Source organism: Sphingobacterium sp. GQ94, from assembly GCF_059758715.1.
Genome location: NZ_JCAXEC010000017.1, coordinates 1 through 57,671, shown reverse-complemented (window position 1 = coordinate 57,671; position 57,671 = coordinate 1). Strand labels below are relative to the sequence as shown.

At 35.3% G+C, this 57,671-nt stretch carries 46 protein-coding genes and 2 tRNA genes (1 of these 48 running past the window's edge); 23 read left to right on the top strand and 25 right to left on the bottom strand.

Annotated features, from left to right (window positions below; genetic code table 11):
- From AC6CHH_RS14035 to AC6CHH_RS14010, 6 genes are all read left to right on the top strand, one after another.
- Positions 1 to 295 carry the 3' portion of a C40 family peptidase gene (locus AC6CHH_RS14035; protein WP_498283939.1) on the top strand. The gene continues 329 nt to the left of window position 1, outside the view, so 295 of the gene's 624 nt are visible here — the last part of the coding sequence; its start codon lies beyond the left edge, outside the window; the stop codon is at positions 293 to 295.
- Between the two features lie 62 nt (positions 296 to 357).
- On the top strand, positions 358 to 867 hold the full coding sequence (locus tag AC6CHH_RS14030; RefSeq protein ID WP_498283937.1) for a hypothetical protein: 510 nt from the start codon (positions 358 to 360) through the stop codon (positions 865 to 867).
- Between the two features lie 317 nt (positions 868 to 1,184).
- Positions 1,185 to 1,910 (top strand): MIP family channel protein, encoded by a 726-nt coding sequence (locus AC6CHH_RS14025; RefSeq protein WP_498283935.1) that lies wholly within the window; start codon positions 1,185 to 1,187, stop codon positions 1,908 to 1,910.
- 374 nt (positions 1,911 to 2,284) lie between these two features.
- Positions 2,285 to 4,114, top strand: coding sequence for a DNA polymerase III subunit gamma/tau (locus tag AC6CHH_RS14020; protein ID WP_498283933.1), 1,830 nt, complete (start codon positions 2,285 to 2,287; stop codon positions 4,112 to 4,114).
- A 71-nt stretch (positions 4,115 to 4,185) separates the two neighbouring features.
- Positions 4,186 to 4,962, top strand: a complete 777-nt coding sequence (gene rlmB / locus AC6CHH_RS14015; protein ID WP_498283931.1) for a 23S rRNA (guanosine(2251)-2'-O)-methyltransferase RlmB — start codon at positions 4,186 to 4,188, stop codon at positions 4,960 to 4,962.
- Positions 4,963 to 5,108: 146 nt separating this feature from the next.
- Positions 5,109 to 6,641 (top strand): glutamate racemase, encoded by a 1,533-nt coding sequence (locus tag AC6CHH_RS14010; RefSeq protein ID WP_498283929.1) that lies wholly within the window; start codon positions 5,109 to 5,111, stop codon positions 6,639 to 6,641.
- A gap of 132 nt (positions 6,642 to 6,773) precedes the next feature.
- Here the strand turns inward: AC6CHH_RS14010 and AC6CHH_RS14005 are convergent, their stop codons facing one another.
- Positions 6,774 to 8,564: a DEAD/DEAH box helicase gene (locus tag AC6CHH_RS14005; RefSeq protein WP_498283927.1), complete on the bottom strand. Its 1,791-nt coding sequence runs from the start codon at positions 8,562 to 8,564 to the stop codon at positions 6,774 to 6,776.
- A 444-nt stretch (positions 8,565 to 9,008) separates the two neighbouring features.
- Here AC6CHH_RS14005 and AC6CHH_RS14000 point away from each other — a divergent pair, with 444 nt between their 5' ends.
- Entirely contained in the window at positions 9,009 to 10,499 is a 1,491-nt protein-coding gene (locus AC6CHH_RS14000) for an amino acid permease (RefSeq protein ID WP_498283925.1), read from the top strand.
- Positions 10,500 to 10,580: 81 nt separating this feature from the next.
- Here the strand turns inward: AC6CHH_RS14000 and AC6CHH_RS13995 are convergent, their stop codons facing one another.
- The 3 genes from AC6CHH_RS13995 to AC6CHH_RS13985 form a co-directional block, all read right to left on the bottom strand.
- Entirely contained in the window at positions 10,581 to 11,909 is a 1,329-nt protein-coding gene (locus tag AC6CHH_RS13995) for an OmpA family protein (protein ID WP_498283923.1), read from the bottom strand.
- Between the two features lie 103 nt (positions 11,910 to 12,012).
- Complete coding sequence (locus tag AC6CHH_RS13990) at positions 12,013 to 12,870, bottom strand: universal stress protein (RefSeq protein ID WP_498283921.1); 858 nt, start codon at positions 12,868 to 12,870, stop codon at positions 12,013 to 12,015.
- A gap of 13 nt (positions 12,871 to 12,883) precedes the next feature.
- Positions 12,884 to 13,720 carry a universal stress protein gene (locus AC6CHH_RS13985; RefSeq protein ID WP_498283919.1) on the bottom strand — a complete coding sequence of 279 codons (837 nt, stop codon included), beginning with the start codon at positions 13,718 to 13,720 and terminating at the stop codon, positions 12,884 to 12,886.
- 134 nt (positions 13,721 to 13,854) lie between these two features.
- On the opposite strand from AC6CHH_RS13985, the gene alaS reads away from it, so the two are divergent.
- The 5 genes from alaS to AC6CHH_RS13960 all read left to right on the top strand — a co-directional run bounded on the left by alaS (position 13,855) and on the right by AC6CHH_RS13960 (position 22,498).
- The gene (alaS, locus tag AC6CHH_RS13980) at positions 13,855 to 16,470 is read left to right on the top strand and encodes an alanine--tRNA ligase (protein ID WP_498283917.1); all 2,616 of its coding nucleotides are present in this window, start codon (positions 13,855 to 13,857) and stop codon (positions 16,468 to 16,470) included.
- Positions 16,471 to 16,475: 5 nt separating this feature from the next.
- Positions 16,476 to 17,579 (top strand): redoxin domain-containing protein, encoded by a 1,104-nt coding sequence (locus AC6CHH_RS13975; RefSeq protein WP_498283915.1) that lies wholly within the window; start codon positions 16,476 to 16,478, stop codon positions 17,577 to 17,579.
- A gap of 103 nt (positions 17,580 to 17,682) precedes the next feature.
- Positions 17,683 to 18,375, top strand: a complete 693-nt coding sequence (locus tag AC6CHH_RS13970; RefSeq protein ID WP_498283913.1) for a response regulator transcription factor — start codon at positions 17,683 to 17,685, stop codon at positions 18,373 to 18,375.
- Positions 18,376 to 18,496: 121 nt separating this feature from the next.
- Positions 18,497 to 20,338 (top strand): glutamine--fructose-6-phosphate transaminase (isomerizing), encoded by a 1,842-nt coding sequence (gene glmS / locus AC6CHH_RS13965; protein WP_498283911.1) that lies wholly within the window; start codon positions 18,497 to 18,499, stop codon positions 20,336 to 20,338.
- A 6-nt stretch (positions 20,339 to 20,344) separates the two neighbouring features.
- Positions 20,345 to 22,498: a DUF4954 family protein gene (locus AC6CHH_RS13960; protein WP_498283909.1), complete on the top strand. Its 2,154-nt coding sequence runs from the start codon at positions 20,345 to 20,347 to the stop codon at positions 22,496 to 22,498.
- A 37-nt stretch (positions 22,499 to 22,535) separates the two neighbouring features.
- Here AC6CHH_RS13960 and AC6CHH_RS13955 read toward each other — a convergent pair whose 3' ends face one another.
- Positions 22,536 to 23,927, bottom strand: coding sequence for a 3-keto-disaccharide hydrolase (locus tag AC6CHH_RS13955; RefSeq protein WP_498283907.1), 1,392 nt, complete (start codon positions 23,925 to 23,927; stop codon positions 22,536 to 22,538).
- Positions 23,928 to 24,052: 125 nt separating this feature from the next.
- Between AC6CHH_RS13955 and AC6CHH_RS13950 the strand changes: the two genes are divergently transcribed.
- Together AC6CHH_RS13950 and AC6CHH_RS13945 are read left to right on the top strand one after the other, a co-directional pair.
- Complete coding sequence (locus AC6CHH_RS13950) at positions 24,053 to 25,465, top strand: Gfo/Idh/MocA family oxidoreductase (protein WP_498283905.1); 1,413 nt, start codon at positions 24,053 to 24,055, stop codon at positions 25,463 to 25,465.
- Between the two features lie 28 nt (positions 25,466 to 25,493).
- Positions 25,494 to 26,492, top strand: coding sequence for a 3-keto-disaccharide hydrolase (locus AC6CHH_RS13945; protein WP_498283903.1), 999 nt, complete (start codon positions 25,494 to 25,496; stop codon positions 26,490 to 26,492).
- Positions 26,493 to 26,697: 205 nt separating this feature from the next.
- On the opposite strand, the gene AC6CHH_RS13940 is transcribed toward AC6CHH_RS13945, so the two are convergent.
- The 3 genes from AC6CHH_RS13940 to AC6CHH_RS13930 are packed head-to-tail and all read right to left on the bottom strand — an operon-like array spanning position 26,698 to position 28,363.
- Positions 26,698 to 27,003: a Smr/MutS family protein gene (locus AC6CHH_RS13940; RefSeq protein ID WP_498283901.1), complete on the bottom strand. Its 306-nt coding sequence runs from the start codon at positions 27,001 to 27,003 to the stop codon at positions 26,698 to 26,700.
- Positions 27,004 to 27,044: 41 nt separating this feature from the next.
- Entirely contained in the window at positions 27,045 to 27,443 is a 399-nt protein-coding gene (locus tag AC6CHH_RS13935; protein ID WP_498283899.1) for a group III truncated hemoglobin, read from the bottom strand.
- 17 nt (positions 27,444 to 27,460) lie between these two features.
- Complete coding sequence (locus tag AC6CHH_RS13930) at positions 27,461 to 28,363, bottom strand: hypothetical protein (RefSeq protein ID WP_498283897.1); 903 nt, start codon at positions 28,361 to 28,363, stop codon at positions 27,461 to 27,463.
- A gap of 261 nt (positions 28,364 to 28,624) precedes the next feature.
- On the opposite strand from AC6CHH_RS13930, the gene AC6CHH_RS13925 reads away from it, so the two are divergent.
- Positions 28,625 to 28,698 (top strand) — tRNA-Pro (locus AC6CHH_RS13925).
- A 197-nt stretch (positions 28,699 to 28,895) separates the two neighbouring features.
- On the opposite strand, the gene AC6CHH_RS13920 is transcribed toward AC6CHH_RS13925, so the two are convergent.
- From AC6CHH_RS13920 to AC6CHH_RS13905, 4 genes are all read right to left on the bottom strand, one after another.
- Positions 28,896 to 30,656, bottom strand: a complete 1,761-nt coding sequence (locus AC6CHH_RS13920; protein ID WP_498283895.1) for a RagB/SusD family nutrient uptake outer membrane protein — start codon at positions 30,654 to 30,656, stop codon at positions 28,896 to 28,898.
- Positions 30,657 to 30,666: 10 nt separating this feature from the next.
- Positions 30,667 to 33,924, bottom strand: coding sequence for a SusC/RagA family TonB-linked outer membrane protein (locus AC6CHH_RS13915; RefSeq protein WP_498283893.1), 3,258 nt, complete (start codon positions 33,922 to 33,924; stop codon positions 30,667 to 30,669).
- A gap of 19 nt (positions 33,925 to 33,943) precedes the next feature.
- Positions 33,944 to 35,092, bottom strand: coding sequence for an Sb-PDE family phosphodiesterase (locus AC6CHH_RS13910; protein ID WP_498283891.1), 1,149 nt, complete (start codon positions 35,090 to 35,092; stop codon positions 33,944 to 33,946).
- A 561-nt stretch (positions 35,093 to 35,653) separates the two neighbouring features.
- Entirely contained in the window at positions 35,654 to 35,902 is a 249-nt protein-coding gene (locus AC6CHH_RS13905; RefSeq protein ID WP_498283889.1) for a DUF7218 family protein, read from the bottom strand.
- Positions 35,903 to 36,404: 502 nt separating this feature from the next.
- Between AC6CHH_RS13905 and AC6CHH_RS13900 the strand changes: the two genes are divergently transcribed.
- Positions 36,405 to 38,204, top strand: coding sequence for a thiamine pyrophosphate-requiring protein (locus AC6CHH_RS13900; protein ID WP_498283887.1), 1,800 nt, complete (start codon positions 36,405 to 36,407; stop codon positions 38,202 to 38,204).
- Positions 38,205 to 38,259: 55 nt separating this feature from the next.
- On the opposite strand, the gene AC6CHH_RS13895 is transcribed toward AC6CHH_RS13900, so the two are convergent.
- The 3 genes from AC6CHH_RS13895 to AC6CHH_RS13885 all read right to left on the bottom strand — a co-directional run bounded on the left by AC6CHH_RS13895 (position 38,260) and on the right by AC6CHH_RS13885 (position 40,544).
- The gene (locus AC6CHH_RS13895; protein ID WP_498283885.1) at positions 38,260 to 38,985 is read right to left on the bottom strand and encodes an SDR family oxidoreductase; all 726 of its coding nucleotides are present in this window, start codon (positions 38,983 to 38,985) and stop codon (positions 38,260 to 38,262) included.
- A 115-nt stretch (positions 38,986 to 39,100) separates the two neighbouring features.
- A complete protein-coding gene (locus AC6CHH_RS13890) occupies positions 39,101 to 39,856 on the bottom strand; it encodes an MBL fold metallo-hydrolase (RefSeq protein ID WP_498283883.1) in 756 nt (251 codons plus the stop codon).
- Positions 39,857 to 40,043: 187 nt separating this feature from the next.
- The gene (locus tag AC6CHH_RS13885) at positions 40,044 to 40,544 is read right to left on the bottom strand and encodes a hypothetical protein (protein WP_498283881.1); all 501 of its coding nucleotides are present in this window, start codon (positions 40,542 to 40,544) and stop codon (positions 40,044 to 40,046) included.
- A gap of 510 nt (positions 40,545 to 41,054) precedes the next feature.
- On the opposite strand from AC6CHH_RS13885, the gene AC6CHH_RS13880 reads away from it, so the two are divergent.
- From AC6CHH_RS13880 to AC6CHH_RS13860, 5 genes are all read left to right on the top strand, one after another.
- The gene (locus AC6CHH_RS13880; protein WP_498283879.1) at positions 41,055 to 41,702 is read left to right on the top strand and encodes a response regulator; all 648 of its coding nucleotides are present in this window, start codon (positions 41,055 to 41,057) and stop codon (positions 41,700 to 41,702) included.
- A gap of 554 nt (positions 41,703 to 42,256) precedes the next feature.
- Positions 42,257 to 42,910 (top strand): DedA family protein, encoded by a 654-nt coding sequence (locus AC6CHH_RS13875; RefSeq protein WP_498283877.1) that lies wholly within the window; start codon positions 42,257 to 42,259, stop codon positions 42,908 to 42,910.
- 254 nt (positions 42,911 to 43,164) lie between these two features.
- Entirely contained in the window at positions 43,165 to 43,893 is a 729-nt protein-coding gene (locus AC6CHH_RS13870) for a sulfite exporter TauE/SafE family protein (RefSeq protein WP_498283875.1), read from the top strand.
- 161 nt (positions 43,894 to 44,054) lie between these two features.
- Positions 44,055 to 44,588 (top strand): GNAT family N-acetyltransferase, encoded by a 534-nt coding sequence (locus tag AC6CHH_RS13865; protein ID WP_498283873.1) that lies wholly within the window; start codon positions 44,055 to 44,057, stop codon positions 44,586 to 44,588.
- A 77-nt stretch (positions 44,589 to 44,665) separates the two neighbouring features.
- Positions 44,666 to 45,754 (top strand): Gfo/Idh/MocA family protein, encoded by a 1,089-nt coding sequence (locus AC6CHH_RS13860; protein ID WP_498283871.1) that lies wholly within the window; start codon positions 44,666 to 44,668, stop codon positions 45,752 to 45,754.
- Positions 45,755 to 45,810: 56 nt separating this feature from the next.
- Here the strand turns inward: AC6CHH_RS13860 and AC6CHH_RS13855 are convergent, their stop codons facing one another.
- The gene (locus AC6CHH_RS13855; RefSeq protein WP_498283869.1) at positions 45,811 to 47,847 is read right to left on the bottom strand and encodes an FUSC family protein; all 2,037 of its coding nucleotides are present in this window, start codon (positions 47,845 to 47,847) and stop codon (positions 45,811 to 45,813) included.
- A gap of 198 nt (positions 47,848 to 48,045) precedes the next feature.
- Complete coding sequence (locus tag AC6CHH_RS13850; protein WP_498283867.1) at positions 48,046 to 48,450, bottom strand: hypothetical protein; 405 nt, start codon at positions 48,448 to 48,450, stop codon at positions 48,046 to 48,048.
- A gap of 85 nt (positions 48,451 to 48,535) precedes the next feature.
- Between AC6CHH_RS13850 and AC6CHH_RS13845 the strand changes: the two genes are divergently transcribed.
- On the top strand, positions 48,536 to 49,300 hold the full coding sequence (locus tag AC6CHH_RS13845; protein ID WP_498283865.1) for a copper homeostasis protein CutC: 765 nt from the start codon (positions 48,536 to 48,538) through the stop codon (positions 49,298 to 49,300).
- A gap of 39 nt (positions 49,301 to 49,339) precedes the next feature.
- Here AC6CHH_RS13845 and AC6CHH_RS13840 read toward each other — a convergent pair whose 3' ends face one another.
- On the bottom strand, positions 49,340 to 49,519 hold the full coding sequence (locus tag AC6CHH_RS13840; protein WP_498283863.1) for a spore protein: 180 nt from the start codon (positions 49,517 to 49,519) through the stop codon (positions 49,340 to 49,342).
- Between the two features lie 29 nt (positions 49,520 to 49,548).
- Positions 49,549 to 49,619, bottom strand: a tRNA-Cys gene (locus AC6CHH_RS13835).
- Between the two features lie 299 nt (positions 49,620 to 49,918).
- Between AC6CHH_RS13835 and AC6CHH_RS13830 the strand changes: the two genes are divergently transcribed.
- Entirely contained in the window at positions 49,919 to 50,560 is a 642-nt protein-coding gene (locus AC6CHH_RS13830) for a porin family protein (protein ID WP_498283861.1), read from the top strand.
- A gap of 78 nt (positions 50,561 to 50,638) precedes the next feature.
- On the opposite strand, the gene AC6CHH_RS13825 is transcribed toward AC6CHH_RS13830, so the two are convergent.
- The 6 genes from AC6CHH_RS13825 to rnr all read right to left on the bottom strand — a co-directional run bounded on the left by AC6CHH_RS13825 (position 50,639) and on the right by rnr (position 57,475).
- Positions 50,639 to 51,355 carry a 3-ketoacyl-ACP reductase gene (locus tag AC6CHH_RS13825; protein ID WP_498283859.1) on the bottom strand — a complete coding sequence of 239 codons (717 nt, stop codon included), beginning with the start codon at positions 51,353 to 51,355 and terminating at the stop codon, positions 50,639 to 50,641.
- Between the two features lie 111 nt (positions 51,356 to 51,466).
- Positions 51,467 to 51,772: a 30S ribosomal protein S10 gene (gene rpsJ, locus AC6CHH_RS13820; RefSeq protein ID WP_013667229.1), complete on the bottom strand. Its 306-nt coding sequence runs from the start codon at positions 51,770 to 51,772 to the stop codon at positions 51,467 to 51,469.
- Positions 51,773 to 51,846: 74 nt separating this feature from the next.
- Positions 51,847 to 53,970, bottom strand: a complete 2,124-nt coding sequence (gene fusA, locus AC6CHH_RS13815) for an elongation factor G (protein ID WP_498283857.1) — start codon at positions 53,968 to 53,970, stop codon at positions 51,847 to 51,849.
- Positions 53,971 to 54,100: 130 nt separating this feature from the next.
- Complete coding sequence (gene rpsG, locus AC6CHH_RS13810; protein WP_498283855.1) at positions 54,101 to 54,568, bottom strand: 30S ribosomal protein S7; 468 nt, start codon at positions 54,566 to 54,568, stop codon at positions 54,101 to 54,103.
- 19 nt (positions 54,569 to 54,587) lie between these two features.
- Positions 54,588 to 55,001 (bottom strand): 30S ribosomal protein S12, encoded by a 414-nt coding sequence (gene rpsL / locus AC6CHH_RS13805; protein ID WP_498283853.1) that lies wholly within the window; start codon positions 54,999 to 55,001, stop codon positions 54,588 to 54,590.
- 344 nt (positions 55,002 to 55,345) lie between these two features.
- Positions 55,346 to 57,475, bottom strand: coding sequence for a ribonuclease R (rnr, locus tag AC6CHH_RS13800; protein WP_498283851.1), 2,130 nt, complete (start codon positions 57,473 to 57,475; stop codon positions 55,346 to 55,348).
- Positions 57,476 to 57,671: the final 196 nt, after the last annotated feature.

The window sequence follows — 57,671 nt, the reverse complement described above, 5'->3', positions numbered from 1 at the left end:
AGGAGTAGACTGCTCAGGATTTATAGGCATGCTTTATAGCAAAATCTATGGTAAGGATTTGCCAAGATCTTCTAGGGACATGGCGCAAACCATTAAGAAAAAGAAGAATGTGCAACTCAAAGAAGGCGATTTGGTTTTCTTTTCTTTCTCCGGCAGAAACATCGACCATGTAGGTATTTATCTCCATAATGGAAAATTTGCACATGTTTCCACACGAAAGGGCGTAATCATTTCGAGTCTAAGTGATGCTTGGTACGCGAAATATTTAGAAAGTTGCGGTACCCCTAAAATCTAAATCTTAAATAAAGGCTGGATAAAAGATGACAATTGTCTATTTTTGTAGATATTTCAATTATTATGTCAGATAGAACTAAACGAATTTTTTTAGCCATTTGTATTGTCGTTCCTTTTCTTATCTATTGCGTGTATTATTACTCAGCAATGGTAAAAAATGCCCCATTTCGTTTTACCGATTTTGAATCCATTGAATTCGCATATGGATTTCCTGATTCGATGCTTAATCAGTATGATTCAAAAACGAGTCATTATCAATACTTAACAAAAGATGGCAAAGTGGTTAAAGATACATTGAAACTTAGAAAAGATGATTTGTTATATCTACATAGAAAGGCTCAGGAGTTAGGGTTTTGGAATGTAAATGATGATATGACAACTCAACTAACGGATAGGGAAGAAGGCGCCAAAGTACCGCGATACAAACTAACGTTCAATTATAAGGAAAAATCTAAAACAGTAGTGTTAGACACCGATTATCCGGGGCCAATAAAAATGGTTGAAGCAGCGCGTACAACCGTAGATGAAGTATTGCGTATGTTGGCTAGCGCAAAAGCTCGAACGGAAGATTAACCTTCCGCAAATCGTTAAACTATTCTACAAGCGATTGATAGAATATAATTTGAAAATAAAAAGACCTTATCGACAAACGATAAAGGAAGATTTTTATATCTAAAAATTTATTAAGGACCCTTCTGATTTAATAAATTTCTTCGTAGAAGTTGATCTAAAAATTTTTCACAAATCTTTTAGATCAAATTATTATTATTCATGTTAATTAGAATTTCTGATCCATTTTTAATTAATTGATTTTAGATCAATCGATTAAGCGAGAATATTTTTATAAAGTATATCGCAGAATTTTTTTAACTTGTAGAAAAATCTAAATTATGGATACAAAAATCTCATCAAAGTTTATTGCTGAACTGATTGGAACTTTCGGTTTGGTACTATTTGGCTGCGGTGCAGCTGCAGTGGCTGGAGGTGACACGCTTGTTGGAACCTCTGGCTTAGGATTATTAGGTATCTCCTTAGCATTTGGACTATCTGTAGTCGTTTTTGCTTATGCTATCGGAGGTGTATCTGGCTGTCATATCAACCCAGCGGTTACTATAGGAGTAATGGTTTCCGGAAAAATTTCAGTTAAAGATGCTGTCGCTTATATTATTGCTCAAGTTTTGGGAGCAATTATAGGAGCCTTTGTGTTAAAAACAATCTTGGGCGGACAAATTAATGGGTTTACCCCAGGAGAATGGGCATATGGGTCAAACGGTTGGGGTGATGGCTATCAGAATGAATACGGAATGGTAACAGCCTTTATTACTGAGACGGTTTTAACCGCATTATTTCTATTTGTGATTTTAGCAACCACATCGAAAATTGGCAACAGTACAATGGCCGGATTAGCAATAGGTCTTACCTTAGTTTTAATTCATATTGTAGCGATCCCAATAACTGGGACTTCTGTTAATCCAGCAAGAAGTTTGGGCCCAGCTATATTAGCAGGCGGTCAAGCGCTATCGCAATTATGGTTATTTATAGTGGCTCCTGTTATAGGTGCAATTCTGGGTTCGGTGCTCTGGAGATTAGTCTATTTAGAGCCGAAGCAAGCTTAATTGGTTCTCTTTTCGATACTCTTGTTTCATGAATATCCAAAATGGGGACTGAGTTATAAGCAAAAATCAAGATTCATAGAAAATTTACTTTGAATGTGTTTCTCTAAAGAATAAGGATTAAATAAAAACGGCAATTTTCTATTTGAAAATTGCCGTTTTTATTTGACTGGGAATCATAAAAAAATTGATTTGATATCTTCAAGCTAAAATGATATCAGATACAGTACCTTCTTCCTTAAATTTTTATTAGTCCCATAGCATCTGTATTGTAGGTTATAAATGAAGTTGTGCTATTATCTTTGAATGACTTATTTGTTTCCATAATTTGAATAATATTGAAGTTGTGAAAAATTATAAATTGCTTATCTTCGTACATGGATAATTTTATTGTTTCTGCTCGAAAATACCGCCCGGTCAAATTTGATTCGGTGGTGGGACAGCAACACATTACGAGCACCTTAAAAAACGCGATTCACAATAATCAGTTAGCACAAGCATTCCTGTTTTGTGGGCCACGTGGTGTTGGTAAAACAACCTGTGCACGTATCCTTGCGAAAACGATAAATTGTGAACAAATTACGGATGGATCTGAAGCATGTGGCACCTGCAGTAGCTGTATGTCGTTTCAAAATGGAAATTCATTTAGTATACATGAACTAGATGCTGCATCAAATAATTCTGTTGATGATATTCGTTCATTGATCGATCAAGTCCGAATTCCTCCTCAAACTGGAAAATATAAAATCTATATTATAGATGAGGTGCATATGTTATCTCAACAGGCATTCAATGCATTTTTGAAAACACTGGAAGAACCACCATCTTATGCAATATTTATCCTTGCCACAACTGAAAAACATAAAATTCTTCCAACCATTTTATCTCGCTGTCAGATCTTCGATTTCAACAGAATAAAAGTAGAAGATATGGCAAACCATTTGCTTTCAATTGCCAACCAAGAGGGGGTGGCCTTTGAAATGGATGGTTTACACGTGATCGCTCAGAAAGCTGATGGTGGATTACGCGATGCCTTATCAATGTTTGATCAGATTGTTAGTTTTTCTAATAAAAATTTAACGTATAAAGCTGTAATCGATAATCTGAATATTTTGGATTACGATTATTATTTCCAGCTGTTGGAGGCTATTTCGAAACAAGATGCAGCGAATAGTTTGGTTATTTTCGATCAAATCTTAAATAAAGGTTTTGATGGAGGACATTTTATTGCAGGATTATCGAGTCATGTTCGTAATTTATTAGTCACTAAGGACTCTACAACCCTAAAACTGTTAGAGGTTAGTGAGAATGTAAAAAAACGTTATTTAGAACAATCCCAACTTTTGTCAAGCGGCTTGTTGCTATCTGCATTAAATATTGCTAATCATTGCGAAGTAAATTATAGGACAAGTAAGAATCAGCGATTGCAGGTTGAGCTGGCGCTGCTTAAAATGTGCCATATCTCAAGTGCAATACAATTTGCAGATCAAGGTTCTTTAGCACAAGCTGAACTAAAAAAAAAACTTCCTGAATCAATAATAAGTCAAAAAGACACAATCATAACTAAAGAAAAGGATACTTCAGAAGCAGGTCTATCGTTGAAGAATTCTTTTATAGAGGCACCAGAAAATCATCAAATAAATGAAACTTCTGGTTCTGTTGTCGGTTCAATATTGTCGCATGCATCGCTTAAGAGCGAAAAAGATCCTGTGCAGAATAATTCATCTGGGAAAGCGTGGGGTAAATTTAAACCAACAACTGCAATACCAAATCTGAATACAATTTTTGAGCAAAAGAATGTTCAGGAATCCGAAGAAATTGACTTAGTTGACGGAACTGAATTCTATGAGGTAACACAAAACGCGTTTATTAATAAGTGGAATACCTTTGCTGAAATTCTGAAAAAAGAAAATAGGATTACTTTATATACGATTATGACTTCAAACCTTCCTGTCTTGCAAGGTACTAAAATAAGGATTGAAGTTGAAAATGCGGTACAATTGGAGCAACTTAAGCTAGGGAAAATTGACATATTAAACTACCTTCGGGTAGAACTTCGGAATTTTTCATTGGATATGCAAAGTGTTATGGTAGAAAGTTCCAAAGAACGAAAACCCTATACCGCTCAAGAAAAATATCAAGCTATGGTGAATAAGAATCCGATGTTAGATGAATTGAGAAAAACCTTTGATTTAGGGCTGAGCTAATCATTTTCTTTTCTACCTTTGTAGCAATCAAAATTTTGATTTTGGTTATTCATTAATATAAAGGAAAATAAATGCAACAATTTCAGCGTAACGATAGGACAGATAAAAGGGAGTCTAATCAAATGGTATTTGGTATCCGTGCCGTAATGGAAGCTATAGATAGTGGTAAAGAAATTGAATCTTTATTTGTTCAACGTGGTTTGTCTGGTGCACTCTTTGCAGAATTTAAAGCATTCGTTAAGGAATATGATATATCCTACCAACAAGTCCCTATTGAAAAACTGAATAGGATAACCCGCAAAAATCATCAGGGAATCATCGCTGTTATTTCGCCGATAGTGTATCAAAATATTGAGGACTTGTTGCCATTGATATACGAAAAGGGAGAAACCCCACTTTTATTAATGTTAGATGGTGTAACCGATGTGCGTAATATGGGTGCGATTGCTCGTACAGCTGAATGTGCTGGAGTTCAGGCGATCATTGTTCCCAAAAAAGGATCTGCCGAAATTAACCCAGATGCAATCAAGACCTCCACCGGCGCCTTGTATAAAATTCCTGTATGTCGACATGACTCCCTCTCAAAGGTTGCAAAGTTTTTAATTGATTCTGGAGTGCAAGTAGTTGTTAGCACTGAAAAAACATCCGATTCGATTTATGACGTAGATTATACCTTACCGACATGTGTTGTTATGGGAGCTGAAGATGTTGGCGTATCAGACGATTTAATTCGAATATCCGATAAGCTAGCAAAGATTCCAATGTTTGGTGAAATTGCCTCTTTAAACGTTTCTGTATCTGCTGGCGTTGTAATATATGAGGCTATTCGCCAACGCGATAAAAAGTAAATTGGGTTCCAATGAAAAGCCCTTTCATTTGATGTAATTGATTGGATATGCATAATACATCGAAATTATAAACGCATGTTTATGCATTTTTATATTTTGATATTCATATTATTGCGATATCTTTATAACTATCAATTTAAAACCAAATGAATCAGGGTATAATTTTAAAAGGATTGGCAAGTCTCATATTGCTATCAAGTAGCATAGTCAATCTCTTTGCTCAGAATCCATTACAAATAGAAAATAGTATCTTAAAAGATTCCAATAACTTTTTTTATATAGATTTTTCGAATTATCAAAAACCATTAAAATCGTTACCGATTGGAGTTTTTGATTCAGGAACTGGAGGGCTTACTGTTTTGGATGCATTGGTGAATTTTGATCAATTCAACAACAAAACGAATCAGAAGATATCTGATGGAGAATTAGACTTTAATCAGGAGGACTTTATATATCTTGCTGACCAAGCAAATATGCCCTATGGAAATTATCATGCTAGTTTTAAAGATGATTTATTAGTAGAACATATAATTAAAGACTTTCAGTTTTTGCTTAGCAATAAATATTATTCATCTCAATCTTCTGCCACCCCTAAGTCGGATAAACAACAAGTTAAAGCTATTGTGATCGCTTGTAACACGGCGACAGCTTATGGTTTTAAGGAGGCGTCTGCTTTTTTGGAAAGAACAAAGTTGAATATTCCAGTTATCGGAGTGATAAACGCTGCAGCTAGAGGTACATTAATGGGGTTTGATAAAAATGAGAATGGATCTATAGCCGTGTTTGCTACCGTAGGAACTATTGCCTCATCAGGCTACGAGAGAACACTAAATGAACAAATAAAGACATTAGGTCTAAAAGGTAATATTCAAATATTCAATCAAGCAGGACACGGTATTGCTGAGGCTGTAGATGAAGAACCTGATTTTATAAATGCCAATGCAAAAAAACCACGAGAAAATTATCGGGGGCCTTCCCTAGTAAAAGACGAGTTCGAAATTGATCGAACGCTTTTGGATATTTACAATTTTAATTTTGATAAAAATCAAATGCTATGTGATAGTATTAATTCAGAAGATTGTACGATAATGCAATTAAATTCATCCGAAAATTACGTGCGATACCATCTAGTTAGTTTGTTGGAGAAGATGCGGAAGACCGAAAATTCAGAACCCTTAAAGGCTTTAATTTTGGGTTGCACACATTACCCTTTTTTGATTAAGGAGATTAACCAAGTTTTAGCAGAGTTAAGGGCTTACAGGGGAGGGGATGGACAAGTAAAGTATCGGCATTTGATTGACGAACAAGTTGCCATCATTGACCCATCAGTTTTTGTTGCAAATGAATTGTATGAAGCATTGAAGAATGAAAGCCTTTTCAATGATAAGGGAGATATGTTTATGAATTCTGAATTCTATATTTCAGTCCCAAATAAAGATAACCAAGCTGTTGAACTGGAAGAGCAGGGAAATAGGTTTACCTATGAATATAAATATGGTAGACTGGTAAATGAGATTCAAGAATATGTGAAAATAGTGCCGTTTAATAAGAGCAATATTTCTAAAGAGACTCTAAACCGGTTTCAATTAATTATTCCAAAAACGTATGATTTAATGAAGAATTTTAATCAGAAGAATCTGAAGGTATCCTCCTTAGAATCATCTTTGAAAATTGACTAGTTATTCTTTGATTTTCAGGTACTGAGTCTTGAAAGTAAAACCTAACTTCAACGTTTATTTCATTATGGCACAAAAAAACGAGCAGGGAAAACATTTTTCCTGCTCGTTATATTTCCAAATTGGATTAAGATTTTAGTATCTGCTTTTAGATTCTCTACGCTTTCCTGAGAAATCGCGGAAGCCACCTCCAGAAGAACGGTCTCTACGACCTGCTCCACCATTACGGTCCCCACCACTTCTTTCTCCTCTATCACTATAGCGACGTTTAGGACCTCTATCTCCACCACGGTCAGATCTTCCTTCTCCAGAAACTTCAATCCGGACATCTCTGCCATTGAAATCAACTTCTTTGAAGCCTTCGAATACTTTTTGAACTTCTTCGTCTTGTACCTCGAAAAATGTAAAAACTCCTTTGAGGTCTATTTTGCCTATTGATTTGCCAGAAATTTTACTCTTGTTACAGATAAAACCTAACATATCTCCACGACTAAATTCATCTACAGAACCTAAGTTTATAAATAACCTGGTATATCCTTTAGAACTAGTGCGACGACCAGAAGATTCTCTATCTGAATCTTTAAACGAAGATTCACGAGCTTCTATGTTAAGATCCGGAGCATTTTTGTAATAGTTCAAGAACCTGTTAAATTCTAATGAAGCAAAACGTTTGATCACGTCTTCTTTACTCAAGTCTTTTAGACTTTCGAGAATTTGAGGTAAAAATGCATTAATTTGTTCCTCTTGTACTTCTACATTATGAACGCTATCAACGATTGAGAACAATTGTTTTTCACAAACTTCAGTTCCTTGAGGAACTTGTTTGCGTACGAACTGTTTCCCAATAATTTTTTCGATATGACGGATTTTACTCATTTCTTTAACATTCACTAAAGAAATCGAAATTCCGGTTTTACCAGCTCTTGCAGTACGTCCTGAACGGTGAGTGTAGTTTTCGGTCTCGTCCGGTAAGGAATAATTTATTACGTGAGTTACGTCGTTAACATCAATACCACGAGCTGCAACATCTGTAGCGATAAGTAATTGTAAGTTACGTTCACGGTAACGTTTCATTACTTTATCACGTTGTTGTTGAGATAAATCTCCATGTAAAGAGTCAGCATTATACCCGTCTTTAATTAAAGATTCAGCAATTTCTTGTGTTTCAATTTTTGTGCGACAGAACACAATACCAAAGATGTCTGGGTAAAAATCTACGATGCGTTTGAATGCAGCATATTTATCTTTAGCCTTGATCATAAAATATTGGTGTTCAATATTCTCATTTCCTGTATTTTTAGTACCAACAGTTAATTCAACTGGATCTGTCATGTACTTTTGTGCAATACGGCGCACTTCTTTAGGCATAGTTGCTGAAAACAACCATGTTTTTTTCTCATCTGGCGTTTCTGAAAGGATATTATTAATGTCCTCTTGAAATCCCATGTTTAGCATTTCATCAGCCTCATCTAATACGACATATTTCACGTTAGAGAAGTCAATCGCTTTTCGGCCAATAATATCCAGCATACGACCTGGAGTTGCTACTACAATTTGTACTCCACGGCGAATCTGACGTAACTGATCCCCAATGTTCGCGCCACCGTAAACGGCAACAACATGTACATTATCAATAAATTTGGCATACTTTTCTAAATCTCTCGCAATTTGCAAACAAAGTTCACGCGTTGGACATAATACCAAAGCTTGTGGTTGTTTAATCGAGAAATCTAATTGTTCTAGTAGAGGAAGACCAAATGCCGCTGTCTTTCCTGTGCCTGTTTGGGCTAATCCGACAAAATCGTCGTTACCAGTCAGTAATACAGGAATGGCTTTTTCCTGGATGGGAGAAGGTTTTTCAAAACCTAACTCAGTGATGGCATTAACAATATCATGACGGATCCCAAGTTCTAAAAATGGGTTCATGAATTAAATTATACAATAGGCACAATTGCCTAAGGCGGTGCAAAGATAGGTGTAATAATTGGTTTTTCCTATAGTTCAGTGTTTTATGTTTCTTAATATTTGATATTTGCCGTCAGTAGAATTGATTAATCACCATAAAATGTACATTTAAAGCACATGCAAGTCATATTATAACTTCAGCAAGCATCTCAGATGAAAATCAAATAATAGAAAATAATTTTTAAAGATTCTATCTTGGCGAATATTCATATAATATTTGGCTGATTGTGATAAATAAAAAACATAATTTCGAAATGTACCGTGTTTATAGTGTAAAAGTTGTAAAACAACTCCTTTAGATGAATATTTTGAAATAAAATATTGCAATAAGTATTAAAGTCTTAATAAAATATTGTTTTTTTTATTTTTTTTGTAGGTTTGAATCTGTAATCATTAACTGAAATTATGTGGTATAAAAAATCAATTTCGAAATTAGTCTCTGAAGCTGAACAAAGTGGAGAAGGTACTCTAAAAAGGACCTTGTCAAGTACAGGTCTAGTGGCATTAGGTGTTGGCGCTATAATAGGTGCAGGATTATTTTCGCTTACTGGAATCGCTGCGGCGGACCATGCAGGCCCCGCTGTTATGTTGTCATTCATTATAGCCGCCGTAGGATGTGCTTTTGCAGGACTTTGTTATGCAGAATTTGCATCCATGATTCCGGTTGCTGGTAGTGCTTATACATATTCATACGCTACCATGGGAGAGTTTATGGCATGGATAATCGGATGGGATTTGGTTTTGGAATATGCTTTAGCGGCAGCTACTGTTGCGGTAAGCTGGTCTCAATATGTCAACGAGTTGTGTATCATTGTAGGTATTCATTTACCTCCTGATTTCTTGTATGGACCTTTCGAAGGAGGTATCATCAATCTTCCGGCTATTATAATCGTCTGTTTATTGTCTTTATTACTTATGAGAGGAACACAAGAGTCCTCTTTCGTAAACAATATTTTGGTTGTCTTAAAAGTAGGTGTTGTAATATTATTCATCGTGCTGGGATGGCAATTTATCGATCCTGCAAACCATACACCGTTTATTCCTGTAAATGAGGGGGAAGAATTAGTCAAACAGGGAACTATGGGCTTTTGGGATTTTTGGAATAGCGATTATAGAGGTCATTATGGATGGTCTGGTGTTTTGCAAGCTGCTGGGGTTGTTTTTTTTGCTTTCATCGGGTTTGATGCAGTGAGTACCGCTGCGCAAGAGGCCAAAAATCCTAAAAAAGGGATGCCGATTGGTATCATAGGATCATTAATTATATGTACGCTACTTTATGTCTTATTTTCTTATGTGATGACCGGGCTGGCTCCATATACCGCATTTAGTGGCGATGCTAAACCAGTTGCTACTGCATTTGAGAAAACAGGATACCATTTCTTAAATACAGCGATGATCATTACGATTATTGCGGGTTACACCTCGGTGATTTTAGTCATGTTATTAGGGCAAAGTCGTGTTTTTTATTCAATGAGTAAAGATGGATTATTACCAAAAATATTTTCTGATTTATCAAAACGACAGACACCTTGGAAGACCAATTTGATTTTTATGGTATTCGTTAGTGTTTTTGCAGGTTTCGTTCCTGTTTCAGATCTTGGGCATATGGTTAGTATTGGAACATTATTTGCCTTTACCTTAGTTTGTGTCGGTATTTTAGTTCTTCGAAAAACAAATCCAGAGTTAGCTAGACCATTTAGGACTCCGTTGGTACCTTTGATACCAATATTAGGGGTGATTGTTTGTGTTTTGTTAATGGCGGGGTTGCCTATCGAAAGCTGGGAAAGACTCGGTATTTGGATGATAATAGGAGTAATTCTGTACTTTATCTATGGACGGAAAAATAGTGTTCTTGGGAAAGAAAAACGAGCTAATGAAAATTCGTCTGAATTATAGAAATGACTAGTAAACTATAAAAAGTGAAGGCTACCATTATGGTAGCCTTCACTTTTTTATTCCCGAATTACCAGTTAATTGTTAATATAAGGTGAATTCTACTCGTCTGTTTTGTTGACGACCTTCTGCTGTATTATTTGTTGCAATGGGCTGGTTTGGACCATATCCTGTGGCCTCTATACGAGAAGGATTAGCTCCTTTTGAAACCAAATATGCTTTAACAGATTCTGCACGTTCTTTGGATAAGCGTAAATTTAATTGTAAGGAACCCGTATTGTCTGTATGCCCGGCAAGTTTTAGGCTGAAGTTTTTTTCAATTAAAAGGGCCGCAACTTTATTTAAGGATTCAAAAGAAGTTGTTCGAATGGTTGCTTTGCTCAAATCAAACTCAAGGTTTTTAATAGCTTCATCAACTACTTTTTTATCTTCTTCTGTAACTACAATCTTTTCAACCACCTTAGTTTCATGTTTCATTTCTGGAAGAGGACATCCTGCCCCATCGACTTTTGTCCCCGAGGGAGTATCCGGACATTTATCAAACTTATTAGCAACTCCATCACCATCATCGTCATTTAGACTTTCATTTATGGAAGATATTTCAGATTTCAATTGCTCATTAGCGGCAATTAGACCATCTCTTTGAGCAACCAATTCATCATATTTCTTAACAATTGTTGCAACCGGATTACTGTTTCCTAAATAAGGTTTACTTGGATTTCCAAGAGCAATTTCTAACCCTGCGTGTGCATATGAAAACAAATCATTTTTATATTGATCGCCTGTAATTCCATCAAATTTTTGATTAGCCCAATTTAATTGATAACCTAGATCAATGTTAATTCCTTTTGAAACAGCAAATTTAAAGCCGGCATCTACTGGAACAAACAACTTAGTTTCTGATTCATCTGTACTTTGAGCGCCATCAATAGTATAGCTAGTTTCATAATTCATAGCACCAATACCTGCGGCGAAATATGGTTTAATGATGCTATTGAAAAATCTCCAATTAGCATTAGCTAAAGTAAATTCACCTGTGAGCGCTGTCGACCAAGGTATTTTAGTCTCAAATGCAGATATCTCAGTAGTACTCGCCAATTCGTTTTTTCCAGCTACCTTGCCGCCCATGTATTGTGCTTTGATGCCGAAACTTGGGGACAGCTGTTTCTTTAGATAAGCGCTATATCCGACACTGTGTGTTAATTTATCGAATCCACCTCTGTTAAATCCAAAAATGTTTGATTGATTTAAAACCCCGGCATTTACACCAATTGACCAAGATCTGTATTCTGACTCGGGACCAAGTGGTGTCGTTCCTTCAATGGTTGAATTGTTGGTTTGAGCAAATGATACCGATGAGAAGAGGACGGTTGTTGCTAAAGCGCCAATTTTTTTAAAATAGGTTGTTTTCATGTTTTTTTGATTTAATGCAATTAATCAAAACGATACAAACTTATTGCCAAAAAGAAATATTTTTAAAATAAGTAGTAATTCAACGTAATAGGTTAACTATTTACTATTTCTGAACCCGAGCGAAAAAAGTTGGTATCTGAATATCAAAAGCCATTTTTTTGATCACATTCGCCTCACTAAGTTGGCGAAAAACACTTTTCTTGCTTTTGGTTAATACAAGAATATCAACCCGTTCATCTATAAGAACTGAGGTGATGGCTTGTGCGATTGATTCCTTTTGTCTCATAAATAAAGTTTGTGGTTTTATTATATAGGAAATATCGGAAATCCCTATTTCTTTCTCTATCCGGTTAATCCAATTTTTAAAATCAATATCAATATCCTTAATCGCTCGATCGTTAGTGTTTACATGGATAAGAATCAAATTATAATTATTTTTAAACAATGGAATTGCCTGTGATAATGCCGTTAACTCGCCTTCCTTGAAATTACATAACAGTCCAATTTTGTCCTTTTTAAATTCGGATGAATTAACAGGGATAGCTAAAACAGGAGTTTTCGTGTTTAAAATAGTGTCGTAGGTGTTGCTACCAATGAATATTGCCTCAAGTCCAGAAGAACCTTTAGTTCCCATTACAACAGCACAATATTGAGTTGCTGAGGTAAGAGTTTTGACTTCATCATACAAATTACCCTCTTTGAAGGTAGACGTCACTTTGATCTCTGGAAATTTTGACTTTATTCCTTGAACTGTTTTTCTCATACTTTCTTCCGCCAAAGGTACACGAGGATCATTCAATGGTTCAGCCCCTTGAGAATTCAAATACGTGTTGGAATGTTCAGAAAAAACGTGGACCAGTTCTAATTCGAGGTCTCCGATTGTTGCGATTTGACAGGCGTATTGAACAGCGTTATCTGAATGTTCTGAAAAATCTATTGGAATAAGAATTTTGTTCATCATGTTATATCAAGAGTTAAATTTTGTCGAAAAATGCGGGTTTGCTAAGTTCTAAGGCTATAGTTTTGGAAACAGATGAGCTGAATAATCGCTCAAAGAATGTTTTTCGAGTTGGGGTGACCAATATAATGCTTGGATTTACCTGTTTTATAATTTTACTAACCACCTCAGGGACTGAATCTAGATTTTCATCAGATTTTTGCAGCGTTTCAGAGATTGTATTGACATTCATTATAGAGCTCATCTCCCGAATGTTATACGCCCAAGATTTTAAAGTCTCATCAACATTTTGTTTGCTTTGACTTTCCTTAAACACATGGATTAACGTTAAATCGGTAGTGTTTCCAACTAAACGTAGATATTCTTTGAGCGTATCGAGTTCTTCAACTTTGAAATTTGTCAGAAGCACTGCATGGTTTGTGTGGAAAATGTTTGTTTCTTTAGGGACTACAATAACGGGGATCTCTGATTTTGAGGCAACCGCAATGGTTGTACTTCCCCAATAAATCGGTTTTAGTTGGCTTGAACCCGATGCTCCCATGATTACTAGAGAGAACTTTCCAGTTTGGGAGAGTTGTGTTATTTTGTCAATTATTAAGACTCGAGAACACTCAATGCTGATCTGTAAATCTGGAAAAGTCTCAAGCAGATCTTTTTGCAAGTCCTGCATTAATAAGTCTGCCTTAAGGGGTAATTCATTCGGATGCTCCGGTCTATTTTCACCTACAGATTCACTGGTGTAGCAATGTAATAAATGTATATTCATGTTCTTGCTTTGCGCTAAGTTACAAGCATACAGCACAGCATGAGAGGCATTTGTTGAAAAATCTGTAGGAACTATAATTGTCATCATTGTGAATTTATCAGTGTCTGTTTTTGTGATGATAAATTTACTAAAAATTATCTTGGTTATTTGCAAAAGTTGGTTTTTAAGCTAAATATAAGACCAATTTTGAGTAACTTTGCTACGAATTTTATATCGAATAAATGACAAGTAGAGAAATACGTCAGGCTTTTTTAGCGTTTTTTAAAAGTAAGGATCATCAGATCGTCTCATCTGCACCAGTTGTTGTTAAGAACGATCCTACATTAATGTTTACAAATGCAGGAATGAATCAATTTAAAGATTTATTTTTAGGAGAAACTGCAGCAAAATATTCCCGGATTTCCGATACACAACGGTGCCTACGGGTCTCTGGTAAACATAATGATTTGGAGGAAGTCGGCATTGACACTTACCACCATACATTATTCGAAATGTTAGGCAATTGGTCTTTCGGAGATTATTTTAAAAAAGACGCAATTGCATGGGCGTGGGAGTTGCTGACCGAAGTGTATAAATTGGATAAGGATAGGTTATATGTAACTGTTTTTGAGGGTGATTCGCAAGAAAATCTGCAAAAAGATGTGGAGGCCTTCGAACTCTGGAAATCTTTTATTCCCCAGGATAGAATTTTAATGGGAAACAAAAAGGATAATTTCTGGGAAATGGGAGAAGCCGGACCTTGCGGTCCATGTTCTGAGATTCATTATGATATGCGATCAAGCCAACAAAGAAAAGAAGTTGATGGAAAGGACCTAGTCAATGCAGACGATCCCCAGGTTATAGAAATTTGGAATTTAGTTTTTATGCAATTCAATCGACTAAAAGATGGATCTTTAATTTCTTTACCAGCAAAGCATGTAGATACAGGTATGGGGTTTGAAAGGTTGGTTCGTGCAATTCAACATAAATCTTCCAATTATGATACAGATATATTTCAACCTTTAATTCAATTCATCTCAGAAAGATCTGGCGTTCAATATGGAACCGATGAAAAGAACGATATAGCGATGCGGGTGATATCGGATCACATTCGAGCGGTCAGTTTTGCAATAGCTGATGGACAATTACCTTCAAATAATAAAGCTGGTTATGTCATTCGTCGAATTTTGAGACGTGCCGTACGGTATGCTTACACCTTTTTAGAATTTAAAACGCCATTTATTCATGAATTGGTTCCCGTTTTGGCAGAACAATTTAAAGGTGTCTTTGATGAATTAATTCAGCAGCAGGATTTCGTGCAAAAGGTTATTTTAGAAGAAGAAGTTTCTTTTTTGAGAACTTTAACACAAGGAATTCAAAGATTTGAAAATTATGTTTCAGAAAATAAGGTAATTCAAGGGGATTTTGCCTTTGAATTGTTTGATACTTTTGGTTTCCCAATAGATTTAACCGATTTACTTTCTCGTGAGAAAAACTTAAAAGTTGATATGGATGGATTCCAAAAAGCTTTATTAGCTCAAAAGGAACGTTCTAGAGCAGCTACACAGATTGACACAGGAGACTGGGTCTCGGTCTCGCAAGATCATGAAAGTGTGTTTGTCGGTTATGATGCTTTACAATCGATAACCGAGATCACTAAGTTTAGAAAAGTGAGTGCTAAAGGGAATGATCAATATCAGATTGTTCTTTCTCAGACACCTTTTTACGCAGAAGGTGGCGGACAGGTAGGTGATACAGGATATATAATAGATTTGAATAATAATGAAAGAATCGATATCATAGATACTAAGAAAGAGAATGGTCTTTTTGTTCATTTTAGCAACCAACTTCCAAGCAATGTAAACAGTGAGTTTGAAGCATATGTAAACGTCTCAAAACGAAAGGATATTCAAGCTAATCACTCTGCCACTCATTTATTGCATGCCGCATTGAAACAAGTTTTAGGTAACCATGTGAATCAAAAAGGTTCTTTGGTCTCCTCAGATATCCTAAGATTTGATTTTTCTCATTTTTCTAAATTGAGCTATGACGAAATTAAAGAGATTGAAGATATAGTGAACGCAAAAATACTTGAGAATATCACTCTGAAAGAAGAGCGGAATGTTCCGTATCAAAAAGCTATTGATTCTGGAGTAACAGCATTATTTGGAGAGAAATACGGAGATTATGTTCGAGTTATTACATTTGAGGATCACTATTCTAAGGAGCTTTGTGGAGGAACGCATGTTCAGGCAACAGGACAGATCGGATTTTTTAAAATTCTTTCTGAATCTGCGGTAGCATCTGGGGTCAGAAGAATTGAAGCCATTACTGGAACAAAATCTCAACTTTTCATTCGTGAACAATTTGAGTTAATTAATAATCTGAGAGAATTATTAAATCAACCGAAGGATTTTGTTTCGGCATTAACGAAAGTGATTGGTGAGAATAATGCTCTAAAAAAGGAGATTGACCAATATATTTCTCAAAAATCCTTGAGTTTAAAATCCGAATTAGAAGGAAAGCTAGAAAAAATTGGTGATATAAATTTCATTTCTACTGTAGTAGATCTACCAAGTGTAGACTCTATAAAAACACTGGCCTACGCCTTGAAAGGAGCTATAAATGATTTATTCTTAGTGCTAGGAGCCATTATTGATGGAAAACCGAGCCTAACAGTGGTGATTTCTGACGAATTATCAAAAACACGTGGACTCAATGCTGGACAGATTGTCCGAGAATTGGCAAAGGAAATTCAAGGTGGAGGAGGAGGTCAACCTTTTTTCGCAACAGCCGGAGGGAAAGATATTAATGGAATTGATAGAGCTATCAAGAAAGCTCGTGAGTTTGTTAAATAAATAACATGAAAAATTTCGCAATACATATTGCATGGATAGGAACGTTAATTTTAGGCTTCTCAAGCTGTTCTAATTCTAATCAAATTCAAGTGAGTGGAGAAATTCAGAATCCTGGGAACGTGAAAGTGGTCAGTTTTTATGAAGGCGATCAAAAACTTGATTCAACTTTTATTGCAGATGGTAATAAGTTTAAATTTAAACGAGCGGCAACACAGGAACGCTTATTAACTATTAAAGTAGGGAATAATAGTTATCCAGTAATTGCTGAGCCAGGGAAAGAACTAATCTTTAATTTAGATCTTCAGTCTCCTGATTCTTATTCGATTACAGGGTCTGATTTGTCTCAAAAACTAAAAGAGTTTGCCTCCAAAAAATCAAATATTGATCTTGTGAGAGATTCATTGCAAAATGTATTTAACAAGTCAACAATCAATATGGACGGCAATCAGATTCAGAATCTTCGCTCAGAGATGGTAATGGAGTTTGAACCATTCTATAAAAAATATGTTGCTCAGGCGGTTAACTTTGCGAATGCTAACCAAGATCTAGCTGGCTTTTATGTAATGAGTACTCTAGATCCAGAAATGGCTGAGGCCGAATTAATAGCGTATGCAGACAGAATAAAAAATTTATTTAAGGATAACCGTTTTGTAAATGAGTTCAAGACTGAGGTCGATAAATTAAGAAAATTGGCTATTGGCCAACAAGCTCCGGAAATCCATGCTTTCACTCCAAACAATAAATCTGTCAAACTCTCGGATTTTATAGGAAAGATCGTATTAGTTGATTTTTGGGCTTCTTGGTGTATGCCTTGCCGAGAAGAAAATCCCAATATTGTGAAACAGTTTGAAAGATTTAAGGATAAAAATTTTACAGTTTTGGGAGTTTCTTTGGACAGTAACCCTGGTTCATGGATGCGAGCAATTAAAGATGACAATTTGAATTGGACACAGATTTCTGATTTGAAAGCATGGAGTTCTCCGCTGGTTATTGATTACCAAATAAAAGGTATACCCTCATCATATATTGTGGATACACATGGAATCATTATCGCTAAAAATTTGAGAGGCAAAGCATTGGAAGATTTTTTAACCAAAAATTTAAAATAAAAACAATTTTATGTTAACAGAATTTTACGGCTTAACAATTAAATAATATATAGCTAACTTTAATTTATGATTAAGTATATACCTTAGCAAAAAAACATTGTTTATGGCCAACAATCAAAAAATTCTAGTTGTCGATGATGAGTCAGATATTTTAGAGCTCATATCGTATAATTTAACAAAAGAAGGTTATCAAGTTTTTACTGCAACAAATGGTAAGGAGGCTATAAAAAGGGCTAAGGAAGTTAATCCTGATCTAATTATCTTGGACGTGATGATGCCTGAAATGGATGGCATTGAAGCCTGTAGAATCATGCGTGCCATGCCTGAATTTAAGCATGTTTTTGTCGTTTTCCTAACTGCTAGAAGTGAGGAATATTCCGAAATCGCTGGTTTTCATGTAGGTGCTGATGATTATATCGCTAAACCAATAAAACCCAGAGCACTGATGAGTCGGATCAATGCAATTCTGAGGAGGAACACAGCTGAAGCTATTGATGAGTATGCCACAGATAAAGTGGAAATTGCAGATATAGTTATCGATCGAGATTCCTTTTTGGTTTATCGGGGGACTGAGAAGTTTGTATTAGCAAAAAAAGAGTTTGAATTATTATATCTTCTTGCTTCAAAACCAAATAAAGTCTTTACAAGAGAACAAATTTTAAAGGCCATTTGGGAAGATTCAGTTGTTGTAACAAATCGAACTATTGATGTTCATATACGCAAACTACGAGAAAAAATTGGTGATGGTTATGTTACTACTGTAAAAGGAGTAGGATATAAGTTTGAACTCGAATAAATAAAATTATTAAAACCGGACTTGGTCCGGTTTTTGTTTTTCCAGCAACGCAATCGATTGCGTTAAAATTTTATATATTTATTCGAAATAAATTCAAAACTTAAAATAAAAAAGAAAAATTATGTGTGGAATTGTCGGTTATACCGGAAGCCATGAGGCTTATCCAATAATAGTAGAAGGCCTTAAGAAATTAGAATATAGAGGATATGATAGTGCTGGGGTTGCACTTCACCAGGGTACATCTTTAAAAGTATATAAAAAAGCAGGTAAGGTTGCCTCTTTAGAAGAACATGTTGCCCAACAATCTACTGCGGGGACGACAGGAATCGGACATACACGTTGGGCTACACATGGAGAGCCTTCAGACCGTAATGCCCATCCTCATGTTTCTAAATCGGGCAAGCTTGCTATGATTCATAACGGTATTATTGAGAATTATTTACAAATAAAAAATGAATTAGTAAAGGAAGGATATTCATTCCAAAGTGATACAGACTCGGAAGTACTGCTGAATTTTATTGAGGATATCAAAACCAATAATAAATGTAGTTTGGAGGAGGCAATTCGAATTGCGTTGAAACGTGTTACTGGTGCTTATGTAATTTTATTGATTGATGAAGATCAGCCAGAAACTATCATAGCAGCTAGAAAGGGAAGTCCTTTGGTAATTGGGATCGGTAATAATGAACATTTTCTTGGTTCAGATGCATCTCCTATGTTGGCATATACTAAAGAAGTAGTCTATATCAACGATTATGAACTGGCTATTGTGACTCCTGATCAACTTATTTTAAAAAATCTCGGTAACGAAGTGATTACTCCTTTTGTTCAAAAATTGGATTTAGAATTGGCTGCTATTGAAAAGGGAGGGTATGAGCATTTTATGCTAAAGGAAATTTTTGAACAACCAATAACGATAGCGGATTCACTTAGAGGTAGGTTGGTCCTTAATGAATCAAGAATCATTTTAAGTGGTGTCGATGCAATTGAAGATAAATTGCTGAATGCTAGACGAATTATTGTTGTGGCCTGTGGAACAAGTTGGCATGCTGGATTAGTTGCTGAATATGTGATTGAAGAATTATGTCGGATTAATGTAGAGGTCGAATATGCATCAGAATTTAGATATAGGAACCCCATTGTTTCTGCTGAAGATGTTATCATTGCTATTTCACAAAGTGGCGAAACCGCGGATACTTTGGTCGCTTTAGAAAGTGCGAAATCACAAGGTGCAACTATTTTTGGGATTGTAAATGTTGTAGGATCCTCTATTGCACGTATTTCTCACGCAGGATGTTATACACATGCAGGACCTGAAATAGGGGTCGCTAGTACAAAAGCCTATACCGCACAACTTGCAGTACTAATGTTGTTGGCTCTTAAAGTAGCTAAAATCAAGGGAACGATTAGTGAAGATCGTTTTAAGGTTCTATGCCAAGAATTACATGATATACCTGAAAAGGTTCAATGGGTATTGGATAATGAGGTTGACAATATTAAAGCGATTGCCCAGAAATATAAAGATTCTCACGACGTTTTATATTTAGGTAGGGGATACAACTTTCCAACGGCTTTGGAAGGGGCTTTAAAATTAAAAGAAATCTCTTACATCCATGCCGAAGGTTATCCAGCAGCTGAAATGAAACATGGTCCAATAGCCTTAGTTGATGAGAAACTTCCTGTCGTTTTTATTGCGAGCAAAGATACATATCATGACAAAATAGTGAGCAATATTCAAGAAATAAAAGCTAGAAAGGGAAAGGTAATTTCTGTCATTACTCAAGGAGATCTAATTACATCAGAAATTTCGGATGAGGTTATGGTTGTTCCTGCAGCAGATGAAGTAATTGCACCATTATTAACAGTTGTACCACTCCAATTGTTATCTTATTATATCGGTGTAAACCTTAATTTGGATGTTGACAAACCTAGAAATCTAGCAAAATCTGTAACAGTTGAATAAAAACCTATGGGATATATAAACAAGATTCCTTTAGATCAAATAGGTTATCATTTCATACCTTCTGAATTTATTCCGAAAGGAAATGACGAATACTATCTTCGATTTGAGCAAAATAAATCGAAAAAAAACTACAGGAATTTAACGCAACAAGAAATTCGAACTCTAGAACTAAACAATAATGAATCTTCAAATTGGGGAGATGTATTGGTAACTGATAAATTCCTGCCAAATCAAATAAAACGTTCCAAATTTTATGGTCTTGTGCGAATTGGCGACATGGAGGAAGTCTATTTAGAATATAGGGATATTCGTTTAGCTGTTGGGATTTATAATTCACAAATTATTAGTTGTGATTTAGGAGATTGTGTGGCACTTCATCAGGTTCGATATATCGCACATTTTATAGTGGGGAATGAAGTCATTTTGTTAAATGTTAATGAAATGGAAACGAGTTCAAACGCAAAGTTTGGAAATGGAATTCTCAAAGATGGTGAACAAGAAAAAAGTAGGATTTATTTAGAATTATGTAATGAAAATGGTGGAAGATCAGTTTTGCCATTTGATGGAATGCAAGCGGCTGATGTTTTTCTTTGGACGCGGAATCGGCAAGATAAAATATTACAACAAAGATTTTTCGAGATAACAAATTCTGGATTTTCAGTCCTTCGGGGGTATTATAGTGAAATAGGTGATCGAACTGTGATTAAAAACTCCCATACATTTAAGAATGTGAAGATTGGTTCGGATGCGTATATTAAAGGAATAAGCAAGCTAAAGAATCTAACAATTAATTCAACCTCGGATGCTTACACACAAATTGGGGAAGGTTGTGAGTTAGTGAATGGGATCATAGGATACGGCTGCCGGGTTTTCTATGGCGTAAAGGCAGTCCGATTTATTTTATCTTCCAATTCTCAACTTAAATATGGAGCAAGATTAATAAACTCTTTTTTAGGCGATAATTCCACTATCTCTTGTTGTGAAGTATTGAATTCTCTTATTTTTCCAGCACACGAACAACATCATAATAATTCATTTCTATGTGCCTCATTAATAAAAGGGCAGAGCAATATGGCTGCAGGGGCTACGGTGGGTTCCAATCATAATTCTCGTGGTGCCGATGGAGAAATTATTGCAGGTCGGGGTTTTTGGCCTGGATTATGCGTGAGCTTAAAGCATAATTCAAGATTTGCGTCGTATACCTTGATTGTAAAAGGCGATTTTCTCCACGAGCTTGATATACGTATTCCTTTTTCTTTGGTGAGCAATGACATAGCAAACGATAAGCTTATCATTGTTCCTGGGTATTGGTTTATGTATAATATGTACGCATTGATGCGTAATACTAATAAATTTTTAAATCGAGATAATCGTCAATTTAAAAATCAGTATTTTGAATATGATATTTTAGCACCTGATACAGTCAATGAATTATTTAATTCTTTAACTGAAATTGATCACGCTGTCGGGAGAGCTTTAGGATTAACATCAGGATTGAACTGGTTAAATTCCTCAGACACTTCCTCATTAGATGTATACTTGGAAAATTCTGAATTTTCGAAAAGAAAAGTGGTGCTTCTAAAACCCAAAGAAGCATTTCAATTGTTTCAGCGATTGATTCGTTATTATTCTATTTGTCAAATAACACAGAATTTATCTCCTGAAAGCTTCATAGAGAAAATTAGAGAACGCACACAAATCAAGCTTGAAAGAACTGAATTTGAAAATGTTGGTGGTCAATTAATTCCTGTTGATAAACTAAATGAAATTATCCAAGACCTTAAAGAAAATCGAATTAATTCTTGGTCTGAGATTCATCACCGTTATCATGATTTAAGCCATGTTTATCTCCAAGACAAATTGGATCATGCGCTTGCAAGTTTAATTGAGATAACGCACAAGAAACCCGAAACATGGGATGTGGACTTCTGGCGATCATTGTTTGACGAGGCTATAGAGACAAAACGATGGATCTATGCTGAAATCAAAAAAACTAGAGCGAAAGATTATGAAAATCCTTTTAGACTGATGGTTTATGAGTCTAAAGAAGAAATGAACGAGGTGATAGGCAAGATTGAAGATAATGGTTTTATCAATCAACAATCTTTTGAACTTGTAAATTTTGAAGAACTGCTTGAGCGGTTCAAATCCCATATATAAGAAATAAGGGCCTTGAATTTCTCCAAGGCCCTTATTCTTATAATTCTTTAATTTTGATACTTCTGAATGAAACGGCATCTCCATGATCTTGGATAAGGATATGACCATTTTTACTTTCTCCAAAATTTTTCCAGTCCTTATACTTACTCCCAGCAACTAATTCCCTGAATTCTTGAGACCCTCGCACAAACTCCAACATCTTAAACCCATTTAAATAATAGGTTACTTTATTATCCGGGCTTGAAACAATTCTGCCTCTATTCCATTCTCCGATTGGTTTTCTGGGTCTAGGATTTCGGTCTGAAGTGATTAAATCATATAATGATGCTAAAGTTCTGTTTCCACCTTTTCCGAGCTTTGCATCGGGATGGAGTGCATCGTCTAATATTTGATATTCTGGTCCTATTGCTGAACCAGAGGTCTTCTCATTCAATGTTACATAATATTTAATACCTGAATTAGCTCCTGGACTTAGTTTAAATTCAAATGATAAATCAAATGCATCGTATAATTTGTCTGTCACAATATCTCCTCCGTTGGTTGATTCCCCTCCTCCGGATTTTTGAACTGAAAGAATACCATCCTGGATTTTCCATCCTTTTTCAGGGAAATAATCGCCTTTTGCGCTATGCCAGCCCGTATGATCCTTACCATTAAATAATAAACTATACCCTGCCAATTCTTCGTTCTTAGATAAATTATTTGCGATGGTGTTGACTATATAGATTCCTTTTTTGATCGCGGTTGGTTTAAGATCTTCAGTTTTAATTTTGATATTTTTAAAATATACCTTTTTACCATCCAGGGAATCAGGAATACTGTGTACTTGTAATCCGATAAATCCGGAGCTATCTAGGCTGTCTATCACATAAGAGGTTGGTATTCCATTTACCCAGGTTTTTGTTTCATTTCCAATTGCCTCAATTCGAATATGATTAAATTCATTGGCTTTAAAGGCGGTTTTAGCCTCTGGATTTAAATCCAATGGGTATAGCCATTGTCTACGAGCTTCATCATAAATGCCTCCTGTCCAAGCACGATCGGTAGGGTCTATATCAACCTGTCTACCATAAACCCTACCACGACCTTTATTTCCCTTGGGATCAAAATGGCTTCTAGTTTGAATCCCAGAATTGGTAGTTGTGCCTTCGAGTTTTACGTCAAGTTCTAAAATAAAGTCTTCATAATCTTTCTCAGTAATCAAGAATGAGTTGGGAGTACCTTTGGTCATTAATCCAACAATAGCATCACCTTCAATTAAGTAATCCGCATTTCCCCCAGCCTTTTTCCACCCAGAGAGGTCTTTTCCGTTAAATAAAGTATCCCATTTATCATCCGTTTTTGAAATCGTACCACAAGAATATGTTATGGAAAGCGCGCATATCACGCAAGTACTGGCAAACAATGTTTTTTTTAGGTTTTTTTTCATTTTTTAAATGTCTATTTCGAACAGATTTTATTGATATATCAAATATTGGTCTTTGAATTTAGTATTTTTTTTTATTTTTAAGGTATATTTATGGAATTTTAATAAAAACCTAAACCCAAATTCGGATGCATCATCATTTTTCACGAAGAAGCTTTATAAAAAAATCGGTCATGTTTGGAGGAGCATTGACGATGGCCAGTACCCCCTTAGGAAGCCTAATGGCAAATCCGAATGAACGGGTGAACTTGGCAGCTATAGGAATTGGAAATAGGGCCGCAGAGATTTTGTTGGAGTTGCATAAAACAGGACTTTGTAATATTGTTGCATTATGCGATGTGGACATGGGAGCTAAACATACTCTGCCTATCTTGGAAAAGTTTCCTGATGTTCCCCGATTTCAAGACTACAGAAAGATGTTTGACAAAATGCACAAAGAATTTGATGCAGTATCTGTCGGTGTGCCTGATTTTTCACATTTTCCTGTTACTATGATGGCTTTGGATTTCGGAAAGCATGTTTATGTTGAAAAACCAATGGCCAGAACTTTCCAAGAAGTTGAGCTTATGATGGAGAAAGCGAGGAAGAATCCAAAACTAGCTACACAAATGGGAAACCAGGGGCATTCAGAAGCCAATTATTTTCAATTCAAAGCTTGGAAAGAAGCTGGAATAATCAAGGATGTGACGCAAATTGTAGGTCACATGAATAATCCAAGAAGATGGCACGGTTGGGATGTCAATATGAAGAATTTTCCATTAGCAGAACCAATTCCGAGTACAATCGATTGGGATCTTTGGCAGATGCAAACGATTGGTCACAATTACAATAAGGACTACATAAACGGACAATGGAGATGCTGGTTTGATTTTGGAATGGGAGCTTTAGGCGATTGGGGTGCACATATTCTAGATACTTCTCATGAATTTCTAGAACTTGGATTGCCGACTCAGGTTTCTGCAGAAAAATTAATAGGACATAATTCTTTCTTTTTTCCAATGTCTTCAACTATCAAATTTAGTTTTCCAAAACGCAAAAAAATGCCTGCTTTGGATATTATGTGGTATGATGGCCTAGATAATTTGCCTCCGATTCCTGCAGGATATGGCGTATCCGGGCTGGATCCAAATATTCCACCTCCAAGTACTGGGTCAATTGAACCTTCCAAGTTAAATCCAGGAAAAATTATCTATGGAAAAGATTTAACCTTTAAAGGCGGATCCCACGGTAGTACGTTATCAATTATTCCTCAGGACAAAGCTGATGATATAGCATCAAAACTTCCCGAAGTGCTAAATTCACCGTCAAATCATTTTGCTAATTTCCTAAAGTCTTGTAAAGGAGAAGAAAAAACCAGATCTTCATTTGAAATTGCAGGCCCTTTGAGTCAAGTTTTTTGCCTTGGGGTGATTGCACAACGTCTAAATACTACGTTTGAATTTGACCCAGAAAAAAAAGAGATAATAAATGATAAATTTGCGAATGCATTATTGATAGGACCACCACCAAGGAAGGGTTGGGAAGAGTACTACACACTTTAAATAAGAGAATTAAATATAAAAAAGAATAATGATGATTAAAAAACCTGTTTTTGGATTTGCGGTTCTATCTTTATTAACAATAATAACGACCTCCTGTACCAATGAAACACAAGAAAAGAAAGAAGAAGTTCATAATCCTGCCTCACAAACTATTCCTGAGGAATCAAAAGAATTATTAGGAAGATGGGATCTGGTTGTTGATAAATCAGGAACCCAGGTGCCTTCTTGGATTGAAATAAAATTATCTGGGTTTACAACGTTAGTAGGATATTGGGTTGGTGATAGTGGAAGCAGTCGACCGATATCTCATATAAAATTAGAAAACGGCAAATTTTCATTTGCTATTCCTCCTCAATGGGAAGGAGGTGAAGGTGATTTTATCATCGAAGGAGAATTAGCAGCATCTGGAATTAAAGGTACAATTACCAGCAATAAGGGGGAAAAATTCTCGTTTACAGGAGAAAAAGCACCTTATTTATCAAGAGATGCTGAACCAAGTTGGGGCGATACAGTTGAATTATTCAATGGATCGGATTTAACAGGATGGAAACCGTCAAACGAAAATAATAAATGGGTCGTAAAGGAGGGCATCTTAACCAATGAGGACGCTGGCGCTAATTTAATTACGGAACAAAAATTCGAAGACTTTAAATTATTAGCTGAATTTAAGTATCCAGAAGGAAGTAATTCGGGGTTATATCTTCGTGGAAGATATGAGGTGCAAATTGAGGATTCACCAAAAGATAGACATCCAGGAAATCTTTATTTTGGAGCTATTTATGGATTTATTGCACCAAACCAGATGGTAACTAACGGTCCTAATGAATGGAATAAGTTAGAAATTACACTAATCGGAAGACTAGTGACCATATCTATTAATGGTAAAACTGTAATAAATAATCAAGAAATACCTGGCATTACTGGCGGCGCTTTAGATAGTAAGGAAGGTGAACCCGGTCCGATCTATATTCAGGGAGATCATGGTCCAATTGAATTTAGAAAAATATCAATCATACCAGCTAAATAAATGAATTTAACTGAATATCTCCTAAAAAGTTATTTTTAGGAGATATTCAGTTAAAAATTATTCGCAGAGATACTTTAGAAGCTGCTTACATATTTGTATGGAACGAACATCTTGATATGATATATGTTGATCAGAAAATTATTCGAGAAATCTAATTATTTTCTACTGAGAATTAATTTTTCATAATGAGATAAAGGACATTGTATTAAAGTCCAATAACGACAACCACAATATCTTCATTTTCATAAGAAGGATAAAAGTGGTTAATGATTCCTGAGTGTTTGTAGAACTGTAATTCTTCGTAAATTGCTTTGCGTAAAATACCCTTTCCTTTTCCATGGATGAACCTAATTTCGGGGTATGACCAGTAAATTGCAGCATCCAATTTCTCTCTTAAATGCTCCAAAGAGGTTGCCAATAATTCATCTAAATCATAATCTTCTAAATTACCAAGAAATGCCTCTGCATGCAGATCGACTATTTTTGCTGGTTTTTGTAACTCTCTAGCCATAAATAAAGTTTTCTCTGCTATTAATCATAAACAGATCTTGTTTAAATCAATGGTTTAAATTGATCCTGTTTAATGTTTTTTAATTTTATCTGAAATAATTCAGCCATTTTGTGAGCTCTGAATTTTGCCTCTTCAGCCATTTTTCCTTCAAAGAGTTCATCTATAGTAGTCTCGAATAAACACAACCATTGATCAAAATGTTTCTTGTTTATGGGTAATTGAGCGTGGGGTGGGAAGGGACGTCCCATATAACTTCGATTATTAAATAAAACCGATTCCCAAAATTGATACATCTTATTTAAGTGCTTAGACCATTCATCTTTAATAACTGAGTTGAATATAGGGCTTAACAATGGGTCCTTTTGAATTAGTCCATAAAATTTATCCACTAATTTTTTAATATCTTTTATGTCCTTTATATCAGTCTTAGTCTTGTACATACCTTTAAAATAAAATTTTAATTTATTTTGGTGTTTATCAATTGAGGTAATAACACTTTTGCTTCTTCTATTTTTTGTTGCTCTAATAGCTCGATGTATGGTTGTAATTTTTGATAAGTTTCAGACTGAGGAGCAAATTCCTTTAAATAATTATAAGCCTCTCTGAAATAAGGAGAAATCTGTTGACTTTCAATTGCGGGTGTATTAGCCATCCCAATAGTTAAATCTTTAAAGTACTTCCGATATTCTTTTTTTGCACGCATAGCTGCGGGAGTACCTTCACTGTCTTTTGCAAAAACTTCCCACCAAATTGTCCGTTGTACCAAGGTTTGAAATGGAATGGTAATAGCTGCATCCGAAGCGTAGCCTTCCTCATTCTCGCGAGCCAATTGTTGCAAAAATATTTCGAAATTCGAGCTGACATAAGGATAGAATTTTTCTTGAAAAAATATTGGATTGATGGTCAAGTAATACATCCCTTCGGTCTGCTTTACACGGAATCCATTTTGATTTATCTTTTTATAATCAGACTCCAAATCTTCAGGTATTTTATTCGTGTTTTGGAATTCAATATCTATTAATGGTGAATAATCTACGGATTCTTTAAAAACGGATTCATTGGCATACACTGAAAGAAGTTCGAAAAAACTCAATATGATTGAAACGCCTTTATCATTATTTAAGGTATCTTTTTTATCGAACAAGCTATTGAATTTCAAAACTGCCTTCTGTGCGCTATTGATATCGGTGGAGTCTAAGGCTAAAATATAATCTTCTAATTTATCGGCCTTTGTAAGATTCAGCTCGCTCGGATTTTCAACGGCAAATGAATCTTTTTCAGTTTTATTTTCCTTTTTATCAGAAAAACACCCGACTAAAATAAATATGATTAAAAAGCCGATAACTATTGAATATTTCATCTTTATTAATTTTTGATCCTAAAATCTACATAACTCTACAAATATCGGGTTAATGTTTTAAGATTAAGCAATAATACCTCAAAGTTTTACCTTATTTATAACCATTAGAATGTTTATTTTTAGTTGATCTATGAGGATCCGAGTATGGATATGAAATTATTTGCCAAATAATCAACATGTTAATTTATTGTTTCAATTATCCTTTTGGAGAGTGATTATAAAGATTGTATATTTGTCTCAACAAAAAAGAAGATACCTTTTCGGGGTGTAGCGTAGCCCGGTATCGCGCCACATTTGGGATGTGGAGGTCGTAGGTTCGAATCCTGCCACCCCGACAAAAGCCACTGATTTTTCAGTGGCTTTTTTTGTTGTATGCCAGGCATGGAATAACTAGATCGTGTGGATCAGTTTCGAAAGCTGTTGATGATATAAAAAAAGACCGTCGATAACACTTTAATTATGAGACGGTCAATTTCGATAAGTTTTATTGTATTCAGAAACTATGAATCTATTTATTAGGATCAGTTCATTATTATTCCCAACCTGGATTTTGACCTAATTTAGGATTAATCACCAAATCTGCGTTTGATATCGGCCTAAGATATTTTTTATCATCAAATTGACGATTTTCATTTGCCCTCCAGATAATGTGACCTTTGTTTCCTTCTGAAAGTTTAGCCGCACTTCCGTCTACCACATAGTACACTACACCAGCTTTTGGACTTGCGGGTGTTTTATTTACAAAGGAAACATCCGGTGTTCCGTTGCCATCAAGATCCATAGGCTGGTCCATTGCTGGGACATAAATCCCTTGCCAAGGCATTTCCAGGAGTCTTCCTTTTTTCCATCTCATTAAATCATCGTACCGTAAACCCTCATATACTAATTCAATTCCTCGCTCACGTCTAACTTCAAGTAAAAATTTATCGGAAATTTCAGGAAAATAAGTGTTTTGTAAATAGGTGTCAATTAACTCAGGTTGTTTCGGATTCACCCCTGCGCGTACTCGTAATGCTCCAATAGTTTCGTTCCAAATAGTTGCATCACTAGCTAATTTACCAAGCTCTGCGGCAGCTTCTGCATAGTTCAAAAGAATTTCACCATAACGCATCATCGTAATTGAATTGAATCCCTCAGCAACTCCATCTAATCGTTTGTCATCTAAACTAAATTTTAACAAGTGATAGCCCGTGAACGTATAACCAAAATTTGGTGGGGCAGCTGAACCATCTGAGCGCTTGTAACCTAATCCTCGAACGGTTTGGCTAAGCCTAGGGTCACGCTCTTTCATTTCATCAACAAATAAAATTTTGTCATATCCTGCCTCATCCGTAAATCTACTGCCGTCGGTTTTTAAGTATGTATTAATAAACTGCTTATTCAATCCCCAACGAGCACCATAAGTAGCTGAATTAAATTTCCAAGTTATCTCATGCCAGCGCTTCAAGGAATTATTAAACACATTAGCCCAAAGGATTTCTGATGACACAGCATTCTCGCTCGTAAAAAGTGTTCTATAGTCAGTATGGGGTTTTCCTGTGCTATACAGGTTATACTGTTTTGACGTAATTAACTCTTTCGAAGCATTGAAAGCTTCATTAAGCCACTTTTCAGCTGTGCTTTGCAGGTTTAATTCTACATGATATTTTCTATAGGTACCCTCGAACAAACAGACTCTTGATTTTAGTCCTAAGGCGACCCATTTTGTAATGGTGGAGGATGAATTATCTTTTTTATCTCTAATATTGGCCACAGCAAAATCTAAATCTGCCAGGACCGAATCCATAACAGCACTTCTTGGATCTCTTGATTTGTATAATTGTTCTTGATCTTCTGTAGAGAGTGGAGTAGAATACCATGGTACGTCACCAAAGTCTTTAACCATATCAAAATAAAACAAGGCCCTATAAAAACGTGCGATTCCAGCAAAATGATTTCGAGCCTCCTCAGGAATAGCAGGATTATTATATTTATCAAGGAAGTAATTTACATTCCTTAATTTGGTCCAATTCCAAGAACCTTGATCAATTGGGGAAAAATTTCCAGCAATAAATTGAGGAGAACTATTCTTGGAAGTATAATCACCCATTTCGTCGGCCTGTACAATAGCTAAACCTGTTGGAGTAAATTGTTGATAAAATGAATTAACATAAAGTTGAAGATCAGCCTCAGTGTTGAAAAAGGTCGAGGGTACCAACTTATCGAACGGCTCTCTATCAAGAAAATCCTTGCTACATGATGACAAAGCAAGTACAGCGAGTCCTACTATTCCGATTTTAAATTTTATATTCATTGTTGTAAGTTTAGAAAGTAACATTGATTCCAAATGTAGTTGTCTTGAGTTGTGGATAAGCATATCCTTCACCCGACCCATTTGTTAATTCTCCAAGTGGCTTCTCTATCACTTCCGGATCAAAATTATCTGTATGTTTAAACAATCCCGAGAATGTAAATAAATTTTGTGTGCTCAGGAATAACTGTACATTCTTCAATTTAGCACCTCCCAACCAACGTTGAGGCAAAGAATAATCTATAGTAAGGTTCTTTAACCTCAAGTAAGAGACATCTTGTAAATAACGTGTCTGCGGTGCTCCAAGCGACCGATCAGCTCCTAGTGCGGTATATCCGCGATAACGCGGGAAGTAAGCATCTGGATTTTCTTCTGTCCAGATATTTTCCATCATTTTTGTTGGTTGATATCCATAAGGTCTATTATAAGGCCCCCAGAATAAGCCCGCCTCTGATGAGAAGTAATAATCACGTTTTGCGATTCCTTGCAAAAATGCTGACATGCCTATCCCATTCCAGCTAGCTGAAAGCGTAAACCCAAACTGGTACCTTGGAGAATTATTTCCAATTATCTTGCGGTCCCCAGGGTTATCCAAAGTATTGTCTCCCTTATTAATTACATTGTCTCGTTGACCATTTGCATTTGGTAAATCGGCGTATTTTAGATCGCCCGGTAGCCAAATGTTATTATTCGAATTACGGATAAAACTTTGGTCAGCATGATTTGCAACATCTTCCTCCGAGGTAAAAAAGCCTAAAGTTTCATATCCCCAAATCTCCCCGATTTCTTGTCCTACGTAATAAGTAGATAATAATTTCTCTGGGTTATTAAAACGGGTGATATGCGAACGGCTATCCCATAAGGAGCCATTAATTCCCCAATTGAAAGGTTTACCAGAAAGATTAAATTGATTATTATAATTGACCGTTAACTCCCAACCTTTTGTTGACATATCAGCGAAATTACCAAAGGGTACAGCTGCACCGAATACATTTGGCAATGGTTGTCCTACCGTGAACATATCGTAGGCGTTTCGGTTATACCAATCAAAAGTAAAATTTAATGCATTATCAAAAAAACCTACATCAGCCCCTATATTTAAGGTAGTTGATTTCTCCCAGGTCAATCCTTCAGGTATTACTCCTGGAAGGGAAGTATAACTTGGTTGAACACCGCCCAAAACAACGTTTGTTTTGGCCACTGCCATCTGTTCTAGATACCTGTAAGGTGCTACATTCCCATTACCTAAGGAACCGTATGAGGCTCTAAATTTGAGATTACTGATTAAAGGTTTCGCGTCTTCAAAAAATGATTCATTTGATACTACCCAGCCTGCTGAAATAGACGGGAAAAATCCGTATCGCTGATCTGTAGGGAATTTAGAAGATCCATCATAACGACCGTTCAACTCTACTAAATACTTGTTATTATATGCATAATTGAAACGATAGAACAGACCCAAATAAGCCCATTCATCGCCACCTCCACTAATATTATAATTTAATCCATCCATGAGGTTAAAATCTGGTTTTTCTGGAAGGATTATACCATCGCGTTGCGCATTCAGTTTTTTGAAAGTCTGAGACTCAACATTGTAACCTACTAAAACATTCATGTCATGTTTGTCGAATTTTTGCCCGTAATTAGCCGTAATATTCCCTGATATATATTTTGTACGTTCACCTAACTCTCTAAGCATACTACGTCCAAAGCGGTTTATTACGCCTGGAGTATTGCTATAATCTATATAGTTATTTGTACGTTGTTCATCCTGCCAGGTGCGCGAATAGGTTAAGTCTCCTTTCACAATCAATCCATGAAACGGTTTAATGATTAGCCCCGCGGTATTTCTCACAACAGTGTTATTTAAATCAGATGCATTGTTCCCTTCAATGAAAGAAGCAATACCTGTATATGCTGCTGAATGGGTGTAGGTACCATCAGGATTATAAATTACAGCCATTGGGTACCCCTGGTGCTCGAACTGACGCCAAATGTTACCATCTCCATCGGCAAACATCGGGTAGTGGTAATCAAAAGAACTTATTTCCGTGTTATTTTGGAAGGTCAACCAATCATTTACTTTAACATCGCCTTTCCCACGGATATTGTATTTATTAAACTTATCAGGATTATAATTAAAAATTCCTGCCTGATGAAAATAACGTCCAGACAAGAAATAGGACGCTTTTTCCCCACCACCAGAAATACTCACCGCTTGCTCTGTACTTGGCATATCCTCGCGATAAACCATGTTGTACCAGTCTGTATTACCAAAATACTCGTAGCGGTTTGTTGAAGGGTTAAATAAGGCATCAGCTCCCGAGGGATTTGTAGCATTTTGCTTTAATTTCTCCAGATATTCTAATGAGAATGGGTAGATATTATTAACGGAAATCGGAGTCGAATTATAATCATTCCATGCATTGAACGCATCATTGAAATTTTTTGCCCATTCATAGCCTTGGGTTATAACCCTAGGCTCAACAACACGATTATTGATTGAATAGTTGGAGTTAAAAGTTACACTGGTTTTTCCAAGTGCAGGTGATTTGGTTGTAATTAATACAACACCAAATGCAGCTCTTGATCCATAAATTGCTGCAGATGAAGCATCTTTTAGAACTGTAACACTTTCTATATCATTAGGATTCACCATATTTGGATCTCCCTCGACCCCATCTATCAGAACTAAAGCACTTCCGCCAGCTCCAATGGAGGTTGTTCCACGAACGTTGAAAGTTGCTCCACGAGTTGGACTTCCATCAACCATTTTTAGATTTAAGTTTGGCAATGCACCTTGCAGCATGCGACTTAAACTAGCAGCCGGACGATTTTCCAAGGCTTCAGATCCAATTTGGGAAACGGCTCCAGTTAGGTTAGTTTTCTTTTGCGTTCCATAACCTACAACAACAACTTCTTCTAAGTCATTCTTATTATCTAACTGTATAACAATATTATTAATATTACCATTTAAATGATGAGTTTTCGTATTGAAGCCCACATAAGAAATCATTAATGTTGCTTGAGAACTTATGCCTGGCAAGGTAAACTGACCGTTACTGTTGGTAGATGTCGCTATACTGTTGCCTTTTACTGATACTGTTGCATTTGCAATTGGATTACCACTACCATCAACAACCTTACCTTCTATAGTTTGCTGATAATTAGCTGCCTCAAGGAGGTTGATGTGTAATTTTGAAGCTTTTGGTTGCATTGGAAAGGACAAAAAAGTCCCAGCCAATAAAAATATTGGAATATATGCTTTCATAAAAAAAGTTGCTACTAGCTTATTTTAAATTGATATCAAATTGCAAGTGCTTGTCACTTCTTATGAAAGTAGAAACAATTTCATATGTTAATTTTTCTTGTCCTCCTTGAGCTGTCAAAATCTGCGTTGAGGCAGGGTATAAAATTATATGCTGAGTACCATTACCATTTTTAAGTTTTAATTCAAAGTACAAATCACTATTATTTTTAAGTTCATAATAGTTTGTCTTAACGTTTGTTTTTGCATTTATTTTTTCATGATAAGAAGTGCTCACTTCAATGCATGAGCTAACCAAATCACGCACATTCTCTTCTTTTCCGAATAAATATTTGCTAGACCATGCTATAGTACGACCAGCTTCTAAAGCTTCACGAATACCAGCAGCGCTACGGTCTTTAGCCAATACCAATGTCATTGTTCTATGAACTCCTTCTTGTTCAATGTTGTAATCATGCGCAATGAGATTGTGAATATCAGTATTTCCGATAATTGTTAAGTTTTTATCAATTGCCCAATCCATAGCTTTTTTGTGAAATCCAAGACCATTTACTACTTCAATTCCATGAAGTTTTTTTTCTTGATACATTTTCTCTACAAAATCAATCCATTCGTAGGAACCTTCAATGCTTGTCGCTTTCCACCCTGGATGATTCCAAAAAATAAATGCTTTTTGATTGATTGCCTTATCAATGGCTTCTTGATCTAGTTTTGAGTCATTATCGGAAACTAATTTATTAGCATCTTTGATAAACAATGCGTTAAAGTGCCCTGGAGGAGTTTGACGGGTTATTTCAGTACCTTTTACTAACACAATATTATTTTCTCTTGCCAAGTTTTCTGCAAGATTATGGGAACGGTTATGATCGACTTTCACATCGTCTTGGTGGGGATTATATTCCATATGCTCTGTATACGAAATAGCGTCAAGGCCTTCTCGCCAAGCCTCTTGAATGCGTACATTTGGCCATACATGACCATCAGTAAAAACAGTGTGCATGTGAAAATCGCATTTTAACACATGGAATCCTTTTACATCAGGAATAGTAATGTGTTGTTTCTTTGCTGGATAAGCAAATTCGCTCAACCGCATAATACCATTATCTGATTGTGCTTGTACGGACGCAATAGAAATAAGTATTGCTCCTAGGAGTGACATTTTGAATTTCATTAGTATTTAGTTGATTTTATGATGCCCAAAGATAGAGATGGCTTGTTAAACTTATATTAAGAATATATTTTCAATCAATTAACAAATTTTAACAAAAAAAAAGCAAATTGTGAATAAAAATAAGATAAGTAAATGAATATTGTCCCTCAGATATTGGTTTACTTGAAGGGAGTACTGTAAATCTGAAAAAATAAGGTGGGACCTCATCTTCCAAAAAAAATTATAGATTTCTATACCAGGAATTTCGCTAAATCAAATTATTCTGAGATAGCGGGTTCAAAATATTTTCCTTGAATTACCGTATCGTCTCTCAAAGGACTTCAAGAAACTTTTGGAAGATAAAAAATACTTACCTAATTTTCAACCTAACGAATTTATGATAAGAAATTTAACAGGATTTTCAGTAATTGAAGAGCTTAATAAGGTGGTAAAAACTTTCTGTTTTTCTAAATGTTATCTACATTGAGGTACCTGAATCATCTGTAAGGCTATATAACATTCATTGGAAATTCGTGATGAATTCAATCTCATTTTTAATGTCTTATATGTAACAATGAAAATTTAATGGTTTCTTATTGCATCAATTAATGTTTTCTTTGTCATCTTATGCCGTCCTTTAATCCCAATTTTTTTTGCTTTATCCAATAGCTTGGATTTATTTTCTTCATCTAATTTTTTACTTTCCCCTCCCTTTTTGCTGGCATCGGGTGAATTGGCAATACGTGCAGATTTTTCTTTACTCATGCCTTCTCTTCTTAACGCTTCATATTTTTCGTCGTCTTTTATTTGTTTTCCGTGATCTTTAGTCATGATTTTTAATATTTACTCATTTACATACTTATTTAAATTGAACAATGATCATTCAGAAAAGTTCTGAAAATATATAATCATTTCTAGTTCCGTTTCTCGAAAGGTGAGCCAAGACCATGCGGTATTTAAATGAAAAATTACTTCAAGATCACCTTAAGGCAAAAGTCGCTGTTGATAAATAAATGATAAGGTCGAAGGTGATTTTATAGAGGTAGTCTAATGAATACAATCCAGAAAATAATAGAACTTCGGTTGCCCTACCCCTAAATTATTTACATGCATCACAAAAAGGTGTTCCTAATTTTCCTGTTTTTTATATCAACTTTTTTGGAGTTGCCATGTTCATACTAAAATTGTACTGGTATTTTTTATCTTATAGGTTTTTGATTTCAACAAAATTAAATCATATAACAAAAAGAAATCGAATGTATAATGACCCTTAGGCTTAGTGGTTTTTGGTAATATATTTGGAATTTTAATAGTATGTTAATCTGGAAAATAGATGCAATTCCTTAAAAATAAAGCTATGAATGTAAGTGATTTTATTGTAGAACGACTAGTAGATTGGAAGGTAAAGCGAATTTATGGATATCCTGGAGACGGTATAAATGGTCTTTTAGGAGCTTTAAATCGAAGTAAAAAAATAAAATTTGTCCAAACCAGACATGAAGAAATGGCTGCTTTTATGGCATGTGGACATTCTAAGTTTACTCGAGAAGTTGGAGTTTGTCTGGCAACCTCTGGTCCTGGAGCGATACATTTACTCAATGGCTTATATGATGCCAAGCTTGATCATCAATCGGTCGTTGCCATAGTTGGTCAGCAGAAAAGCAGCTCGCTTGGCAGCAGCTATCAGCAGGAAGTGGATCTGATTAGTCTTTTTAAAGACGTCGCTGCAGATTACGTACAAATGATAAGCAACCCAACACAGGCTCGCCAAGTTATAGACCGAGCATTTAGGATTGCAAAAGCAAAACGAACGGTTACAGTGGTTATTGTTCCCAATGATGTACAAGAGGAAAAAGCTGTAATACAAGCTCCAAGGGAGCACGGAAATGTTGTTACCGGGCTTGGACATAGTAAAAGCAATAGTATTCCATCTCAAGAAGAGCTTATTAAAGCAGCTAATATACTGAATTCAGGAAAACGAGTAGCGATTTTAGTTGGTGCGGGGGCTTCTGAGGCCGCGGAGGAAGTACAGACTATTGCCAAATTATTGGGAGCTGGGGTGGCAAAAGCATTATTGGGCAAAACAGTTATCCCGGATGATCTTCCCTATGTTACAGGTAGCATTGGAATGCTAGGAACAACAGCGAGTTGGGAATTAATGGACAATTGTGATACGCTACTTATGATTGGAAGTGGATTTCCTTATTCTGAATACCTTCCAGAGCCTGGTAGCGCTAGGGGGATTCAAATTGATATAGATGAAAGTATGTTAAGTATCCGTTACCCAATGGATTTAAATTTATTGGGTGACAGTCGTTTAACTCTTAAGGCACTCATCCCGCTAATAATACCAAAACAAGATCGCGAATGGGAAGATAAGATACAAAAGACTATTACCGACTGGAAAAATACGTTAGAGAATAGATCAAAATTACCTGCAAATCCCATTAACCCTCAGCTGTTTTTTCACAGGTTATCTCCTAAGCTACCTGAAAGATGTATGCTAACTGCAGATTCAGGAACAGTTGCCTTTTGGTATGCGAGGTATATCCGTATTAGGGAAGGAATGATCGGTTCTCTCTCTGGCAATTTAGCATCAATGTGCCCATCAATTCCTTATGCAATAGCTGCAAAGTTTGCCTTTCCAGACCGACCAGCAATAGCTTTTGTAGGAGATGGTGCTATGCAGATGTTATGTATGAATGAATTGATCACTATTTCTAAATATTATAAGAATTGGTCCAATCCGAAACTAATAATCATAGTTCTTAATAATCGGGACCTCAATATGGTCACTTGGGAACAGCGAATGTTGACTGGAGAACCTAAATTTGAAGCTTCACAAGATATACCAGATGTTAATTATGCAGCTTTTGCATCATTAGTGGGTTTGGATGGAATCCGTTTAGAGGATCCGAATAAAATTGATGCGGTAATTGATCAATTAATAACCAATGACAAACCTATACTTTTGGACCTTGTCTGTGATCCAGAAGTCACGATATTACCGCCTCGTATGGAACCTGAAATGCTAGCGAAATTAAGTATGGCGATGATAAAAGGAGATTCTGAATCTTTCCAAATGATAAGGCAATTGATTAGACAGTCTATGCAAATGGATAATAATGTATGAATCAGGAAATACTAAGAAATTCGAATCTAACTTGCGGATTGATAAATTCCTCAAGCTAAATCAATTGTAAATGCGGTCTTATCTGCAAATTTACGATATCACAGCGATCATGCTGTGTTAAACAAAATCCAACTGCCATAGCAATATCTTCCGCAGGAAGCATTTTAAAATTTTCAATCTTCTTGGCCTTTTCAGAACTTGTCCCTTTCTGCATATCTGTGTCTACAGCACCAGGTTCTATCAATGTTACTTTAATTTTCATTGGGTTCAATTCCTTTCTTAAAGCTTCTGAAAAACCCTGAATTCCTGACTTAGTCGCAACATAAACAGAGCCACCTGCTTCACGTACATCCGCGCTCATGGAACCGATGTTTACAATATGTCCTTTCCCTAATTTTAACATTCGTTCTACCGCATAATGACAACAGGCTAGGTATGCCGTTAGATTTGTGCTTATAAGATAGTTCCAGTCCTGATAATTCCCGTCGGTTATTCGGTTGTAACCTAAAGCTGCATTGTTGATGAGAATATCAATTGCGCCTAGATGTTGATCTGCCATCTTAAATATTCGTTGTATATCTTGATGCTTTGATACATCAGCAAGCAAACCTTTACAGGAACCCGGGCAGGCGGCTTCCTTTACTGCAGATAGTGTTTCATCGATTTGCTGTTGATGACGACCACAAATTAAACACTCAGCACCTAATGAGGTGAGAAGAAGCGTAATTTCACGGCCAATACCCGTTGACCCGCCTGTGATTACAATTTTTTTTCCCGACAATCGCTCTTTCCAAATACTATTTAAATCTTTCATATGCTTTTAATGTTATTAGCAAATAATCTCCTTCTTTTAAAGAGTAGTTAATTAAAATGTTCAGTTGATTTATAACCAAGCTTTACAGCTCTAAACGCATACCGTCAAATGCGCATGGGAGCATGACCTCATCTTTTCGATTTATCATTTCATCATCAAGATGAGTCAATAAAATGAATTTAGAAGAAAGCCGTTCAATTTTCTCTTTGAGCTCTACATAATTGAGATGACCATCGACTTTGGTTTCAAAGAAGCAACACTCACAGATAAAAAGGTCAGTTCCTGCTGCAATATCTATCAATTTGTCCGTCCAAGCGGAATCGCCAGAATAGCCAATAATTTTTTCATCTATGTTTATTTTAATTCCAAAGGGCTTACTTAATACTTTATGATTTACTGACACTGGTTTGATAGAAAAATACTCATGGTAAATCGTTTGTTCATTCAAATACGGTATAAAGTTTAGGTTTAGATCTTTGAGTATTCTATTTCCTGGGTATAGTAAATCAAGTAATCCTTCTAGCTTTTCTTCACAGCCTGGTGGACTAAAAATGGTGATGGGTTTTTCTCTTTTCTGTGTTGCAAAATCAAGCAATAAATAAGGCAAACCACCATAATGATCACCATGAAAATGGGAAATCACGAAAGTATCGATATCAGAAGTTGGGAGATTTTGGTTTTTTAAATTTTTGAGTGCATCTGAACCGCAATCTATTAAAAGGGTGCCTGAGGGGGAACTAATATGAAAACAAGCTTGTCCTCTGGACCCACTGTAAAAAGCGTCACCGCATCCAATTACTGTTAATATAGTCTTGTTTGATATTTCATTTCGCTTCATGCCTCAAGATACTTTAGTTGTCAAACTACCTCTATTTAAACAATTGGTGATTAAGTATGTTTAGATGATTCTTGTTTATTTTAAAATGGAAATCATGGACAAACCTCCTAGTATTCAAGACATGAATGATGATGTCAAACTTTAGCGGATTTTTGGGATAAATATTGAATGCTATTTTTGAAAATTCTTAAACCTCATTGGTTTCAAAATAAACCCAGCCCATTAGATCTTTGGTTTCCTCAGGTTTCTTTAGATCAATAAGACTCTTAATTCCTATGTTTAATAACAATGTGCTTTCATCATTAATTTGCTTTATGGGGTAGAATATAGCATTTTCACTTGGTAGATCTATATTTCCTTGTAAGGCAATGTATTTTTCGGCGAGGAGATTGTCAATTAAAGTGTCCGTCACTGCCATAAGAGACCTCATTTTATTACTTATCCACTTCAACTCTGCTTCGAGGTTCTCAGGATAGTGTTCTTTAGTGAATGCTAAAATTAATTGTTCTCCTTCTACATCTAATCCATCACGAATCATACGCAAGCCCATGCTACGAACTTCTTCTTGATAACAATCCTGACCATAAACAAACTTAATATCACCACCAATGGGACTTGCGACGATTTTTGCCCGTAGAGCCATTTGTCTATTTCTCAATTCATGTATGTAATTATACGTCAAATCCATAGTTTTTATATTTAATTCTTATAAGAAAGAAGATGTATTTCTGATGTTGCTAATCCTAGAAAAAATAAATAAGTTAGATGATGTTCATATTGAATTATTCAAAGAGAGATTGATTTTTAAATGTCAGAATGAGGAATCTATCAGAGAACATTTGGAGATCAATTAGGTTTGTTTAGGATTAACTTTTAGGTATTTTGCCCTTCCTAGCGTAAAAACAACATGGTTTTCCTAATCAAGATAAATTGAGATTCACAAATTTTAAGTAAGCACACTTTTCTTAGTCAGATTATTTTCCTTTGCATAACATACTTGAAATTTGAATGCATCATATTCCAAACTACGAACATGGATTAGCATAACGATTATCCTTATGAATTTATTATAAGAGCTTAAATCAATATACTATTAATCATTAAGAACAATTTAATATTTAGATAGAAGACTAATTGAAACATATAACATTATTTTTTGTTTAATGAATATGTTCATTAAAGAACAAAATAGAACCTTATGATAAATATTGTTTTAGTAGAAGATCATTTGATTGTACGAAATGGTATCGAATTAATTCTCGAAACTCAGGATTATATAAAAATTGTTGGTGAAGCTCAAAATGCCCAAGAAGCTCTATCTTTGTTAGAAAATAATCACCTACCGGATATAGTTATTACAGATATTGAAATGCCGGGAATCAATGGATTAGATCTGTCTAAATTGATAATTAGAAAACATCCTTCTGTTAAGGTAATTATTTTAGGTGTGTCTCTTGATGAGCATAAATTTGTTGAGGCTTTTGAGGAAGGGGTCAAGGGATTTTTACTAAAAAGCGTTGGCCATGAAGAGTTGTTTTTTGCAATAAAACACGTTTACCGTGGGGGAAGATATGTTTGTGAGAAAATTATAGAGGGCTTGTTAACAAAAGTAAGACAAATGTCAATTTATGATAATAAAAGATTCAAGGATGACATTGATTTTAGTGAAAGAGAATTAGAAGTATTACAATATATTAGTGATGGTTACACTAATTTAGAAATAGCCGATAAATTATTTCTAAGCAAGAGGACTGTGGAGGGCCATCGGCAAAAGTTAATTGATAAAATGGGAGTTAAAAACTCCGCATCCTTAATTAAATTTGCTGTCAAAAGTGGAATAATCTAAAGTACAGCCAGCCCAGATCCCATTCTGGCAAACATCATACTCATCCTGATTTAGCCTGTTTTCCAAATTTTATTCATTTGCATATTGGAATTCAATTAATTTAATGTTAAGATTTATAGGAGATTACAACAGACTTAATTTTCTTAGAGAATCTTGTTTAAATAGGTTTAGGGCTTTCTTGAAATTAATATGAGTCTGATTTTCACTCCAAGTTTTTGAAATTATCTTGGAGACTTATTGAAAGATTTGGATTTTTTTGTATTGAACAGAAGTAACTTCAAATGTTACCTAATCAGATTAAAGAAAATTTATTTATCAATTTTATTATTTTTGAAAATTATGAAAGGCCAGAGGGATTTGATTTAATGTTTTTTTTAATTGTCTGTATCATATATAGATAGATATATTCTTTGTAAGAAAATGCAGTGATAAACTGATATATCTAGATTCTGTTTTTAGATTTAAATAATAGTCTTTTATAATTCCTGTAATTTTTCCTAATTCTTTCCAAAATTTGTCCTTTTATTTGCATAAATAATATTTAAATTGATACTGTGGAGATTTTTTTAGAGTTTTTCAATAACCTGACCGATCCAGACTGGATTGTAGCTCATGGGGGTCTTTATTTGCTGTTGTTTATCATCTTTGCAGAAACGGGAATTTTAATAGGTTTTTTCTTGCCAGGCGATCCTATCCTTTTCATTTCAGGAGTAATTATTGCCAATATGTCACTAAACGGAACAAACCCACTATTGATGCTTTTATATTGGATGATGTTAATTTCTTTAGCCGCAATTCTAGGTAACTTTGTGGGGTATTGGTGTGGCAAATATTTTGGTCATCGTCTGCTGAAAATGAAGGACAACTGGCTCTTCAAGAAAGAGTACATTTACAAAGCCCAAGAGTTCTATGACAAACGTGGGGGAGGAGCAATTATTTTAGCTCGATTTCTTCCCGTTGTTCGTACGTTTGCACCAATTGTTGCTGGAATTGTTGAAATGGATTTTAGGAAATTTGCGTTATATAATATCTTAGGTGGTATTATTTGGGTGGGAAGCTTGACAACACTTGGCTATTTACTTGGTGAAAATGTATGGGTGCAACAAAATCTTGAATACGTCATTTTTGGAATAGTGATACTCGCTACAGCGCCTGTTATTATTAAATTATTTACAGCTAAAAAGAAAACAACTCAGTCCACGATTTAAAAATCAAATCAGCAGATTGTATTTTAATTCTTTAAGTACTGGACGTTACAGATTTGACCTTCAGTAATTATTAAAGGAATACAAATTATACTATTTGCTTCAATTTTAGGAATTGATATCAATCTTAGGATTTTGTCCATAATTAGCTTGAGTGTTATTATCTTGCGATTTATAAGTATAGCTCAAAACGACTCTTCAAGGCATCTCATTTATCGATTTTTTTTGATAAATTTGGTTCTTATAAATATTCTGTCTTGACTATCCTTTTTATTCTTATCATCAGTTTTATTGCTTCTTTAGTAAGATCAACTTTGGGTTTTGGGGAGTCATTGATTGCTGTTCCATTATTTCTTTTTTTCCTACCTGTACATATTGCCGTTCCCTTATCGGTTATGTTGTCTGTGATTATTGCGCTAGTTATTGTTATTCAAGACCATAAAAAAATTCATTTTCACAGCGCGAAGTGGTTGATCGTTTTTGCAATTCCCGGCATACCTTTAGGTGTCTTAGTGTTAATGTATGGAAATGAAACAATAATAAAGATAGGTTTGGGATTACTATTGATAGTATATTCTTTGTACTCACTTTATATCAAAAGTAACCTGAAATTTAGGAAAGACAGTATGTTTTTATTATTTGTTTGTGGTTTTTTATCAGGAATATTTGGCGGTGCCTATGGATTGAATGGCCCCCCATTGGTTATCTATGGGAATTTAAGACAATGGAGCGCAAAGCATTTTAGGGCTACCCTTCAAGCTTATTTTTTGCCCATTAGTATGCTCAGTGTTCTAGTCTATTATTCTGAAGGACTCATCACTTCCCAAATCAATATCTATTTTTTTGTAGCGCTAATTACAGCTTTACCTGCAGTTTTTTTAGGCAGACTTTTAAATCATAGATTGAAAGAAGGGACATTTTTTAAGTATGTATATTGGGGACTTATAACTATTAGCTTGGTTTTGATTGTTAGCACCTTAAAATGACCTTGTAAGTTAATGTCTATAAAATATCTAGCATGAAAAATGATGAATTAAGTAGGTATTACGTAATATTCAAAAGAACATAATTAAGTTCAGTCACCCAACCGTAAAAAACAAGCATTTTTTCATATATCTGAAAATAGAAGTATATTACTAAAAAATCGATGCAATTAACAATACGAAAAGAGAGACCTGAAGATTTTAACGCTGTTTTCAGGCTTATTGAAAAAGCATTTGAATCTGTAAAGATGAGTGATCATCAGGAGCAATTCCTCGTCGATCGTTTAAGGAAGTCAAGTGCCTTTATTCCTGATTTGTCATTGGTAGCGGAAATGAGTAATGAAATTGTAGGACATATTTTGTTAACGCGATTGAAAATAAAGAATGCTAAAGAGACGTTTCAGTCTCTTGCCCTCGCCCCAATTTCGGTTCTTCCTGAATATCAAAATAAGGGGATCGGTGGAAGATTAATAACATACGCTCATCAGTTGGCGAGTGATTTGGGGTATAAATCAGTTGTATTATTGGGACATGAAAAATACTATCCAAAATTTGGTTATTTAAGAGCCGACAAATTTGGAATTGAGCTTCCATTCGAAGGAATTTCTATGGAAAATTGTATGGTAATTGAATTGGTTGAAGGTGGACTCAATGGCGTTTCTGGTATGGTGGAGTATCCTGCAGAATTTAATATTTGAAACCTATCCACTTTTTCTTGTCAATTGATTTTTATATAAATAAATTGCTATCTTAAGTAATTCAACCCTATCATATTATGAAACTGTTTTCCCTAAGTTTAATTCTAGCAATATTCACTCAATTATGTTTTGCTCAAACTCCAATTAAATTGGTGATTGCGGGATTAAGTCATGGACATGTAGACTGGATTTTCAATAGGAAAGACAAAAAAGATCTAGAACTTATTGGCATCTATGAAACTAATCCTGAATTAATCGATCGTTATATGAAGCGATACCATATCTCTAAGGACATGTTTTATACGAACTTAGAAGAGATGTTGGATACGTTAAAACCAGATGCGGTTTCCGCTTTTGGAGCAATTAGTGAACATCTTTCTGTTGTGCAGGCATCTGCACCACGTGGTATTCATGTTATGGTTGAGAAACCCTTAGCTACAACACTTTCAGATGCCCAAGAGATAGAAAATTTAGCTAATAAATATAAAATTCATGTACTGACAAATTTTGAGACTTCTTGGTATGAGAGTAATCAGCAAATTAAATCTATGCATGAACAAGGGAAATTAGGGGAAATTCGTAAAGTAATGATTAATGATGGTCACCAGGGCCCAAAAGAAATAGGAGTGAGCAAAGAATTTTTAGAAATTCTCAGTGACCCTCAAAAAAATGGAGCTGGTGCATTGGTCGATTTTGGATGCTATGGAGCTAATTTAATGAGTTGGTTGATGAATGGTCAAAAGCCGATTTCCGTTACTGCTGTAATTCATCGAAATAAACCAAAGATATACAAAGAAGTAGACGATGAGGCGTCAATTATTCTTCAATACCCTAATGCGCAGTGTATTATTCAAGCGTCGTGGAATTGGCCATTTTCAAGGAAAGATATGGAGGTTTATGGGACCAAAGGTTATGCAATTGCATCTAATGCACGAACTCTTCGAACGAGATTTGAAGAAAGTAAATCAGAAGAGGTTATCCGTCTAAAAAATAGAATCGAACCATATGATGACCCATTTTCGTTATTTTCAGCTGTAATTAATGGTTCGCACAGACTAGAAAAATTTGATCTTTACGGATTGCCAATCAATGTGCTTGTCGTTGAAATTCTTGAAGCGGCAATGAAATCTTCTAAGCGGAATAAAACGATCTTTATAACCAATTAGCCATTGATTACTTGAGGATATTAAGACATCAGAAGGAACACCGGTAATTCAATTTGTTAATGTAATCTTACCCGCGCTTTTTCTAATGAAAACTGATTAATTATGTTTTCAGATTCCTGAATTAGGTTTTGAATATAAAATATGCGATCCTCTAGGAATTCTAAGGAAGGACTCAACTCTAACTTGGTAATATTCACTGTTAAGCCAACAAGTAAAGCATTAATTTGGTACGCAAGAGTTTGAAATTGACGAATATTGGATTTATGATATTTTCCTTTCCCAGGATTTTTTTCAAATTGTTCTAAAGAAGCATAACATTGTGCTAGCGAAGCTTGCGTAAATTTTCTTGACAGGCGTAAATCATAGTCATTTCGTTCAATAGATTTATAAGACTCTTGAATTTTTTCAAGATAAGATTTGAAATGTTGGATTAGAGCGTTAGTGGTTTGTTCAATAGAACTGGAGTGGTTAATAGGAATTGCCAGGCTACCCAATATCGCTAGTATTGAGCCTAACAAGGTGAACCCTAGACGACTCCCTATGATATCATGGATATCGCCCACATAAGTATACTGAGCGAGCAAAATAGTTATGGTTATAAAGATAACGCATACCAAATAATTTGGCTTATTAAATAACAGAAACAAATACAAACCTAATGCAGAGATCAAGATCAACATACGACTGTCTTGAATGGAGCTTAATAGTATTAGACTTACTAAAATACCAATAATTGAACCGACGATTCTTTGAAAATTTCTTTTCTGGGTAGTGGTGTAGCTGGGTCTTGCTACTAATATAATGGTAAGGATAATCCAGGAGGCATATTGATATTCTGGCAATAGATATCCCAACAGACCAGCAAACATTAACAACACCGATATCCGAATCGCATAAACAAAAATTGGAGATTTAAAATTGAGATTAGTTGTAATAACTTTTAGATTAATTTTTGGTGCAACAAAATTTTTAAAATTTTTACTTTCTACTCCATGTACATTTGTAGAAATCTCTTTAATATGCAAATCATGCAGTATTTCTTCAATTTTTCTAATTTGATTGCAGATTGAAGAAATTAATTCTTGTCTAGCTGAAGAACCTAGTTTCTGTTGTTCATCTAATTGCTTTAAAATCTCATTTAAATCGGATTTCTTAGGTATTTTGTAATACGACTCTTGTTTAAAAATGATTACTCGTTCCGTTTTGTAAGCTAAAATAGCTAAGGCTTGACGAATTAGTTTTAAAGTTTTACCTTCTTTTAGAATTTCTCGAATTTTTTCATAATCATGATCAATTGCCATCAAAAACTCATATAAATCAATTAATTGATATAATTTGGTCAACCAAATTTTACTTGAGTTATCCTTACGGGTTTGCATTCTTTTATCGCGAAGTACAATGGATCGAATAGAATCCAACTGTTCACTTATATGAATGTGCATTTTATTGAGTTCTTGATAAGTCCTATTAATTGATATATTTTGATTATAACAATCGATCTTTAACTTGATTAATCTTGACATGGCTTTTACACCGCCTTCAAGAGCGTGCTCAAAGGATCGGTTTGGGAGTAGATAAGCTTGAAGTAGACAGATTGCGAAAAAGGTAATTGCCCCTAGTATTAGCGATATACTGAATAAAATTGGGTCTATGGGACGTAATCCAATTGTAAAACTAGCGACAATTAAACCTAAGTTTCCGACTACATTGATTCGAAATCCTAAGAGTGCAATAAAGGAGTAAATAAAACCAAATCCTCCCAATAAGGGTATAATAGACCATGAATTATGGTGGATTGAAAAAGAGATACTCAGTGCTGTTATCAAAAATATTGGGATGCAATATGAAACAGTAATTAACTTATCCTTTTTATTTCCTGGCAGGTCTGTCAAGCAAGCTAATAACGTACCTACAGCAAAAGGAATAGCAATTTGATCATTCCAAAACATAAAAATCAGAATGCTGGGAATAAGGATAATAAGGATATTTCTAAGAGCATCCTGACTTGCTTCTGACCTTAAAAAATATCCTACACTCGTAAGGGTAGCTGAAATTGAATTTTTTATAATTGAATTTATTTTAGTTCTTCGCAAAAATACTAAAAAGTTTGTATATAAAGTATATTATATTGATATATATTGTTTATGCAATATAATATTTCGAAATGACAGGTATATAGCTTCCAAATCCTAGATTTTTTTCAATTCCAATTCAAAAACCCATGATTCAAGTGCTAGGGAATGGAAATATCCAAGATTGTTTGTTATTCAGGAGAAACAGTTTGACTTTGATTAGGTAATTTGATGTTTTTGATTTACATGGTCTTGCCATTTTTTAATAATAACACATACCTCATAAGCTTCTTGTTTTTCAAATTGATTCCTAAGTGATTCCAGGGTAAAGGTAATTTCTTCTAAATGAATAAACACTCCATTTTCATCTTGATAATCAGAGAGGATATCTAATAAAAAACAATAGGTTTCAAATTCTATAAATTTTTTTTGATAAGATTTATCTGCAATCAACCATTGTTTTTCAAATTTATAACCGGATTCAATATGTTTAAGGCAAGCTAACTCATATATATCTCGATGAGTTTGAAGTTCAACCCTCATTTTTTTTACGCTATTATGTAAGGATTCAAACATGGAAGATAAATTTATTTGAATCTCAATAAGTTTTGAAATAAAAGGCATAAGTATTTGATTTTCAAATGAAAAAGGATAACAATTTAAAATAATATTTGTTTTGATATATTCCTGGATTGTTTATTTTTTCAAAATGGATATATTTGAGGATATGAATGAAATCGAAATAAATGGCTACAAATTAGAAATTTGTGCAAATTCTATTTATTCCGCAAAACAAGCACAACTTGGAGGGGCAAGTAGGATAGAGTTATGCCAGAATCTTGAAAATGGAGGTACCACCCCATCTTATGGCCAAATTAAACTGACTCGAGGGGCGCTTCATATTGGGGTTCATGTTTTAATACGACCACGTGCCGGTGATTTTGTTTATACCCAAGATGAGATAGACGAGATCTCTCAGGACATAGAGTTCTGCAAAATAATAGGCTGTGACGGCGTCGTTATTGGTTGCCTGACCAAGGATGGGCGCGTAGACATAGAAAAGATGCGAAAATTGGTAACATTGGCTAAGCCAATGGTGGTAGTCTTCCATCGTGCATTCGATCGCTGCAATGATCCTTATGAAGCTTTAGAAGATATCATTTCTTTAGGATGCGATCGGATATTAACCTCAGGACTTCAGAATTCAGCAATGGATGGTAAGATACTTCTTAAAGATTTAATACAAGAATCTCAGGGACGAATTGAAATTATGCCTGGAGCAGGGGTTGATGAGAATAACGTAGCCGAAATTTTAAAGTATACAGGTGCGAAAAGTATACATAGTTCTGCTAAAATAAGCCAGCCATCGCAAATGAACTATAAGTCTAAGACTGTAAATAATATGGATGAGGATGTTATATATAGTTCCCGGGTTAGGGTGGAAGAATTGATTGAAAAAATAAGAAGCCTTTAGATGATCTAAAGGCTTCTTATTTTTTGTAGCAAAAAAAAATTACTTTGCTTCTGTTGCAAGCTGATTTAAAATTGCATCATTTTTTGTGATTTGGCTATGTTTAGCCATTTTACTTTTAGAACCTGTTTCGATATTACGACCAAGTTTTAAGAATTGAACATCAACACGTGCAAATGTTTTGTTTCTTCTATCTTTTCTTTTTAAACGTGTAACTCCCATTGTTGTCAATAATTTTAAATTTTCAAACGAGGTCGGAAGCGGATTCGAACCGCTGTAGGAGGTTTTGCAGACCTCAGCCTAGCCACTCGGCCATCCGACCCTTTTACCCTTACAGGCATGCAAAAATAGGATTTACTTTTCAAATATGAAAGGCTTTTTTTGTATTTTGTAATTTAAATACGATTCCAAGCGTATTTTCTAGTTTTATTTAATACAAACCTAGACCTCCCTCTGATGGCCTGACTTATTTTTCTGATCCGAACTACATTAAATCGTTTTATTTCAGTACTTTACGTTTCCTTTGCCGTTCCAGACAAAAATTGGTCTAAACTTTGCAATGTTGTATATGAAATCGGGTTATACTCGATATATTAAATAAAGTTAGAAATAGAAAAGACTATGAAAAAATTATTATTATCATTTGGAGCAGCGTTATTATTTGTTGCTGCCGCACAAGCTCAAACAAGTTATGGTTTAAAAGCTGGCTTAAATTTAGGTAAGTATAGTAATATTCCAACTGAATTTGAAGATTATTCCAAAATGAATCCTTCATTTTATGTTACTGGTTATGCTGACTTACCGGTAGCGTCTAATTTTTCAATCCAACCAGGTATTTCATTACAAGGTAAAGGTGCTAAATATAAAAGTGAAGACGAAAACATGGAAGGAAGTATTACAACGAATGTTATGGCATTAGAAATTCCTATTAATGCAGTATATTATATTCCTGCAGGAGCGGGTAATGTGTTTTTAGGAGCTGGACCTTATGTTGGCTATTCATTAAGTGGTAAAACTAAAGTTGAAGGCGCTGCATTTGGTGCAAGTGCAGAATCCGAGAGCGATCTTGATTTTTCAGGGGACGATAAAGATCAAAACCCTTTCGATTTTGGGGTGAATTTCTTAGCCGGGTACAAATTAAACAATGGATTTTTATTGAATGCTGGTTACGGCCTAGGATTATCTAACTTGTCTCCAAGCGACAACAGCGATAATAAATTTTCTAACCGAGTGCTTTCTTTCGGCGTAGGATTTCAGTTCTAAAACATTTAAAGTGAAAATATAATAAAAGGGTTTGTTCTAAACAAACCCTTTTATTATATCTATTGCCCGTGAGATGGTCTAAGGGTTGGTCGACCAAAGAGAGGCGGATCTTAACATCGCTCGTCTTGGAAGCTTTAAATTAGCAACTATTAACTCTGCAAAATCTTCAGGTTGTAAAACTTTTTCAGGGTCTCCATCGGTCAACGCAAGTCCAATAGACATATCAGATGCTATAGTACTAGGCATTAGGGTACACACACGAATATTGTTTTTACGGACTTCCCTCATGAGCGAATCAGATAAACCAATAACAGCAAACTTACTTGCACTATAGGCTGAGGTTGAAGCAGAACCATTTAATCCCGCAGTTGAAGAAATATTAATGATATCGCCTTGGTTTTTCTTGATAAGTTCGGGCAAAACTGATTTCGTTACATAATAGGTTCCTAATACATTAGTCTGTATTATTTCTGTCCACTGAATGGGATCCATTTCAAGAACTGAACCAAAAGCTGCAATACCTGCATTATTAACTAAGATGTCAAAACTGCCAAATTGATGAATTAATTTTTCAATTTCGTGATTTGCTTCTTGATAATTACTGATATCAAAAATTGCATACGTTGCCTTGACACCGAACGCTTGCAACTCTAATATAGTGTTTTTTAAATTTTGCTCATTTCGTCCTGTAATAGCGACATGGATACCTTCTTTTGCAAACGCAATTGCAGTGGCTTTTCCTAAGCCCTTACCACCACCGGTAATTAATGCGTATTTTCCTGATAAATTTTCCATCAAGAAAGATAAGAATTCTTAAAATATCAATGGTAAGCTGAATGTTAAATTATTTAAACAAAAAAAGTCACCTTTAAAAGATGACTTCTTCTGTTTTTTAATCGAAATCTATCACACTTTAATTTCAACTTCAACACCTGAAGGTAATTCCAATTTCATCAAAGCATCAACTGTTTTTGAGTTTGAAGAGTAAATGTCTAACAATCTTTTGTAAGAACATAACTGGAATTGCTCACGTGCTTTTTTGTTAACGTGTGGAGAGCGTAAAACTGTATAGATTTTTTTCTCAGTAGGTAATGGAATTGGACCACTAACAACTGCACCTGTAGGTTTTACTGTTTTTACGATTTTCTCAGCTGATTTGTCAACTAAATTGTAATCGTACGATTTCAATTTGATTCTGATTCTTTGGCTCATTTTTTTTTGTTTAAAATGACCCCTGATTAGAGCAATTAACAATCAGGGATCGGTTTATTTTAATTGAATATAATTTAGTCAATAGACCCTTTTACTTTTCCTTTTGATTTCGCAACTACGGCTTCTGATACATTACGAGGAGCTTCCGCGTAGTGATCAAATTCCATAGTAGAGGTAGCACGACCTGAAGTAATCGTACGTAATTGAGTTACATAACCAAACATTTCAGAAAGTGGAACTAATGCTTTGATAACCTGTGCACCGTTACGTGAATCTAACCCTTGCATTTGACCACGACGACGATTTAAGTCTCCCATAACATCACCCATGTTTTCTTCTGGGGTTAGTACTTCAACTTTCATGATTGGCTCCATCAATACCGGCGAACACTTAGGTAAGGCCTCACGATAAGCCATTTTTGCAGCCAATTCGAAAGATAAAGAATCTGAATCGACCGCATGGAATGATCCATCAATTAAACGAACTTTCATTCCAGATAATGGGTAACCAGCTAGTACACCATTACTTAACGAAGTTTCGAATCCTTTTTGAACGGAAGGGATGTATTCTTTTGGAATCGAACCACCAACAATTTCGTTAACGAATTGAAGAGCAGACTTTGTCGTATCATAATCCTCATCGATAGGAGAAATAATAACTTTGATATCTGCAAATTTACCACGTCCACCTGATTGTTTTTTGTAAACCTCACGGTGTTCAGTGCTTCCATTGATTGATTCTTTATAAGCTACTTGGGGAGCACCTTGATTTACTTCAACTTTGAATTCACGTCTCAAGCGGTCGATCAAGATATCCAAGTGAAGCTCACCCATACCCGAAATAACTGTTTGACCAGTTTCCTCGTCTGTTTTTACCACAAATGTCGGATCTTCTTCAGCAAGTTTACCAAGACCAATTCCTAATTTATCTACGTCAGCTTGAGTCTTAGGTTCAATTGCTAAACCAATAACTGGTTCAGGGAATACCATTGATTCAAGGATGATCGGGTTTTTCTCATCACAGAGAGTATCTCCTGTTTTGATATCTTTAAATCCTACAACTGCACCAATATCACCTGCTCCAATTTGAGGAATAGGATTTTGTTTGTTTGCATGCATTTGGAAAATACGAGAAATACGCTCTTTGTTTCCTGAACGAGTGTTCAATACGTAAGATCCAGCTTCCAATACTCCTGAATAGGCACGAACGAAACACAAACGTCCTACAAAAGGGTCTGTAGCGATCTTGAATCCAAGAGCTGAGAACGGTTCAGATTCTGACGGTTTACGAGAGATTTCTTCTCCTGTGCGAGGGTCAGTACCATTTACAGCTTCTACATCCAGAGGTGAAGGCAATAACTCCATAACGAAGTCAAGCATTGTTTGTACACCTTTATTTTTGAATGAAGAACCACAAACCATAGGCACTATAGCGTTATCCAGAACTGCTTTACGCAAAGCATCTAAAATTTCGCGTTCAGTCAATGAGTTAGGATCGTCAAAGAATTTCTCCATTAATGATTCGTCATAACCGGCTACCGCTTCTAATAATTTTTCACGGTATTCAGCAACCTCGTCAATCATATCTTCAGGAATAGGAACTTCAGTAAATGTCATTCCTTTATCCTCTTCGTTCCAAACAATACCGCGGTTGTTGATTAAATCTACAACACCTGTGAAATCATCTTCCGCACCAATTGGTAATTGAAGTGCAACAGCGTCAGAACCTAACATTTCTTTAACTTGTTTTACAACTTTTAAGAAGTCAGCACCTGAACGGTCCATTTTGTTTACGAATCCAATACGTGGAACTTTATATCCATCAGCTAAACGCCAGTTGGTCTCAGATTGAGGTTCAACACCATCAACTGCTGAAAATAAGAATACTAATCCGTCTAGTACGCGTAAGGAACGGTTTACCTCTACTGTAAAGTCAACGTGACCAGGAGTATCAATAACGTTTACTTGGTATTTACTATTGCGGTAGTTCCAAAATACTGTAACAGCTGCAGAAGTAATTGTAATTCCACGTTCCTGTTCTTGAGCCATCCAGTCAGTAGTAGCAGATCCTTCGTGAGTTTCTCCTAGCTTATGGTTTACTCCAGAATAAAATAAAATACGTTCTGTAGTTGTAGTTTTACCGGCATCGATGTGTGCTGCGATTCCAATATTTCTAACTAATTTTAAATCTTTTGCCATAATGTTTTATGCAGTTTGCTTTATTAAGCTATTTTTATGCAATGTTAATAAACAAATACACCGACAGTGATAATCGAAAAATCTACTATCTAAAGTCGGTGTATTCATATTTGATTCTATTTTGTTAATATTAGAATCTGAAGTGCGAGAACGCCTTGTTGGCTTCCGCCATTTTATGCGTATCCTCTTTTTTCTTCACAGCAGCACCTTCACCTTTAGAAGCTGAAATAATCTCACCTGCTAATTTCTCAAACATAGTTTTTTCACCACGTTTACGAGAATAGGAGATTAACCATTTCATTCCTAATGCGATCTTGCGATCAGGACGAACTTCCATAGGAACTTGAAAATTTGCACCACCAACGCGACGAGATTTAACCTCAACAGCTGGCATAACATTATTTAAAGCTTTTTTCCAAGTCTCTAAACCGTTTTCTTGTGTTTTTTGCTCTACTAATTCTACTGCATCATAAAAAATTGAATATGCAATAGATTTCTTTCCGTCAAACATCATATTGTTTACGAAACGTGTTACCTGAACGTCATTAAACTTTGGGTCAGGTAAAATGATCCTCTTTTTTGGTTTTGATTTTCTCATTTTCTTTTCCTCCGTTTAACTATTTTTTGCCTTTTCCTTTAGCTGGTGCAGCTACTTGTCCTGGTTTAGGACGTTTAGTTCCATATTTAGAACGACGTTGGTTACGACCTGCAACTCCTGAAGTGTCTAGTGCACCACGAATAATGTGATAACGAACTCCTGGTAAATCTTTTACACGGCCGCCACGAATTAATACGATTGAGTGCTCTTGTAAGTTATGTCCTTCTCCTGGAATGTAAGCATTTACTTCTTTTCCATTTGTTAAACGAACACGAGCTACTTTACGCATTGCTGAGTTTGGTTTCTTAGGGGTAGTAGTGTATACACGCGTACACACACCTCTTCGCTGTGGACATGAGTCCAACGCTGGTGATTTACTCTTATCAACCAGAGCTACTCTACCTTTTCTAACTAATTGTTGGATAGTAGGCATTTACCTTTTTTGTGTTGTTAATTGTTAAAAATTAATTTTTTAAAGTCTGCAAAGATATAAAGAATATTCCAAACTCTAAAGGGTTGGGTGTTAAGTTTTTTGTTTTATTATCGATTAGCTTTGGGAAATAGAGTTTATGTGATTTCAAGGAAGCTATTATTATGAATCTTTGAGATTTTAGAAATGATGCTCAGTGGGTATTTAGTCTGGCAAAAAAGAAATTGATGGGCTTGGCTGATTTCTGTTATTTTTTAAAGTGTACCCATCACTTTGTTAAAAATGATGGGTGCATTTTTGAAATTTTCTTCGTCTGAATTCAATTGTTTAACATACTCAGAGTACTTTTATCGAATTAAGGTAAAATCGATTTGTCTTTTTTCAAGGTCAACTTTTTTAACTTTAATTTGAACCTCATCGCCTAATTGATAGGTTTTCTTTTTTGATTGACCAATTATTGCGTAGTTCTTTTCGTCAAGTACGTAAAAATCATCTGTTATGTCGCGAAGACGAACCATGCCCTCGCATTTGTTTTCTTCGATTTCCACATACATTCCCCATTCTGTAACACCCGAGACAATCCCGGTAAACTCGATTCCAATTTGGTCTTGCAGGTATTCAGCCTGTTTGTATTTTACAGAAGCTCTTTCGGCATCAGCTGCTTTCTTCTCCATTTGTGAGGAATGTTCAGACATTTTTTCATAATGTTCCGCGTTTACTTTTCTTCCTCCATCAAGGTAATATTGGAGTAGTCTATGAACCATAACGTCTGGATATCTACGGATAGGAGAGGTGAAATGCGTATAGTAATCAAAAGCTAATCCATAATGTGAGGTTTTCTTTGTGGTATAGATTGCTTTTGCCATAGAACGGATTGCTAAAGAAGTTAAAAGGTTTTGTTCTTTTGTCCCTTCAATTCTGTTCATCAATATATTTAAGGATTTTGCGGTTTCTTTATCGGATTTAATGGAAAGTCTATGGCCAAATTTTAAAGCAAATTGTGAAAAGCTGGTTAATGTGTCTGTTTTAGGGACATCGTGAAATCTATAAACAAATGGAAGCTTATTTTTTCCTTTTTCCATTTTACCAATATATTCAGCGACCTTTCGATTTGCTAAGAGCATATAATCTTCAATTAATTTGTGGGCATCCTTCCTTATTTTGGTGTAGACTCCAAGTGGTTTTCCGCTGTCGTCTAATAAGAATTTTACTTCTTCAGTTTCAAAGCTAATTGCTCCACTTTTGAAACGTTTATCACGTAGTATATGGGCCAGCTCATTAAGTTTGAGCATGACAGACGAAAGTTCGTCTTCTTTGCCTTCAATGATTTCTTGAGCCTGTTCGTAAGAAAATCTTCTATCGGAGTGAATGACTGTACGTCCAAACCATTGATCCAAGATGATCGCTTGATCGTTTATTTCAAACACCGCTGAAAAGCAAAGTTTATCTTCGTTGGGTCTCAATGAACAGAGGTTGTTTGAAAGGCGTTCCGGAAGCATTGGAATAACTCGGTCTACCAAGTAAACCGATGTGCCTCTCTCAAATGCTTCTTTGTCTAATATACTGTCGGGAATAACATAATGGGAAACGTCGGCAATGTGGACTCCTATTTCATAGTTTCCGTTTTCCAGTATTTTGAATGAAATAGCATCATCAAAATCTTTTGCATCTGCAGGATCAATGGTGAACGTACATGTTTGACGAAAATCTTTACGTTTGGCAATTTCCTGCTCAGATATTTTGTCTGAAATGTCATTAGCTTCTTCTTCTACAGCTCTAGGAAATTTTAGAGGAAAGCCGTAATCCGCAAGTATGGCATTCATCTCGGTGTTGTTTTCGCCTTTCTTTCCTAATACCGTTTTAACGCGTCCTATTGGATTCTTTGCATTTTCGGGCCATTCTATTATCGAAACTAGTACTTTTTCTTGGTGTTTAGCTCCATTAAGATTGTCTAGTGGGATAAATATATCGTGAAGCATTTTTCGGTCATCCGGTAAGAAGAAAGCATAGCTTGCTGAAATGTCTATAGTTCCGGTGAAATCCGTCTTAGCTCGTTGAATAATTTCGATTACTTCCCCCTCTCTTTTTCGCCCTTTTTTTCGTTCATAAACATGAACCTTAACAATGTCGCCATGGAGTGCTTGGCGTAGTTTTCTAGGGGCAACAAAAATATCGTTTTCCAACTCATCTTCTGGGACAATATAGCCTGATCCATCAGCAGTCATATCAACTTTTCCTGTGACATAAACATGTCTTTCCCGGAGCTTAAATTTACCTCGTTCCGATTGAGTGAATAGGCCGTCTTTCGATGCGTCAGATAAGACGTCAGAAATGGCTGTTTTAGAGTCAGAGTCAGAGAGATTTAATTTCGCTGCAACTTGTTTGTAGTTGAGCGCTTTGTTGTTAGTTTTTTCAAATATATCGACGATGAGTTGAGTGATTACATCTTTATATGGGTTGTCTTTTTTTGATTTCATAGTTTTTAATTTTTAGTGTTCCAGTCGAGTTTTTTGAAAAAACACAAAGGGTAGGGGGATGGATTGTATGTGAAAGTCAAATCAATATATCTGCCCTAAAATCATTGAATCTAAGATACAGAAAAATGGTCATTAATTGTTAACCTGTTTTGTAATTAATCGATAAATATTTGATTTCATTTTAATATAATTTTAT

Bases quoted from the DNA above. Each gene is read 5' to 3' on its own strand.
- AC6CHH_RS14030 (WP_498283937.1), top strand. From the start codon at position 358: ATGTCAGATAGAACTAAACGAATTTTTTTAGCCATTTGTATTGTCGTT.
- AC6CHH_RS14025 (WP_498283935.1), top strand. From the start codon at position 1,185: ATGGATACAAAAATCTCATCAAAGTTTATTGCTGAACTGATTGGAACT.
- AC6CHH_RS14020 (WP_498283933.1), top strand. From the start codon at position 2,285: ATGGATAATTTTATTGTTTCTGCTCGAAAATACCGCCCGGTCAAATTT.
- rlmB (WP_498283931.1), top strand. From the start codon at position 4,186: ATGCAACAATTTCAGCGTAACGATAGGACAGATAAAAGGGAGTCTAAT.
- AC6CHH_RS14010 (WP_498283929.1), top strand. From the start codon at position 5,109: ATGAATCAGGGTATAATTTTAAAAGGATTGGCAAGTCTCATATTGCTA.
- AC6CHH_RS14005 (WP_498283927.1), bottom strand. From the start codon at position 8,564: ATGAACCCATTTTTAGAACTTGGGATCCGTCATGATATTGTTAATGCC.
- AC6CHH_RS14000 (WP_498283925.1), top strand. From the start codon at position 9,009: ATGTGGTATAAAAAATCAATTTCGAAATTAGTCTCTGAAGCTGAACAA.
- AC6CHH_RS13995 (WP_498283923.1), bottom strand. From the start codon at position 11,909: ATGAAAACAACCTATTTTAAAAAAATTGGCGCTTTAGCAACAACCGTC.
- AC6CHH_RS13990 (WP_498283921.1), bottom strand. From the start codon at position 12,870: ATGATGAACAAAATTCTTATTCCAATAGATTTTTCAGAACATTCAGAT.
- AC6CHH_RS13985 (WP_498283919.1), bottom strand. From the start codon at position 13,720: ATGATGACAATTATAGTTCCTACAGATTTTTCAACAAATGCCTCTCAT.
- alaS (WP_498283917.1), top strand. From the start codon at position 13,855: ATGACAAGTAGAGAAATACGTCAGGCTTTTTTAGCGTTTTTTAAAAGT.
- AC6CHH_RS13975 (WP_498283915.1), top strand. From the start codon at position 16,476: ATGAAAAATTTCGCAATACATATTGCATGGATAGGAACGTTAATTTTA.
- AC6CHH_RS13970 (WP_498283913.1), top strand. From the start codon at position 17,683: ATGGCCAACAATCAAAAAATTCTAGTTGTCGATGATGAGTCAGATATT.
- glmS (WP_498283911.1), top strand. From the start codon at position 18,497: ATGTGTGGAATTGTCGGTTATACCGGAAGCCATGAGGCTTATCCAATA.
- AC6CHH_RS13960 (WP_498283909.1), top strand. From the start codon at position 20,345: ATGGGATATATAAACAAGATTCCTTTAGATCAAATAGGTTATCATTTC.
- AC6CHH_RS13955 (WP_498283907.1), bottom strand. From the start codon at position 23,927: ATGAAAAAAAACCTAAAAAAAACATTGTTTGCCAGTACTTGCGTGATA.
- AC6CHH_RS13950 (WP_498283905.1), top strand. From the start codon at position 24,053: ATGCATCATCATTTTTCACGAAGAAGCTTTATAAAAAAATCGGTCATG.
- AC6CHH_RS13945 (WP_498283903.1), top strand. From the start codon at position 25,494: ATGATGATTAAAAAACCTGTTTTTGGATTTGCGGTTCTATCTTTATTA.
- AC6CHH_RS13940 (WP_498283901.1), bottom strand. From the start codon at position 27,003: ATGGCTAGAGAGTTACAAAAACCAGCAAAAATAGTCGATCTGCATGCA.
- AC6CHH_RS13935 (WP_498283899.1), bottom strand. From the start codon at position 27,443: ATGTACAAGACTAAGACTGATATAAAGGACATAAAAGATATTAAAAAA.
- AC6CHH_RS13930 (WP_498283897.1), bottom strand. From the start codon at position 28,363: ATGAAATATTCAATAGTTATCGGCTTTTTAATCATATTTATTTTAGTC.
- AC6CHH_RS13920 (WP_498283895.1), bottom strand. From the start codon at position 30,656: ATGAATATAAAATTTAAAATCGGAATAGTAGGACTCGCTGTACTTGCT.
- AC6CHH_RS13915 (WP_498283893.1), bottom strand. From the start codon at position 33,924: ATGAAAGCATATATTCCAATATTTTTATTGGCTGGGACTTTTTTGTCC.
- AC6CHH_RS13910 (WP_498283891.1), bottom strand. From the start codon at position 35,092: ATGAAATTCAAAATGTCACTCCTAGGAGCAATACTTATTTCTATTGCG.
- AC6CHH_RS13905 (WP_498283889.1), bottom strand. From the start codon at position 35,902: ATGACTAAAGATCACGGAAAACAAATAAAAGACGACGAAAAATATGAA.
- AC6CHH_RS13900 (WP_498283887.1), top strand. From the start codon at position 36,405: ATGCAATTCCTTAAAAATAAAGCTATGAATGTAAGTGATTTTATTGTA.
- AC6CHH_RS13890 (WP_498283883.1), bottom strand. From the start codon at position 39,856: ATGAAGCGAAATGAAATATCAAACAAGACTATATTAACAGTAATTGGA.
- AC6CHH_RS13885 (WP_498283881.1), bottom strand. From the start codon at position 40,544: ATGGATTTGACGTATAATTACATACATGAATTGAGAAATAGACAAATG.
- AC6CHH_RS13880 (WP_498283879.1), top strand. From the start codon at position 41,055: ATGATAAATATTGTTTTAGTAGAAGATCATTTGATTGTACGAAATGGT.
- AC6CHH_RS13865 (WP_498283873.1), top strand. From the start codon at position 44,055: ATGCAATTAACAATACGAAAAGAGAGACCTGAAGATTTTAACGCTGTT.
- AC6CHH_RS13860 (WP_498283871.1), top strand. From the start codon at position 44,666: ATGAAACTGTTTTCCCTAAGTTTAATTCTAGCAATATTCACTCAATTA.
- AC6CHH_RS13850 (WP_498283867.1), bottom strand. From the start codon at position 48,450: ATGCCTTTTATTTCAAAACTTATTGAGATTCAAATAAATTTATCTTCC.
- AC6CHH_RS13845 (WP_498283865.1), top strand. From the start codon at position 48,536: ATGGATATATTTGAGGATATGAATGAAATCGAAATAAATGGCTACAAA.
- AC6CHH_RS13840 (WP_498283863.1), bottom strand. From the start codon at position 49,519: ATGGGAGTTACACGTTTAAAAAGAAAAGATAGAAGAAACAAAACATTT.
- AC6CHH_RS13830 (WP_498283861.1), top strand. From the start codon at position 49,919: ATGAAAAAATTATTATTATCATTTGGAGCAGCGTTATTATTTGTTGCT.
- AC6CHH_RS13825 (WP_498283859.1), bottom strand. From the start codon at position 51,355: ATGGAAAATTTATCAGGAAAATACGCATTAATTACCGGTGGTGGTAAG.
- rpsJ (WP_013667229.1), bottom strand. From the start codon at position 51,772: ATGAGCCAAAGAATCAGAATCAAATTGAAATCGTACGATTACAATTTA.
- fusA (WP_498283857.1), bottom strand. From the start codon at position 53,970: ATGGCAAAAGATTTAAAATTAGTTAGAAATATTGGAATCGCAGCACAC.
- rpsG (WP_498283855.1), bottom strand. From the start codon at position 54,568: ATGAGAAAATCAAAACCAAAAAAGAGGATCATTTTACCTGACCCAAAG.
- rpsL (WP_498283853.1), bottom strand. From the start codon at position 55,001: ATGCCTACTATCCAACAATTAGTTAGAAAAGGTAGAGTAGCTCTGGTT.
- rnr (WP_498283851.1), bottom strand. From the start codon at position 57,475: ATGAAATCAAAAAAAGACAACCCATATAAAGATGTAATCACTCAACTC.